This is a genomic window from Variovorax sp. CF313 (assembly GCF_000282635.1).
GTDB lineage: Bacteria > Pseudomonadota > Gammaproteobacteria > Burkholderiales > Burkholderiaceae_C > Variovorax.
Map to the genome: position 1 here is coordinate 1 of NZ_AKIW01000082.1, position 48967 is coordinate 48967.

At 66.9% G+C, this 48967-nt stretch carries 50 protein-coding genes and 1 pseudogene; 28 read left to right on the forward strand and 23 right to left on the reverse strand.

Features of this window, described 5'->3' with window-relative positions; genetic code table 11:
* Positions 1–114 precede the first annotated feature (114 nt).
* Positions 115–858, reverse strand: coding sequence for a Crp/Fnr family transcriptional regulator (locus PMI12_RS20285; protein WP_007836173.1), 744 nt, complete (start codon positions 856–858; stop codon positions 115–117).
* 29 nt (positions 859–887) lie between these two features.
* Between PMI12_RS20285 and PMI12_RS20290 the strand changes: the two genes are divergently transcribed.
* Both PMI12_RS20290 and PMI12_RS20295 read left to right on the forward strand, forming a co-directional pair.
* Positions 888–2546 (forward strand): adenylate/guanylate cyclase domain-containing protein, encoded by a 1659-nt coding sequence (locus tag PMI12_RS20290; RefSeq protein WP_042673862.1) that lies wholly within the window; start codon positions 888–890, stop codon positions 2544–2546.
* 111 nt (positions 2547–2657) lie between these two features.
* Complete coding sequence (locus tag PMI12_RS20295; RefSeq protein WP_007836175.1) at positions 2658–3014, forward strand: hypothetical protein; 357 nt, start codon at positions 2658–2660, stop codon at positions 3012–3014.
* A gap of 27 nt (positions 3015–3041) precedes the next feature.
* Here PMI12_RS20295 and PMI12_RS20300 read toward each other — a convergent pair whose 3' ends face one another.
* From PMI12_RS20300 to PMI12_RS20330, 7 genes are all read right to left on the reverse strand, one after another.
* Positions 3042–4103, reverse strand: a complete 1062-nt coding sequence (locus PMI12_RS20300) for a maleylacetate reductase (RefSeq protein WP_007836176.1) — start codon at positions 4101–4103, stop codon at positions 3042–3044.
* A gap of 136 nt (positions 4104–4239) precedes the next feature.
* Positions 4240–5277 carry an RNA 3'-terminal phosphate cyclase gene (gene rtcA, locus PMI12_RS20305; protein WP_007836179.1) on the reverse strand — a complete coding sequence of 346 codons (1038 nt, stop codon included), beginning with the start codon at positions 5275–5277 and terminating at the stop codon, positions 4240–4242.
* A complete protein-coding gene (locus PMI12_RS20310; protein ID WP_042673864.1) occupies positions 5270–6118 on the reverse strand; it encodes a nucleotidyltransferase domain-containing protein in 849 nt (282 codons plus the stop codon). The genes rtcA and PMI12_RS20310 overlap by 8 nt, the downstream gene beginning before the upstream one ends.
* Before the next feature lie 26 nt (positions 6119–6144).
* A complete protein-coding gene (locus tag PMI12_RS20315; RefSeq protein WP_237726138.1) occupies positions 6145–7098 on the reverse strand; it encodes a ribonuclease Z in 954 nt (317 codons plus the stop codon).
* Between the two features lie 11 nt (positions 7099–7109).
* The gene (locus PMI12_RS20320; RefSeq protein ID WP_007836185.1) at positions 7110–7754 is read right to left on the reverse strand and encodes a zinc-ribbon domain containing protein; all 645 of its coding nucleotides are present in this window, start codon (positions 7752–7754) and stop codon (positions 7110–7112) included.
* Positions 7755–7851: 97 nt separating this feature from the next.
* On the reverse strand, positions 7852–9075 hold the full coding sequence (locus tag PMI12_RS20325; protein ID WP_007836187.1) for an RtcB family protein: 1224 nt from the start codon (positions 9073–9075) through the stop codon (positions 7852–7854).
* Positions 9076–9365: 290 nt separating this feature from the next.
* Entirely contained in the window at positions 9366–10517 is a 1152-nt protein-coding gene (locus tag PMI12_RS20330) for a slipin family protein (RefSeq protein WP_007836189.1), read from the reverse strand.
* Positions 10518–11221: 704 nt separating this feature from the next.
* On the opposite strand from PMI12_RS20330, the gene rtcR reads away from it, so the two are divergent.
* From rtcR to PMI12_RS20365, 7 genes and pseudogenes are all read left to right on the forward strand, one after another.
* A complete protein-coding gene (gene rtcR, locus PMI12_RS20335; RefSeq protein WP_007836190.1) occupies positions 11222–12829 on the forward strand; it encodes an RNA repair transcriptional activator RtcR in 1608 nt (535 codons plus the stop codon).
* A gap of 16 nt (positions 12830–12845) precedes the next feature.
* Positions 12846–13310, forward strand: a pseudogene (locus PMI12_RS29495) (2'-5' RNA ligase family protein); the annotation flags it as partial.
* Between the two features lie 63 nt (positions 13311–13373).
* Positions 13374–13703: a low molecular weight protein tyrosine phosphatase family protein gene (locus PMI12_RS29500; protein WP_042673875.1), complete on the forward strand. Its 330-nt coding sequence runs from the start codon at positions 13374–13376 to the stop codon at positions 13701–13703.
* Between the two features lie 6 nt (positions 13704–13709).
* Entirely contained in the window at positions 13710–14282 is a 573-nt protein-coding gene (locus tag PMI12_RS20350) for a hypothetical protein (protein ID WP_007836192.1), read from the forward strand.
* Positions 14279–15139 (forward strand): alpha/beta hydrolase, encoded by an 861-nt coding sequence (locus PMI12_RS20355; RefSeq protein WP_007836197.1) that lies wholly within the window; start codon positions 14279–14281, stop codon positions 15137–15139. The genes PMI12_RS20350 and PMI12_RS20355 overlap by 4 nt, the downstream gene beginning before the upstream one ends.
* Positions 15140–15147: 8 nt before the next feature.
* A complete protein-coding gene (locus PMI12_RS20360) occupies positions 15148–16095 on the forward strand; it encodes an ornithine cyclodeaminase family protein (RefSeq protein WP_042673867.1) in 948 nt (315 codons plus the stop codon).
* Between the two features lie 133 nt (positions 16096–16228).
* Positions 16229–16459, forward strand: coding sequence for a hypothetical protein (locus tag PMI12_RS20365; RefSeq protein WP_007836201.1), 231 nt, complete (start codon positions 16229–16231; stop codon positions 16457–16459).
* A 26-nt stretch (positions 16460–16485) separates the two neighbouring features.
* On the opposite strand, the gene PMI12_RS20370 is transcribed toward PMI12_RS20365, so the two are convergent.
* Together PMI12_RS20370 and PMI12_RS20375 are read right to left on the reverse strand one after the other, a co-directional pair.
* Entirely contained in the window at positions 16486–16848 is a 363-nt protein-coding gene (locus tag PMI12_RS20370) for a hypothetical protein (protein WP_007836203.1), read from the reverse strand.
* A 12-nt stretch (positions 16849–16860) separates the two neighbouring features.
* The gene (locus PMI12_RS20375; protein ID WP_007836204.1) at positions 16861–17562 is read right to left on the reverse strand and encodes a TetR/AcrR family transcriptional regulator; all 702 of its coding nucleotides are present in this window, start codon (positions 17560–17562) and stop codon (positions 16861–16863) included.
* A gap of 102 nt (positions 17563–17664) precedes the next feature.
* Between PMI12_RS20375 and PMI12_RS20380 the strand changes: the two genes are divergently transcribed.
* Positions 17665–18177, forward strand: a complete 513-nt coding sequence (locus PMI12_RS20380) for a DinB family protein (RefSeq protein WP_007836206.1) — start codon at positions 17665–17667, stop codon at positions 18175–18177.
* Positions 18178–18219: 42 nt separating this feature from the next.
* Here the strand turns inward: PMI12_RS20380 and pcaF are convergent, their stop codons facing one another.
* From pcaF to PMI12_RS20395, 3 genes are read right to left on the reverse strand one after another with little or no spacing between them, the layout of a single operon-like run.
* Positions 18220–19425, reverse strand: a complete 1206-nt coding sequence (gene pcaF / locus PMI12_RS20385; RefSeq protein ID WP_007836207.1) for a 3-oxoadipyl-CoA thiolase — start codon at positions 19423–19425, stop codon at positions 18220–18222.
* Positions 19426–19473: 48 nt separating this feature from the next.
* A complete protein-coding gene (locus PMI12_RS20390; RefSeq protein WP_007836208.1) occupies positions 19474–20121 on the reverse strand; it encodes a 3-oxoacid CoA-transferase subunit B in 648 nt (215 codons plus the stop codon).
* Complete coding sequence (locus tag PMI12_RS20395) at positions 20118–20819, reverse strand: 3-oxoacid CoA-transferase subunit A (protein ID WP_007836209.1); 702 nt, start codon at positions 20817–20819, stop codon at positions 20118–20120. The genes PMI12_RS20390 and PMI12_RS20395 overlap by 4 nt, the downstream gene beginning before the upstream one ends.
* Before the next feature lie 130 nt (positions 20820–20949).
* On the opposite strand from PMI12_RS20395, the gene PMI12_RS20400 reads away from it, so the two are divergent.
* Positions 20950–21735: an IclR family transcriptional regulator domain-containing protein gene (locus PMI12_RS20400; RefSeq protein ID WP_007836210.1), complete on the forward strand. Its 786-nt coding sequence runs from the start codon at positions 20950–20952 to the stop codon at positions 21733–21735.
* Positions 21736–21859: 124 nt separating this feature from the next.
* Here the strand turns inward: PMI12_RS20400 and PMI12_RS20405 are convergent, their stop codons facing one another.
* The 10 genes from PMI12_RS20405 to PMI12_RS20450 all read right to left on the reverse strand — a co-directional run bounded on the left by PMI12_RS20405 (position 21860) and on the right by PMI12_RS20450 (position 31849).
* Positions 21860–22867 (reverse strand): Bug family tripartite tricarboxylate transporter substrate binding protein, encoded by a 1008-nt coding sequence (locus PMI12_RS20405; protein ID WP_007836213.1) that lies wholly within the window; start codon positions 22865–22867, stop codon positions 21860–21862.
* A 147-nt stretch (positions 22868–23014) separates the two neighbouring features.
* A complete protein-coding gene (locus tag PMI12_RS20410; RefSeq protein ID WP_237726139.1) occupies positions 23015–24028 on the reverse strand; it encodes a branched-chain amino acid ABC transporter permease in 1014 nt (337 codons plus the stop codon).
* Between the two features lie 14 nt (positions 24029–24042).
* A complete protein-coding gene (locus PMI12_RS20415; RefSeq protein WP_007836217.1) occupies positions 24043–24906 on the reverse strand; it encodes a branched-chain amino acid ABC transporter permease in 864 nt (287 codons plus the stop codon).
* Positions 24899–25615: an ABC transporter ATP-binding protein gene (locus tag PMI12_RS20420; protein WP_007836219.1), complete on the reverse strand. Its 717-nt coding sequence runs from the start codon at positions 25613–25615 to the stop codon at positions 24899–24901. Before PMI12_RS20420 ends, PMI12_RS20415 begins: the two co-directional genes overlap by 8 nt.
* Complete coding sequence (locus tag PMI12_RS20425; protein ID WP_007836227.1) at positions 25612–26331, reverse strand: ABC transporter ATP-binding protein; 720 nt, start codon at positions 26329–26331, stop codon at positions 25612–25614. Before PMI12_RS20425 ends, PMI12_RS20420 begins: the two co-directional genes overlap by 4 nt.
* A 12-nt stretch (positions 26332–26343) precedes the next feature.
* Positions 26344–27597, reverse strand: a complete 1254-nt coding sequence (locus PMI12_RS20430; RefSeq protein ID WP_007836228.1) for an ABC transporter substrate-binding protein — start codon at positions 27595–27597, stop codon at positions 26344–26346.
* 44 nt (positions 27598–27641) lie between these two features.
* A complete protein-coding gene (locus tag PMI12_RS20435; protein ID WP_042673878.1) occupies positions 27642–29105 on the reverse strand; it encodes an aldehyde dehydrogenase family protein in 1464 nt (487 codons plus the stop codon).
* A 133-nt stretch (positions 29106–29238) separates the two neighbouring features.
* Positions 29239–30246, reverse strand: a complete 1008-nt coding sequence (locus PMI12_RS20440; RefSeq protein ID WP_007836230.1) for a hypothetical protein — start codon at positions 30244–30246, stop codon at positions 29239–29241.
* Positions 30247–30260: 14 nt separating this feature from the next.
* On the reverse strand, positions 30261–30773 hold the full coding sequence (locus PMI12_RS20445) for a hypothetical protein (protein WP_007836231.1): 513 nt from the start codon (positions 30771–30773) through the stop codon (positions 30261–30263).
* Between the two features lie 113 nt (positions 30774–30886).
* Positions 30887–31849 (reverse strand): LysR family transcriptional regulator, encoded by a 963-nt coding sequence (locus PMI12_RS20450; protein WP_042673880.1) that lies wholly within the window; start codon positions 31847–31849, stop codon positions 30887–30889.
* 127 nt (positions 31850–31976) lie between these two features.
* Here PMI12_RS20450 and PMI12_RS20455 point away from each other — a divergent pair, with 127 nt between their 5' ends.
* The 17 genes from PMI12_RS20455 (at position 31977) to PMI12_RS20535 (ending at position 48876) form a co-directional block, all read left to right on the forward strand.
* Entirely contained in the window at positions 31977–33068 is a 1092-nt protein-coding gene (locus tag PMI12_RS20455) for a nuclear transport factor 2 family protein (protein WP_007836233.1), read from the forward strand.
* Positions 33035–34504, forward strand: coding sequence for a L,D-transpeptidase (locus PMI12_RS20460; protein WP_042673869.1), 1470 nt, complete (start codon positions 33035–33037; stop codon positions 34502–34504). The genes PMI12_RS20455 and PMI12_RS20460 overlap by 34 nt, the downstream gene beginning before the upstream one ends.
* A 423-nt stretch (positions 34505–34927) precedes the next feature.
* Positions 34928–35116: a Flp family type IVb pilin gene (locus PMI12_RS20465; protein ID WP_007836240.1), complete on the forward strand. Its 189-nt coding sequence runs from the start codon at positions 34928–34930 to the stop codon at positions 35114–35116.
* A gap of 90 nt (positions 35117–35206) precedes the next feature.
* Complete coding sequence (locus tag PMI12_RS20470; RefSeq protein WP_007836242.1) at positions 35207–35392, forward strand: Flp family type IVb pilin; 186 nt, start codon at positions 35207–35209, stop codon at positions 35390–35392.
* 30 nt (positions 35393–35422) lie between these two features.
* Positions 35423–35914, forward strand: a complete 492-nt coding sequence (locus PMI12_RS20475; protein WP_237726141.1) for an A24 family peptidase — start codon at positions 35423–35425, stop codon at positions 35912–35914.
* Positions 35915–35995: 81 nt separating this feature from the next.
* Positions 35996–36991, forward strand: a complete 996-nt coding sequence (gene cpaB / locus PMI12_RS20480) for a Flp pilus assembly protein CpaB (RefSeq protein WP_007836246.1) — start codon at positions 35996–35998, stop codon at positions 36989–36991.
* Between the two features lie 46 nt (positions 36992–37037).
* The gene (locus PMI12_RS20485; protein ID WP_007836248.1) at positions 37038–38435 is read left to right on the forward strand and encodes a type II and III secretion system protein family protein; all 1398 of its coding nucleotides are present in this window, start codon (positions 37038–37040) and stop codon (positions 38433–38435) included.
* A 37-nt stretch (positions 38436–38472) separates the two neighbouring features.
* Positions 38473–39756, forward strand: a complete 1284-nt coding sequence (locus tag PMI12_RS20490; protein WP_007836251.1) for a hypothetical protein — start codon at positions 38473–38475, stop codon at positions 39754–39756.
* A 4-nt stretch (positions 39757–39760) separates the two neighbouring features.
* Positions 39761–41080, forward strand: coding sequence for a CpaF family protein (locus PMI12_RS20495; RefSeq protein ID WP_007836253.1), 1320 nt, complete (start codon positions 39761–39763; stop codon positions 41078–41080).
* The gene (locus tag PMI12_RS20500) at positions 41073–42071 is read left to right on the forward strand and encodes a type II secretion system F family protein (protein ID WP_049965859.1); all 999 of its coding nucleotides are present in this window, start codon (positions 41073–41075) and stop codon (positions 42069–42071) included. Before PMI12_RS20495 ends, PMI12_RS20500 begins: the two co-directional genes overlap by 8 nt.
* Positions 42068–43030, forward strand: coding sequence for a type II secretion system F family protein (locus PMI12_RS20505; RefSeq protein ID WP_007836260.1), 963 nt, complete (start codon positions 42068–42070; stop codon positions 43028–43030). The genes PMI12_RS20500 and PMI12_RS20505 overlap by 4 nt, the downstream gene beginning before the upstream one ends.
* Entirely contained in the window at positions 43027–43998 is a 972-nt protein-coding gene (locus tag PMI12_RS20510; RefSeq protein WP_007836262.1) for a hypothetical protein, read from the forward strand. The genes PMI12_RS20505 and PMI12_RS20510 overlap by 4 nt, the downstream gene beginning before the upstream one ends.
* A complete protein-coding gene (locus PMI12_RS20515; RefSeq protein WP_007836263.1) occupies positions 43995–44390 on the forward strand; it encodes a DUF3613 domain-containing protein in 396 nt (131 codons plus the stop codon). The genes PMI12_RS20510 and PMI12_RS20515 overlap by 4 nt, the downstream gene beginning before the upstream one ends.
* Before the next feature lie 18 nt (positions 44391–44408).
* Complete coding sequence (locus tag PMI12_RS20520) at positions 44409–44882, forward strand: TadE/TadG family type IV pilus assembly protein (RefSeq protein WP_007836265.1); 474 nt, start codon at positions 44409–44411, stop codon at positions 44880–44882.
* Positions 44879–45391, forward strand: coding sequence for a TadE/TadG family type IV pilus assembly protein (locus PMI12_RS20525; protein ID WP_007836266.1), 513 nt, complete (start codon positions 44879–44881; stop codon positions 45389–45391). Before PMI12_RS20520 ends, PMI12_RS20525 begins: the two co-directional genes overlap by 4 nt.
* 15 nt (positions 45392–45406) lie before the next feature.
* Positions 45407–47434: a TadG family pilus assembly protein gene (locus PMI12_RS20530; protein ID WP_007836267.1), complete on the forward strand. Its 2028-nt coding sequence runs from the start codon at positions 45407–45409 to the stop codon at positions 47432–47434.
* 17 nt (positions 47435–47451) lie between these two features.
* Positions 47452–48876, forward strand: a complete 1425-nt coding sequence (locus PMI12_RS20535) for a sigma 54-interacting transcriptional regulator (protein WP_007836268.1) — start codon at positions 47452–47454, stop codon at positions 48874–48876.
* Positions 48877–48967: the final 91 nt, after the last annotated feature.

The following is a 48967-nucleotide window of genomic DNA, read 5'->3' on the forward strand; positions in this document are numbered from 1 at the left end:
TGATCTTTCTCTTTTCAGGAATACCGCGGAACCGGCTTTGCCGGGCCGCCGGTATTGCCCCCGGAAGGGGGTTGGCGCAGCGACACAAAGTGCGCGAAGCCCTGGGGGAGAGCACTAATCGCCCCTGACCTGCGAGACCATGGCTTCGAGGCGGGCCACGTCGGCCACCAGCAGCGCCTTGTCGTCCTTGCGCAGCACGCCGCTGCGCACCAGCACATTGAGCTCGCGCGTCACCTGCTCGCGGTTGGTACTGATCTGGCTGGCCAGCGCCGCATGCCTGGGCGCCGGTTCGAGCCGAGCCTGGTTGTCCTCGACACCGGCTGCGCGGGCCAGGCGCAGCAGTTCGGCATGCAGCCGGTTCTGCACGCCGAGGGTGCTCAGGTCGATGACGCGCTCCGACAGCTGGCGCACCAATGACGCCAGCCTCAGCATCACCCGCTCGGCCACCAGCGGCTCATCGCGCAGCAGGGCCATGAAGGCGGCGCGGTCGAGGCTGGCGACCACGCTGGGCTCCAGCGTGACCACGTCGGCGGAGCGCGGGCCGCCGTCGATGGCGGCGATATCGCCGAAGTGCTCGCCGGCTTCGGAATCGCGGAAGGTGACCTGCCGGCCGTTGGCCGAATAGGTCGTCACCCGCACCCGGCCCGACACCAGCAGGAACACCTCGCCCTGCTGCTCGGCGCGCAGCAACAAGGGCTTGCCGGCCTCCACGCTGTGCCACAGGCATTGCTGGGCCAGCAGATCCAGGCGCCGATCGGAAAGGCCTCCGAGCAGTGCGATCTGGCGCAGTGCAAGGCTGGAGCGGGGAGAGGAAGGTTCAGGTTTGGCCATGCCGGGGGTCGGTGGGGGCGCGCGCATTATGCTCGGGTGCCGCTTCGAACCCGTTCATGGACAGACGTTCCCTCCGCACCCCTTCGGGCCCCATTTTTCCGCTGAGACCGCCGACACGGCGCAATCTCCGCTGGGCGAGCGGGCTGGTGCTGATGGCCTACGTCACGGCGCACCTGCTGAACCATTCGCTGGGCATCTATTCCTTTGCCGCGGCCGAGACCGTGCTGCGTGGCGTGCAGAAGTTCTGGCACAGCCTGCCGGGCACGGTACTGCTGTATGGCGCGGCCGCCGTGCACCTGGCGCTGGCCGTGGTCGCCCTGTGGGAGCGCCGCACGCTGCGCATGCCGCCGCTCGAAGGCCTGCGCGTGCTGCTCGGCTTCGCGCTGCCGCTGCTGCTGGCCACGCACCTCACGGCCATGCGCGGCGCCTACCTGGCCTATGGCATCGAAGGCTCGTACGTGCGTGTGGTCTGGGGGTTGTGGGACTGGCAAGGCGCGGCCGCACAGCTCGTGATGATGCTCGCAGCCTGGGTCCACGGCTGCCTGGGCCTGCACTTCGCGCTGCGGGTGAAACCGGCCTGGCGGCGCTTCTCCCATCTGCTGCTGGCCGTTGCGGTGGCGCTGCCGCTGACGGCGGCGATGGGCTTCGTGTCGATGGGGCGCGAGTTCCAGTGGACCGGCGTGCCGCCGGTCACGCTGCCGACGCCCGCGCAGGGCAGGGCGCTCAATGCGGCCGAAGGCGGCATCAAGTGGTTCTACGGCCTGGCGTTGGTCGCGCTGCTCGCGGCGCGCTGGGGACGCAACGGCTTGGCACGCTGGTCGCGGCAGCCCTCCGTGGCGCTGCGCTATCCCGGTCGCACGGTGCAGGTGCCGCGCGGCTGGAGCGTGCTGGAGGCAAGCCGCTCACACGGCATCGCACACGTCTCGATCTGCGGCGGACGTGCGCGCTGCTCGACCTGCCGCGTGCGCGTGGCCGGCCAGGCCGAGCACATCGGCGAGCCCGGCCGCGACGAGCAGCGCACGCTCGAACGCGTGCGCGCACCGGCCGACGTGCGCCTGGCCTGCCAGCTGCGCCCACGCGGCGACATCGAGGTCACGCCGCTGTTCGCGCCGCTGCCCAACGAAGGCCGGCCCGCGCCGGTCGGCAGCTTCGGGCGCGAGCGCGACGTGGCGATCCTGTTCGTCGACCTGCGGCGCTGGTCGGGCCTGTCGGAGCGGCAGTGGCCCTTCGACCTGGCCTATGTGCTCGACCGCTACTTCGCCACCGTGGGTGCAGCCGTGCGCGAGAGCGGCGGCGTGCCCAACCAGTTCATCGGCGACAGCGTGATGGCGATCTTCGGGCTCGAGTGCGACCTTCCCACCGCCTGCAGGCAGGCGCTGTGCGCCACCGAACTGATCGGCCAGCGCATGGACGCATGGAGCGAAGGCTTCGAGGCGCAATTCGGCCAACGGCTGGAGTTCGGCATGGGGCTGCATGCAGGCCGGGCCGCGGTGGGTGAAGTGGGCTACCTGGAGACCACGACCTTCACCGCCATCGGCGAAGTGGTCAACACCGCGAGCCGGCTGCAGGACCACTCGAAGACCGCGGCATCGCGCCTCGTCGTGTCGCTGTTCGCGGCCGAGCAAGCCGGCGCAGCGGATGCGATGGGCGCAGTCGAAACGCTCACCGTGCGCGGCCGCTCCGAACCGCTCGAAGTGCTCCGCGCACCTGCTTGATCGCCGAAAGCGGTGCGCAAACGCACAGCGTGAATCACGATGCGGTTTCACACTGCATCTCGTGGCAACGACGAATGTCCGCCGCCCACACAGACATCCAAAGGGACTCCCATGAACACCAGGCAACTCATCGCCGCTTCCGCCGCCGCTCTCGCCCTGCTGGGCGCCGCCGGCGCACATGCCGAAAGCTACGAAGGCGTGCAGGCCATCATCCCGTTCGCCAGCCGTGCCGACGTGAAGGCCGAAGCCATTGCCGCCGCGCGCGAGGGCAACCGCTACTCGGACAGCGCCGCCGAAGGCACCGTGGCCGTCAACTCCACGCTCGACCGCAGCGCCGTGCGCGACCAGGCCGTGGCCGCCGCGCACAACCCGCTGCAAAGCCTCGATCGCCGCGCCTTCTACCGCGACGAAGTGCCCTCGGCCTACAAGAAGCCGACGGTTTCGTTCACGCGCCAGGCCGGCCTGTAAACAGCAGCGCGGCCCTGCTCCGCCGGCTCAGGGCCGCGCACCTTCCCAGGCGTCCTGCAGCAAGGAGCGGATCGCAGCGCGCTCCAGCGGGCGCGGATTGGGATATTGGTTCTTGAGCGCGTGCTCGCAGGCCAGGTCGAGGTCCGATTCCTTCATGCCGATGTCGCGCAGCGCGACCGGCGCGCCGTTGTCGCGCGCGAGGTCGTACACGGCCTGCGCGGCGCTGCTCCCCCCCAGTGCCTTCGCGATGCGCGCCATGGCCTGCGGCGCCGCCTCGGCGTTGTAGGCAAGTGCGTGCGGCAGCACGATGGTATGGGTCTCGGCGTGCGGCAGGTTGAAGCTGCCCCCCAGCGTGTGGCACAGCTTGTGGTGCAGCGCCATGCCGACATTGCCGAGCACCGTGCCGCAGAGCCATGCGCCGTAAAGCGCATCGCCGCGGGCGCCCGGATCGTGTGGCGTGGCGCGGATGGCGGGCAACGCGCGGCCCAGTGCGGCAATGCCTTCCTGCGCCATCAGGTCCATGATCGGATTCGAATCGACCGCGTAGAGCCCTTCGGCCGCATGCGCGATGGCGTTGATGCCGCTGGTCACGCTGATGCCCACGGGCAGGCTCGAAGACAGCTCGGGATCGTAGATCACCGTGCGCGGCAGCACCCTGAAGTCCTTGCCCGTCTTCTTCATGCCGGCTTCCGTGATGCCGTAGATCGGCGTCATCTCGGAGCCCGCGTAGGTGGTCGGGATGGCGAGGATCGGCAGGCCCGAATCGAGCGCAATGGCCTTGCCCAGCCCGGTGGTCGAACCACCGCCGATGGCCACGGCGCAATCCGCGCCCAGCCGGGCCGCCACCTCGCGCGCCTCGCGCGCGGTCTCGATGGGCACGTGCATCACGGCGCGATCGAACACACCGGCCGCATGGCTGCCGAGCATGTCGGCCACGCGCTCGGCCTGCGGGCGCTGCTCGGGCGTGGACAGCACGAGCGCCCGGCGCGCACCGAGCGCATCGATCTCGCGCGCCAGGTGCTGCAGCGAACCGGCGCCGAACACCACGCGCTGCGGCACGCTGTTGTAGACGAACGAGGGGATGGTCATGGCTTTGCTGTCTCTCGAATGTTCATGAGGCAACCGGTGCCGGCTGCCCATCGCGCGAGTATCCCGCCGGGCCGCTCCTCATTCAACAACAGGAGTGGAAAGGACTTTTCCGCTTACCCGATCGAGAAGCTCCTCCTCAGGCCGGCGAGACCCGCACCGTGCAGATCTGGCGGCTTTCGTCGATCGCGAAGCGCACCGGCAGGAAGCGCTCGATCACCGCGCAGTTGGTGCGCGTGTGCTCCGTCACCTCGCTGCAGGTGAAGGCGCAGGCCTTCTTGCCCTGCCAGGCGGCGAGCGCCAGCAGCAGCGCCAGCTGATCCGCGAGATGCGGGCCGACCGCGGCCTCGCTCTTCTGGAATTCGCGCAGCTCCTTCACCAAGCCATGCGCCACCTGCTCGGCGCTCAGCGACTTCTCCCCGAAGGCCGTGAACACCTCGGTGACGTGCTCGTACGCCAGCGTCGCCAGCAACGCGTTGCCGGGGCCTTCGTTCTGGCGCGCAGTGCCGAAACGCAGCTGCTCGCTGGACCAGCCCATCGCGCCGCCCAGCGTGTCGAGCTCGCGCGTCGGCACATGGCGCGGCAGCCCGGGCGCCAGGCATTCGGCATGGCTCGACCGATGTTCGCCGCGCGCCATCAGGTCGAAGGGCTGCAGCGCGCCGGCCGCAGGAACGATCGTCGCCTCTGCCTCGCCACCACCGGCCGGATAGAAGCCGCAGCGGCGCAGCGTCAGCTGCAGGTCGGCGCCCAGCCGGCGCACCAATGGCGCGAAGGCACGCTCCAGGAAATGGAACGGCGGTGCCATCGGGTTGTGCGTGCCACCGCTCAGGTGCACGCGGCTGGCCGCACCGGCGAGCAGCAGCGGCGGCAGCACGGTCTGCAGCACCAGCATGCAGCTGCCCGCGCTGGCGATCGAAAAGCGGTACTCGCCCGCGCGCACCGGGCCGGGCGCGAAGCGCAGCGACTGCGAGCCGAGCTGCGCGCCCTCCACCTTCGCGCCGCTGATTTCAGCGGCCGCGTTCACGCACGCGAGGTGCTGGCGCATCAGGCCCGGCTTGGCGCGGCCGGCACGGATCTTCTCGATGGACAGCGGCTGGCCCGTGGCCGCCGACAGCGCGAGGCTGGTGCGCAGGATCTGGCCGCCGCCCTCGCCCAGCGAGCCGTCGAGGTCAACCATGCGCAGCCCCCTGTTCTTGTTTGTCGAAGCGCAGCACCGTCTCGTGCAGGAACGCGTCGAGGCCGGCCTCTTCGGCCTGCGGCAGCGGCGTGACCGGCTCGGCCGCGTTGGCCGCCAGCTCCGACTCGATGAACGCATGGATGCCGGGCCAGCGCGGGCTGGTCGCGGCCTCTGCGGCGCGCATCTTCACCTCGAGCAGCGCGTTGATCTCGTCGATCAGCGTGGCGTCACGTGCCGCATCGAGCGTGCGCTGCGCCAGGTCGGCGAAGCGCATCGGCGGCACGCCGGGCTGCGAGCGGATCCAGCGCGCGGCCAGCAGCGGGCGCAGCACGTAGAGATACTTCTTGTAGCGCACCTCGCCGGCCTGCAGATGCTCGCGGAAATTCTTCTTCGCCATCGAGCTGTAGTGGTGCCAGCCGCGCGCGTTGGAGAACACCGCCTCCGACAGCGCGCGGAAACGCGGCATCGCCACCATGTCGTCGCGGTACACGATGGGCGAGCGCAGCCACTCGAGCAGCGTCGGGTTCGACTCGCGCATCAGGCCCAGCGCCTTGCGCAGGTCCCAGCCGTTGATGTCGAGGTCGCCGCTGATCGGCACCTCGATCACGTCGCGGCGCGGCCGCACCGTGAGGTACCACGGCAGCCGGTTGACGTAGATGAAGCGCACGTCGTAGTCGCTGTCGGGCGAGGCGAAGCCCCAGCCGCGGCTGCCGGATTCACAGGCGAACAGCACGCTCACGTCGTTCTTCGCTTCGATGTCGCGCAGGGCGTCCATGATCTGCGCGCGCATGGCGGGCTCGATGGGGTGGGCGGAGCGCAGGAATTCCTTTTCGGTGTTCATGACTTTCTTCTTTTCTTCTTCTCTCATCAGGCTCGGGTGACGGCCACGTTGCCGGCACTGTCGAGTTCGTAAACGTCCAGGTCGTTGGCCAGGAACGCATGCCCGCGGTAATGCACCTGCGTCTCCCCCATCAGCGCCGCCATGCCCTCTTCGTTCTGGTGGCGTGCGCTGAAATGCGTGAGGACCAGGTTCGGCACCTCCACGGCTTGCGCGAACTCGGCCAGCATGCGCGCGGAACTGTGCATCGGCCCGGGGCCGACCTTGTCGAGCGCATCCTGCGTGAAGGTGGCCTCGTGGACCAGCAGCTGAGCACCCCGGCAGGCGTCGCGCAGCAGCGCGGGCTCTGCGTTGTCGCCGCCCAGCACGGCGACGGCCGTGTCGACCTGCGTTTCCGTGTAGTCGGCACTGCGCAGCACATCGCCGTTGAAGGGCACGTCCTCGCCGGTCTGCAGCGCGCGCCATGCGGGGCCGGGCGGAAGGCCGGCGGCCCGCAGCGCATCGGCCTTCAGCCGCACGCGCCGCGTCTCGACCTGCACGCGATAGGCGTGGCTCGGTACGCGATGCCGCAACAGGTGACGCTCGATGCGCACGCCGGGCGCTTCGTACACCAGCGCCTGGTTCTCCAGATCGACGTGCTCCACCTCGTAGGGCAGGTGCAGGTCGGTCAGTTGGCGCGTGGCTTCGAACCACTCCCACACCGGCAGCGGCGCGATCAGCTTCAGCGGCTTCGTGCGCTTGTTCATGCCCGCGCTCGCGAGCAACCCCGGCAGGCCATAGCAGTGGTCGCCGTGCACGTGCGTGATGCAGACGGCGGCCAGGTCGTTCAGCGACAGCGGCGTTTGCAGCACGCGATGCTGCGTGCCTTCGCCGCAGTCGACCAGGAACCAGTCGGCGCCGAGCACCGTCTGCACCGCGAGGCCCGAGACGTTGCGGTGGCGCGTGGGGGTGCCGGAGGAGGTTCCCAGGAAAGTCAGCTTCATCATCATCTCAATCACTCCCTGCGCATCAATGCGCTCTTCGCGGCGTCCGCGGCGACCCGTGCCCAACTGAAGTACCGGCGCCCGCCTTCCGGACGGGCCGCCATGAATGCGTTGAGCCTTTCGAGATTCTCCGCGCCTCCCCAGCGGCCCATCGTCTGGATCGCCACGACGCGCAGGCTCCACCATTTGCTTTCAAGCGCGGCATCGACTTCGGCCACGGCTCGCGCATTCGGTTTCACCGCGCCCAACGCGCGAAGACGATCCGTCTGCTCGCGCAGGAGGTTTGCACCCGGTGCCGCATTGAACAGGCGCTCGCGTCGCGCGCGGCGGCATGCCAGGCATCGCACGGCGCGGCTGTCGATATGTCCGTGCACCACTTCGTACCACCACTTCTGCTGCTTCGCCGTCCACAGTTCTTCGGCCCCGCAATCGCGGCAGGTGAAGGGACGCGCAACATAGAAGTCCGGCAGCAATCCGTAGGTGTTGTTGTACTTCCGCAGGACGAGCCGATCCGCCGGCTCGCAGCCGATCGCAAATGCGAAGGCCGGCCGCGGCAGGCGGACATCCGGCAAGCGCAGACGTGCAGCCGACGCAGCCGCGCGTTCGAGGCGACGCGCCTTGATTTCGGCGCGGCGTTGCTTGTTGCTTTTCTTCATCTTTCAAACCTTCGCAATACGTACGGTGTTGCGAAAGCGGGCCCAGACCCTTCCTCCTACAACACCGCCCCCACGAGGCCGCCGATCGGCCTCGTTCTCACCCCTTCACGCATACGACCTGCTTGAGCGTGTAGACCACCTCCACCAGGTCCTTCTGCGCCTCCATCACCGCGTCGATGTCCTTGTAGGCCATCGGGATCTCGTCGATCACGTCGGCGTCCTTTCGGCATTCCACGCCTTCGGTCGCGGCGATCTGGTCGGCGATGGTGAAGAGCTTCTTCGCTTTGGTACGGCTCATCTTCCGACCGGCGCCGTGGCTGCAGCTCATGAAGCTCTCGGGGTTGCCCTTTCCGCGCACGATGAAGCTCTTCGCGCCCATGCTGCCGGGGATGATCCCCAGCTCGCCGGCTTTCGCGCTCACCGCGCCCTTGCGGGTCACGAGCACGTCTTCGCCGAAGTGCGTCTCGCGGCTCACGTAGTTGTGGTGGCAGTTCACCGCTTCCACGTGTGCCTCGAAGGGCTTGGTGATGACCCTGCGCACGGCCGCGACCACGCGCTGCATCATCACTTCGCGGTTCGCTCGCGCGAACTTCTGGGCCCAGCCCACCGCACGCACGTAGTCGCCGAAGTACCTGGCGCCTTCCTCGAAGTACGCCAGATCCTGGTCGGGCAGGTTGCGCTGGTGCAGCTCGGCATCCTTCTTCGCGAGTTCGATGAAGTGCGTGCCGATGGCATTGCCCACGCCGCGCGAACCCGAGTGCAGCATGAACCACACGGACCCAGCCTCGTCCAGGCATACCTCGATGAAGTGGTTGCCCGTACCCAGCGTTCCCAGGTGCTTGTGGTTGTTGGTGTTCTTCAGGCGCGGATAGTCCTCGCAGATCGCGTCGAACTCGTCCACCAGCCCGGCCCAGGCCGCGTCGGTTTCGTTGGGAGGCGTCTCCCACGAGCCCTTGTCGCGGCCCATGCGCTTGGGGTTCGAGCCGTGCGGCACGGCCTTCTCGATCGCCGAACGCAGCGGGCCCAGGTTATCGGGCAGGTCGTTGGCGTGCAGCGTGGTCTTGCACGCCATCATTCCGCAGCCGATGTCCACGCCCACCGCGGCCGGGATGATGGCCTTGAAGGTCGGGATCACCGAGCCCACGGTCGCGCCGATGCCGTAGTGCACGTCGGGCATGGCCGCGATGTGCTTGAACACGATGGGCAGGCGGGCCGCATTCTCGAGCTGCTTGCGCGCCTCGTCTTCCACGGGCACGCCGCGGGTCCACATCTTCACGGGCACGCCATTCTCGACTTCGTGCAGGTTGTAGTTCTTTTCCATTTCCAACTCTCTTTCTCTCTCTGTACTTTCTCACCAATGGTGGACACGGCGGGATTCGAACCCGCATCAATACGGCGACCGTGGTGTTTCAATCCAGCGGCCCAGTCGACGATTGGAAACGCGCGCCAGTGACAGACCCGTCGTCGGAGCCAGCACCTGCATCCTCAACCTTGCTCGTCGACCGACTTTCCCGCCGCATCCGGTGCTACCCGGACTGCCGGCAATATCAACATTTTTGGCAGTGGCGCTCCCTTCTGTGCCTGCGTGCCCATATCCCTTTCCTTCAGAACTCAAGAACCGTTCGGCCGAAGCGTCACCAGTCCATTGAGCACCTGGTCCAGACCGCCAACCACCGAGATCTTGTCGATCCGCTCGGCCACGCGTTCCAGCGTTTCGAGTTCCTTCATCCGCAAGGCGACGGGGTTGCCCTCCATCACCTTGGCGGTGTTCAACAGCGAGCGCGTGGCCGCGGTTTCCTCGCGGCGGCGGATCACGTTGGCCTGGGCCGATTTCTCGGCTTCCACCACCTGGGCGAGGATGGTCTTCATCTGGCCCGGCAGGATGATGTCCTTCACGCCCACGCTCTCCAGCGCAATGCCCGAACCCTCCAGCCGCTCGCGCACCTGCGCCAGCACCGTCTGGTCGATGGCTGCCTTGTTCTCCAGCAGCGCGTCGAGCGTTTGCTCGCCGACCGCGGCGCGCAGGCCGAACTGCAGCTCGCGGTACACGTGCTCGGCCGGCTTCGGCATCTGCGCCATGGCTCGCCGCACATCGGTGAAGTGCCACACCGCCGACAGGTTCAGCCGCAGCCCCACCTTGTCGCGAGTCAGGATTTCCTGGCCGCTCACTTCGGCGATCTGCGAACGCAGGTCCACGCAGGTCACCGCCACCTGACGGTTGAAGCGCCAGAAGCCGTGGTTCCCCGGCGCCAGCAGCGCCTGCATCTGCCCTTCGAGCATCAGCACGCCGGCATGGAACTCGGGCACCTGCACCAGCAGCACGCCGTCGAGCCCCTGCACCGCACGCGGACGCAGGGCCACGCTCTGCAGCTTCGCCAGCAGGTCGGCCGGCAGGCGCGCATCGGCGGACACATCGATCACGTCGATGCGCTGCTCACGCAGCCCGCGCCAGTACAGCTTGCGGGTCGAAGGCGGCAGGATCTGCACCAGCACGCCATCTTCATGACGCAGGCCGACTTGGGTTTCGCCCAGCGACACGTGCACGAACTCACGCTCGATCAGCTCAGGCTCACGTGCCAGGAAGTAGTCGGCCAGCTCGTGCTCGAACACCGGCTCGGCGAGCGAGAAGCGTTGCAGCTGGATGGTGTCGAAGCCCGCGAACACGCGGTGCTTTCCCGGGCCGAGCAGTTGCTCGAAATCGCCGTTGCGCAGCAGCAGCGCGCGTTCGTTCTTCTTGATGGTGTATTGGTTGAAGCCCAGCATTCTTTTTCTCCTTGTTGTCCGGTTCGGCTATTCGTTTCGTTCGTTCAGACGGTCATTCGATCCAGGCCCTCGAAAGGGCAGGCGGCGGACACTGCGGCGGCCAAGGCCTGTCGTGCAGCGGTCGCGCGGTCCGGCGGGTGCCTCCCTCGTTGCACTTGCAACGCCCTCACCTTTCCGGCCGTCGATGGCTGCACGCAATTCCTTGCCACGCACGCGGTGCGCAAGCCGCCTGCGCTTGGCACTGTGTCGCGCGCCGCAAGGTTTCAGGGCCTTGCGCCATCGCTCCGGTGTGCCGGGGCGGGGGGCTTTCGCCCCATCAGATGGCGATGCAAGCACCGCCAGGGTTTTTCGCGGGAATCGAACCCACAACGCCGCGTGGTCAGCACGGTGCTCAACCATGAGCAGAACTGAAACAAGTTCAGTTGCCAGCCAGTTCAACAGCGGCATACCGCGAGCCCAAGACAGGATCTGGCCTGCGGCACCGGACCGCATTCACGCGGCACCTGCGAGCGGATGAACTGCATCCGACGGGTTGTCTATTGCAGGCGCTGTGCCAGGCCGCGCAAGACGAAGAAGAAACACGCGGTGGTAGCTCGCAAGCTGTTGATATAACTAGCGAAATTCTTTTTTCGACCTGCAGGTGCATGCCGTGCTCGACCTGCTAGCATTCATCTTCTTTTATAAATTTAGCTAGCCTTTTATCCATGAAGCCAATAGTTGTCATCGGCTTCCTAGGCACCCAGCTCGACGCCGGCCAGGGCGCGGGCCGCTGGAACAAGTGGCGCCCTACGGTCTCGCTCGCGCAGCACGAGGACATGGTCGTCTCGCGCCTGGAGTTGCTCTACACGCTGCGGCACAAGGCGCTGGCCGAGGTGGTGAAGGCCGACATCGCCGCGGTGTCGCCCGAGACCACCGTCAACCTCGTGCCAATCGATCTCGCGGACCCGTGGGATTTCGGCGAGGTCTACACGCGCCTGTACGACTGGGCGCGCGGCTATCCCTTCGATACCGAGCGCGAGCAGTACTGGACGCACATCACCACCGGCACGCACGTGGCGCAGATCTGCATGTTCCTGCTGTCCGAATCGCGCGTGGTGCCCGGCGTGCTGGCGCAGACCTCGCCGCCCAAAAAGCAGCGCGAAGGCGAGGCCGGCAAGTGCACGCTGATCGACCTCGACCTGTCGCGCTACGACGTGATCGCGCGGCGCTTCGATGCGGAGCAGCGCGATGCGGTTGCGTTCCTGAAGAGCGGGATCGCCACGCGCAATGCGCGCTTCAATGCGCTGATCGACGAGATCGAGCGCGTGGCCGTGCGCTCGCGCGCGCCGATCCTGCTGGTGGGGCCCACCGGTGCGGGCAAGTCGTTCCTGGCGCGGCGCATGTTCGAACTGAAGCAGGCGCGGCACCAGATGACGGGGCCGTTCGTGGAGGTGAACTGCGCGACGCTGCGCGGCGACGGTGCGGCCTCGACACTGTTCGGCCACAGGAAGGGCTCATTCACCGGCGCCGCGGCCGACCGCGCGGGCCTGCTGCGCACTGCGCACCAGGGCGCCCTCTTCCTCGACGAGATCGGCGAGCTCGGGCCTGATGAGCAGGCAATGCTGCTGAAGGCGATCGAGGAGAAGCGCTTCTTCCCCGTGGGGGCCGACAAGGAGGTGGAAAGCGACTTCCAGCTGATCGCCGGCACCAACCGCGACCTGCGCAGCGACGTGGCCGAGGGGCGCTTCCGCGAAGACCTGTTCGCGCGCATCAACCTCTGGACCTATGACCTGCCGGGCCTCGCGCAGCGGCCCGAGGACATCGAGCCCAACGTCGACCACCTGCTGGCGATTCACGCGGCGGAGAACCATCGCGTGGTGCGCTTCAACGCCGAGGCGCGCGCGGCCTACCTGCGCTTTGCGCAGAGCGGCGAGGCGATCTGGAGCGGCAATTTCCGCGATCTCTCCGCGAGTGTGACGCGGCTGGCGACGCTGGCCGATGGCGGACGCATCCCGGTGGCGCTGGTCGAGGCGGAGATTGCTCGGCTGCGGTGGCTGTGGAAGCATGCCGGTGCCGCTGCACCGGCCGAGGGCAACGGCGTCGACCTGGATGTGCTGCTCGGCGAGGAACGCGCGGCGGCGCTCGACCTGTTCGATCGGCTGCAGCTCGAAGCGGTGGTGCGCGTGTGCCGGCAGTCGCGCAGCCTGTCGGATGCGGGCCGCCAGCTGTTCCAGGCCTCACGCGCGCAGCGCAGCGTGGTGAACGACGCAGACAGGCTGCGCAAGTACCTCGCCAAGCATGGGCTCGAGTGGGGCCGGATCGCCGACGCCTGAGCTATCCTCCGCCGCGATGGCCATCTCTGCATTCGCCGTGAAAGTCCCCGCCGCCGAGCCTCTCGTCGGGGACTTGCGCCGCCGCTACGACGCGACCGTCGCATTGGGCGTACCGGCGCACGTCACGGTGCTCGTTCCTTTCATGGACCCTGCGCTGATCACACCCGAAGTGCTGGAGCACGCGCGGCAGGCTCTGAATCGGACGCCTTCGTTTGACTTCTCCCTGGGCAAGGTCGGGCGCTTTCCCGAAACCGCGTACCTCGCACCGGAACCGGCTGCGCCCTTCATCGAAATGACACTGGCGCTCGCGGATGCATTTCCCGATTTCCCGCCGTATGGCGGCGAGCACGAAGGTGTCATTCCGCATCTGTCGGTGGCGCACGGCAACGCGCTCGATGCCGACGCGGCGGCTGCCGAATTGGAGGCACGCCTTCTCGCATCGGGCGCCGTGCATGCGAACTGCACCGAAGTCACGCTGATCGAAAACTCGTCGGGACGCTGGCAGGACATGCACGTCTTTCGACTGCCAAAAGAACCGGCACCCATGCGCAACGTCCTCTTCATCTGCAGCCGCAACCAGTGGCGCAGCCCGACCGCAGAACGCATCTGGCGCAAGCACCCGCTGATCTCCACGCGCTCCGCCGGCACCAGTCCGAATGCGCGGCATGCAGTTTCCGTCGACGACATCGAATGGGCCGACGTCATCCTTGTGATGGAAGAAAAACACAAGTCGCGGCTGGTGGCCGAGTTCACGCGGATGCTCGAAGGCAAGCCGATCCACGTGCTCGACATTCCCGACGACTACAAGTACATGGACCCGGAGCTGGTCGAGGAGCTCGAACGCTCGGTAGGGTCCATCCTTGAAATCGACTAGCGCCCCATGTCGGAAATCTACATAAGCACGGACGTCGAATCCGACGGCCCCATTCCCGGGCCGAACTCGATGCTCAGCTTCGGCTCGGCCGCCTACACGGCCGGCAAGCAGCTCATTTCCACCTTCAGCGCCAACTTGCACACCCTGCCGGGCGCCGAGGCCGATCCGAAGACTGCCGCATGGTGGAAGACCCAGCCCGAGGCCTGGGCTGCCTGCCGCGCCGACCTGCAGGACCCGGCCCACGCCATGAAGAACTACGTGAGCTGGCTCAAGGCCCTGCCGGCGCGGCCGGTGTTCGTCGCCTACCCGGCAGGCTTCGACTTCCTGTTCATCTACTGGTACCTGATGCGCTTCGCCGGCGAGAGCCCGTTCAGCCACTCGGCGCTCGACGTCAAGTCGTTCGCGATGGCGATGCTCGGGCTCGACTACCGCGAAAGCACCAAGCGCGCGATGCCACGCCGCTGGTTCGACAAGCTGCCGCACACACACGTCGCGCTCGACGACGCCATCGAGCAGGGCGCCCTCTTCTGCAACATGCTCGCGGAAAATCGCGCGGCCGCCTCGGGCAAACAGCCATGACGAACCACTCAGTCCGCCGATGGTGCAAAAGGCTGGCGCTGTGTGCGCTGCCGCTCATGCTGGCGGGCTGTGTCCAGTCGCTGTTCTATTACCCCGACAGCGTGCGCTACGAAACACCCGACGTGCTGGGCCTGCGCTACGAGAGCGTGCAGTTCGCCAGTGCCGACGGCACGCGCCTGAGCGGCTGGTTCCTGCCCGCGGAGAACCGCCAGAGCCCGAAGGAAGCCAAGGGCACGGTGGTGCACTTCCATGGCAACGCGCAGAACATGAGCACGCACTGGCGCTTCGTGGCCTGGCTGCCGAAGCAGGACTACAACGTGTTCGTGTTCGACTACCGCGGCTACGGCCAGTCCGAAGGCAAGCCGGAGCCCAGGGGTGTGTTCGAGGACTCCCATGCCGCGCTGAACTATGTGCGCTCACGCGGCGACATCGACCCCGAGCGGCTGTTTCTCTTCGGGCAGAGCCTGGGCGGCACCAACGCGATCGCGGTGATGGGCTCGGGCAACAGGGCGGGCGTGAAAGCGGTGGCCGTCGAGTCGACCTTCTATTCCTATTCGTCGATTGCCAACGAAAAGCTGTGGGGCGCGGGCATGCTGGTGAGCGACGAGTACGCGGCGTCGAAGTACGTGGCGGCCATTTCGCCCGTTCCGCTGCTGCTGATCCATGGCACGGCCGACCAGGTGATTCCGCTCGCGCATTCGAGGCGCCTGCTGGCCGATGCGCGCGAGCCCCGCCGGCTGATCGAAGTACCGGGCGCCGGCCACCTCGAACCGATGACAGCCCTGCGCTACGGCGGCGCCTACCGGAAGGCGCTGACCGCATTCTTCGAGGCCGCACAACACCCGCTGCAGCAATGACAACCGCCATGAAACACTTCGACGAAGCCGCCACCCGCGCTCCCCTGAGCTTCGAGCGGCTGGTGCCCGCACTGCACGCGGCCTTCGTTGCCGGAGCGCAGGTGCCGCCACGCCATGTGCATGGCATCGAGACCGCCTCGGGCGGCGGGAACAGGGGCACGGTGCTCATCATGCCGGCATGGAGCGATGCGGGCTTCCTGGGCATCAAGACCATCAACATCTTTCCGGGCAACAGCGCGCGCGGCCTGCCCGGGCTGCATGCGACCTATGTGCTGTACGACGCGCACACCGGCGTGCCGCTGGCGATGATGGACGGCAACGAGATCACTGCGCGCCGCACTGCGGCGGCCTCGGCGCTGGGCGCGTCGTTCCTGGCGCGCGAGGACGCACGCCGGTTGCTGGTGCTGGGCACCGGCCGCATCGCGCGCATGCTTCCCGCCGCGCATGCGAGCGTGCGGCCCATCGACGAATTGTGGGTGTGGAACCACCGGGCCGAAGGCGCCGAGACGCTGGCCGCACAGTGGCGCGCCGAGGGCCGGAACGCGCGAGCCGTCACCGACCTGGAAGCGGCCGTGCGCCAAGCCGACATTGTGAGTTGCGCCACGCTGGCCACCTCGCCATTGGTGCGCGGCGAATGGCTGGCACCGGGCTCGCACCTGGACTTGATCGGCAGTTTCACTCCGGCCATGCGCGAGGCCGATGCGCAGTGCTTTGCGGGTGCCCGCACCTTCGTCGACACCGACGAGGCGCTGCAGAAATCCGGCGACCTGCTCGATGCGATCGCCGCCGGCACGCTGCGGGCGGAAGACGTCGGCGGCACCCTCGCCGCCCTTTGCCGCGCAGAGCGCCCGGGCCGCTCCGGCGCCGAGGAGCGCACCGTGTTCAAGGCCGTCGGAAGCGCGCTCGAAGACTTGGCCGCCGCCACCCTGGTGTGGCAATCGAGAGACATGGCCTAATCCTTATGGCTTAGTCTTTGGCAAAAAACCCCCTCTCAGGACGGTTTTTACCAACATCCGGATACGCCTTGTAGCCAATAGTAAATATTGTGCATTGCGGCTATCGTGCTCCTGAACTACCGACGGGGGCCACATGCTCAGCACCCAACACAAAGCCAACATCCTCCGCAAGGCCGGATACGCCGTGCCGGCCGAACCGGGGAGTGCCGACTGCATCCACCAGACGGCCCAATGCTGGGAGAAGGCGATCGACACGCTCTACGTGTCGTACTCCGCCAGCCGCGCCGCCAAGAGCCTGCGGGACGCGGAGGAGGCGCGGATGCTGGCCTTGCTACAGTTGCGCTCAGCCAAGGCCTGCGCCTGACGGCCCGGCCAGGCACCCGCTCAGCTTCAGGGCTTTTTCTGCTTTTCCGGCGCGTCGTTGCTGCCGCCGCGCGAGAGCTGACCCGCCTTCATCGCTTCGCGGTTCGCCGCGCGACGCTTGGCCGCCGCGGCGCGGCGCTCTTCCCTCGACATCGTCGGCGCGGTCGTCGGGCGGACCTCGCCTTCCTGCATCTGCGGTCCGCGTGCGGCAGCGGCGCCGTCCGCGCGGCGTTCCTTGCGGGCCTCGGCGCGTTCCGCCTTGGTGGTGGGCGCAGTGGGCCGCGCCTTGCCCTGCGCCGGGTCTACTTCGCCGGAAGACTGGGCGGACGCCACCTGCACGACCATCATCTGAGCCAGGGCCAGGCAAACCGGCACGAGCATATTTTTCATTGCGATGACCTTTCAGCACCCGCGAAGGCGCGGGGTCGGGGCATTGTGGTCAGGGTCCGAGGCTGTGTCCACACCGGCAACCCGCATGCCGATGGAGCCTCGGCCCGCACGCTGGCGGTCGCTCAGGTAGGCGAGAACCAGCCTGACGAGCTCGGTCTTCATCACGGGGGTCTCCAGGTCACCACGCCGTGCTGCCGCATGAACCGCGCCTTCGACCGCGGACGAGAGCATGCGGGCCGCGACCTCGGTATCGGCGCTTTCTCCCGGTCCCCGGCTTTCGGCGACAAGGGCCCGGTAGCGCCGCTGGTATTGCGCCTCGAACTCGGGGTAGCTCGAACGCGCGGCGAGCGGCACCTCGCCCATCAGCACGCGGTGCAGCGCCTGATCGACCGAGTGGGCGGCGATGACGCCGTCGACGAAGCGCTCCACCCGACGCGGCAGCATGGCCACTGCATCGCCCTCTTGCTCGACTTCATCGTCGGTGCCGGACAGCGCCACGAGCACTTCGTCGAGGTGGCGCTGCCGGATCGCCTCGGCGATGGCCAGCTTGTCCGGGAAGTACTGATAGAGCGAGCCGACGCTGACACCGGCCACCGCCGCGATCTCGTTGGTGGTGAACCGCGCCCATCCGCGGTGCGCCAGAACGCGAGTTGCGGCCTCGATGATCGCGTCCACCGTGACGCGCGAACGCTGCTGCCGGGGCGCTTTGCGCATGGTCCTGCGCTGTGGGGGAATGCGAGTACCCAAGTTCGAGGCTCCACTCAAGAATAGGACCGCACGCAACGCGTGCATTCAACCGTTCAAGGGGAGATTGTGATGAGTACGCAGACGCTTCTGGCTTCGCTGTTCCGGTACAAGGCCTGGGCCGACGAAGGGCTCCTGGCAGGTCTCGCAGGCCTGGCCGCGAAGGGCCCGGCCGACGAGTACCGCTGCGCAATGCGCGTGTTCAACCACGCCTGCATCGTCGACCGCATCTTCGTTGCGAATCTCCAGCGCAAGGCGCACGCATACACGGCGACGGGCTCGCGCGAGCCGCCAGCCCTGGAAGCGCTGGCCGAATCGGTCAGGGAAACGGACCGCTGGTACGTCGACTACGTCGCGCGCCTGAGTCCGGAGGAGCTTGCGGAAAGCATCGAGTTCACGTTCACCGACGGCAGCCCGGGCCGCATGTCACGCGAGGAGATGCTGGGCCACGTGGTGGCCCATGGCGGCTATCACCGGGGCGAGGCCGGCCAGATCATGACCCGGCTCACGGGGTCGTCGCCACCCGACACATTCACCGGCTATCTGCACCAGGCCGAGCCCGCGCGCCGCGAGCGGAATGCGTAGCGGCGCGGGATCGGGGCATCGCGTCCGCGGTGAGGTTGCCGGTCAGACGCGTTCGAGAATCACCGCGATGCCCTGCCCCACGCCGATGCACATCGTGCACAGCGCGTAGCGGCCGCCGCCCTTGTGCAGCTGGTTGACTGCGGTGGTGGCCAGGCGCGCACCGCTGGCGCCCAGCGGATGGCCCAGCGCGATGGCGCCGCCGTTGATGTTGACGCGCGCGTCGTCGTCCTTCAGGCCCAGCAGGCGCAGCACGGCAAGGCCTTGTGCGGCGAAGGCTTCGTTGAGTTCGATAACGTCGATCTGGTCGATGGTGAGGCCGGTCAGCGCCAGCACCTTCTGCGTGGCGGGCGCGGGGCCGATGCCCATCACGCGCGGCGCAACGCCGGCGGTGGCCATGCCGACCACGCGGGCGCGCGGCGTCAGGCCGTGCTTGGCGGCACTGGCTTCGTCGGCCAGCAGCAGCGCGCAGGCGCCGTCGTTCACGCCGCTGGCGTTGCCGGCGGTGACGGTGCCGTCGGGGCGCACCACGCCCTTGAGCTTGGCGAGCGATTCGAGGCTGGTCTCGCGTGGATGCTCGTCCTTGTTGACGATGATCGCGTCGCCCTTCTTCTGCGGCACCGTCACGGGCACGATCTCGGCGTCGAAGAAGCCGGACTTCTGCGAGGCCACGGCGCGCAGCTGCGAGTTCAGCGCCATCAGGTCCTGCGCCTCGCGCTCGATCTTGTAGTCGGTGGCCACGTTCTCGGCCGTCTCGGGCATGGAGTCGACGCCGTACTGCGCCTTCATGAGCTTGTTGACGAAGCGCCAGCCGATGGTGGTGTCGTACACCGCGTTGTTGCGGCTGAAGGCGCTCTCGGCCTTGGGCATGACGAAGGGCGCGCGGCTCATGCTTTCCACACCGCCGGCGATCATCAGGCCGGCTTCACCGGCGCGGATGGCGCGGGCCGCGGTGCCCACGGCGTCGAGGCCCGAGCCGCACAGGCGGTTGATGGTGCCGCCGCCGATTTCGAGCGGCAGGCCCGCCAGCAGCGCCGACATGCGCGCGACGTTGCGGTTGTCTTCGCCGGCCTGGTTGGCGCAGCCGTAGAGCACGTCGCTCACGGCTTGCCAGTCGACGTTCTTGTTGCGTTCCATCAGCGCGCGCAGGGGCACGGCGCCGAGGTCGTCGGCACGCACGCTGCTGAGCGAGCCGCCGTAGCGGCCGAAAGGGGTGCGGACTGCGTCGCAGATGAAGGCGTGGTTGGTCATGGTCTGTCTCTTTTGGAAGGATGTTGATTCGGGTACCGGAAGTCCGCCTCAGGCGGCGATCGGCAAGCCCACGAGCTTCTCGAGTTCCTCGCGGCTCAGGCCATCGACCAGGTCGACGAGCTTCAGGCCTTCGGGTGTGCATTCCAGCGTGGCCAGGTCGGAGTACACGCGCTTGACGCAGCCGATGCCGGTCAGCGGATAGGTGCACTCCTTCACCAGCTTGCTCGCGCCCTGCTTCGTGAGCAGGTCCATCATGACCCAGGTCTGCTTGGCGCCGATAGCCAGGTCCATCGCGCCGCCCACCGCGGGAATGGCGTCTTTCTCGCCGGTGTGCCAGTTGGCGAGGTCACCGGTGGCCGACACCTGGAACGCGCCGAGCACGCAGATGTCGAGGTGGCCGCCGCGCATCATCGCGAAGCTGTCGGAGTGGTGGAAGAACGAGCCGCCCGGCAGCAGCGTGACGGGCTGCTTGCCGGCGTTGATGAGGTCGTAGTCTTCCTCGCCGGCCTCGGGCGCAGGACCCATGCCGAGGATGCCGTTCTCGCTCTGCAGGATGACCTCGCGGCCCTGGGGCAGGTGGTTGGCCACCAGCGTGGGCTGGCCGATGCCGAGATTGACGACGGCGCCGTCGAAGATGTCTTGTGCCACTCGCGCTGCGAGCTGGTCCTTGGTGCGACGTGTGTAGCTCATGGTCATGCTGCCTTCTTGAAGCCGCCGGCCTGCGTGGCCACGCGTTCGATGCGCACCACCTGGTGCACGAAGATGCCCGGGGTCACGATGGTCTCCGGGTCGAGGGTGCCGAGTTCGGCGATGTCGTGCACGGTGGCGATGGTCTTCTTCGAGGCCATGGCCATCACCGGGCCGAAGTTGCGCGCGGCCTTGCGATAGACCAGGTTGCCCCAGCGGTCGCCGCGCTCGGCCTTGATGAGCGCCACGTCGCCGCGGATGGGGTACTCGAGCACGTACTGCACGCCGTCGATCTCGCGGGTTTCGCGGTTGCCGGCGAGTTGCGTGCCGTAGCCGGTGGGGCAGAAGAAGGCGCCGACGCCGGCGCCCGCGGCGCGGATGCGCTCGGCCAGGTTGCCCTGGGGCACCAGTTCGAGCTCGATCTTGCCGCTGCGGTAGAGGCCGTCGAACACCTGGCTGTCGGCTTGGCGCGGGAAGCTGCAGATGATCTTGCGCACGCGCCCGGCCTTGAGCAGCGCCGCGAGGCCGGTCTCGCCGTTGCCGGCGTTGTTGTTGACGACGGTGAGGTCCTTGGCGCCCTGTTCGACGAGGCCCTCGATGAGTTCGTTGGGAATGCCGGCGGTGCCGAAACCGCCGATGAGAACCGTGGCGCCGTCTTGGATGCCTGCCAGGGCATCGGCGACCGAGCGCGCGATCTTGTTGATCATGAAGCTTGTCTCCGGGAGTGAGGAAAAGAAACCGAACCACCTGAACACGCCGATCGATTCTGCGAACCGCCGATTTGTTCGTCTAAAGAACATTTGTTCGTATAATGAATTCTAAAGAGGATCGACCACCATGGCAACCCACCCCGCACAAACCGACACACCCGCGCCCGGCGACAGCTACGTCCAGTCTTTTGCGCGGGGGCTGCAGGTGATCCGTTCATTCAGCGCGAAAGCGCCGCACCAGACGCTCAGCGAGGTGGCGGCCGGCAGCGGGCTCACGCGCGCGGGGGCGCGGCGCATCCTGCTCACGCTGCAGACGCTGGGCTACGTGGTGACGGACGGCAAGCTCTTCACGCTCACGCCGCGCATCCTCGACCTCGGCTTCGCGTACCTGTCGTCGATGCCGATCTGGAACCGCGCCGAGCCGGTGATGGAGGCGCTGGTGCAGCAAGTGCAGGAGTCATGCTCGGCCGCCGTGCTCGATGCAACGGACATCGTCTACGTGCTGCGCGTGCCCACGCAGAAGATCATGCGCATCAGCCTGGGCGTGGGCTCCCGCCTGCCGGCCTACTGCACGTCGCTGGGCCGGCTGCTGCTGGCCGACCTGGAAGACGACGAGGTGCGCGCACGGCTCGAAGCCTCCGACATCCAGGCGCTGACCAAGCACACGGTGACCGACATCGAGGTGCTCATGGCCAAGGTGGCGCAAGCGCGCAGGCAGCAGTGGTGCCTGGTGAACCAGGAACTGGAAGAAGGCCTGATCTCGGTGGCCGCCCCCATCGTCGACCGGCACGGCCGCATGGTGGCCGCACTCAACATCAGCGGGCAGGCGAACCGCACCAGCGCGAAGGTGATGCAGGAGACGCTGCTGCCGGCCCTGGTCGATGCCGCGAAGAAAGTCTCGCAGCTTCTTTAGGCAACCGCACGCAGCCGTTGGCCCTTTCCAGGAACACCGCGGAACCGGCTTCGCCGGGCCGCTGGTGTTGCCCCCGGTAGGGGTAGGAGAAGCGACACGAAGTGCGCGAAGCCTGGGGGCGAGCTCAGCCCTCGGAGTGAATGCCCTTCATGAGGATCACCCCGCCCAGGCGCGTGGTGTCGGCGCGCATGCGCTTGGCCAGCGTGTCGGGCGAGCCGGGCTGCGCCTGCCAGCCGGTCTTGAGCAGGGCCTGGCTCACGTCGGTCGAGCTGATCACCTCGACCAGCGCCGCGTTGAGCTTGGTGACGGCCGCGGGCTTCATGCCCGCGGGCGCGGCCAGCGCGGTCCAGATCTCGAGGTCGGCGCCGCGCACGTCGGCGTCGCGGATGCTGGGCAGTTCACCGGCCAGCGGACTGCGCTCGGGCGAGGTCACGCCGATGGCCTTCACCTTGCCCGACTTGATGTGCGGCAAGGCCAGGCCGGGCGGCAGCAGCGCCAGCTGGATCTCGTTGGCCAGCAGGCCCGCAATGACCTGCGGGTTGCCGGTGTAGGGCTTGTGCTGCGCGGTGATGGCGGCGCGGCTCTTCAGCAGCTCCATGCCCAGGTGGCCCACCGTGCCCACGCCCGGCGTGCCGTACCTGGCACCGGTGCCGAGGTTGCGCACCCACAGCAGTTGTTCGGCCGCGGTCTTGCCGGAGGCGCTGCCCGACACCACGAGCACCAGCGGTGCGGTGCCGATGAGGCCGATCGGCGCGAAGTCTTTCTCGGGGTCGAAAGGCAGCGACGGATTGAGCAGCTTCGCGATGGTGAGGTTGCCGTTGATCAGCGCGCCGACGGTGTGGTCGTCGGTGGCCTTGGCCACCAGGTCGGCCACGGTGTTGCCGCTGGCGCCGGGCTTGTTTTCGACCACCACCGGCTGGCGCAGGATTTTCGACAGGGGTTCGGCGATGGCGCGGGCCGCGAGGTCGGGCGACGCGCCGGCGGGAAATCCCACGAGGATGTGCACGGGCTTGGTCGGCCAGGCGGCTTCGCCGGTGGGAGCGGTGCGTTGGGCCCACGAAGCTTTCGCGAAGAACGAGGCGGCAACGGCTGCCGCGCCGCCCTCGAGGAGGCGGCGTTTGGTGATTGTCAAGGTGACTCCAGAGAGAGTGAAAACCAGGAAATGCGGAACGCTGGCTGAACGCCAGCTGACCATCGCACTTACAACACGTTACAGGACCGGACTGTGTTGCGCAAGTCCCAACGGACACGACGCTGGGGTTTTCACATCGGCTGGCGTCTATCGCGCGGGCTTGCCGGGCGCGTGCAGCAGCTTGCGCTGCGTGGGAAACAGCGACCAGCCCCAGCGGTGCTGCGCGTAGCCCCAGAGTCCCTGCTTGAAGAACAGGGTCACGAGAATGGCCATCAGGCCGAGTCCGAGCAGATACCACGTGCCGTAGTCGCTCAGGAACTTGTTGAGCGCCCAGAAGATGAGCGCTCCCACCAGCGGCCCTTCGATGCGGCCAATGCCGCCGATCACCACCATGAAGATGGCGAAGGCGGTCCAGTTGACGCTGAAGGCAGCATCGGGGCTGATGCGCAGGTTGCCCACGAAGTACAGCGCCCCCGCGAGGCCCGCGCCGAAGGCCGCGACCACGTACACCGCGAGCTTCATGCGCGCGACCGGAATACCCTGCGACTCGGCCGCCACTTCGTTGTCGCGAATCGCCAGCAGCGCCAGCCCGCGCTTGCTGCGCAGGAACAGATACACCAGCGCGACCGCCGCAACCACGCAGGCCAGCGCCATCCAGTAGGTGGTGCTTTCGCGTGTCGCCTTGTCGATGCCGCGCAGCGCGGTGAGCGTGGTGCCCGAGCCGCCGCCCACCGCCGACACGTTGGCGAAGCTCAACCGGAACACCTCCGCGATGACCCAGGTGCCGATGGCGAAGTAGCCGCCCGAAAGCCGGAACGCGACGAAGGACACCGGTATCGCCACAAGCCCCGCCGCCAGCGCCCCCAGCGGTATCGCCACGAAAGGATTGACGCCCGCGAAGTTGCCGAGCATCAGCATCACGTAGCCGCCGAAACCGAAGAAGGCCTGCTGCCCGATGCTCACCATGCCGCCGTAGCCCGCGAGCAGGTTCCACATCATCGCGAAGATGAAGTAGCAGGCGATCTCGACGAACTCGCGCATCCAGCTCGACTCGCCCCACCACGGCAGGCTGGCGGCGACGAGCACGAGGGCGATGCCGGCGAAGAGTGCAGCGCGGCTCGCAGCGGTGGCGCGCTCGACGGCAATGAGGGGTGGGGGCATGTTCGTCATCCGCTTCATCCACGTGTCTTGGGGAAAAGGCCTTGCGGCCGCAGCACCAGCACGACCAGGAACACGATGTGCCCGAACCAGATGCCCCAGCCCGGGTCGAGCCGGAAGCCGATCTGCTGCGTGACGCCGAGGATCATCGCGCCGGCCAGCGTGCCCCAGAAGGAGCCCATGCCGCCGATGATCACGGCCTCGAATGCGAAGAGCAGCAGCAGCGGGCCGTCCGAAGGAGAAACCGTGGTGCGCATGCCCTGCAGCGCACCTGCGATGGCGATGAGCACGAAGGCAATCGCCGTTGCCAGCGCATAGACCTTCTTCGCATTGAGCCCCATGAGCTCCGCGATCTCGCGGTCGTCGGACACGGCGCGGAACGAACGCCCCAGCGCCGTGCGCGCGAACAGCCACTGCAGCGCCCCCGTCGCACCGACCGCGATGGCCAGCACGATCAGCGGCAGCACGCCCAGCGACATTGCATCGCCCAGCGCAATGCCCTGCGTATTGAGCCCGCCGGTCTCTATGGCGCGCGGATCGGCCGAGAACAGTTCGAGCAACAGGTTCTGGATCACGATCGACAAACCGAAGGTGACGACCAGCGAAGGCAGCGGGTCCTTCCCCAGCGTGCCGTTGAGCACGTAGCGCTGCAGCGCGTAGCCGAAGCCGAAGGCCACCGGCAGCACCGCGAGCGCGACCAGCCACGGCGCCGCATCTCCCGTCAGCGACACGCCCGCGATGACCGCGAAGGCGCCGAGGATAATGAAGTCGCCCTGCGCCGTGTTGGTGAGCCGCATCACGCCGAACATCAGCGACTGGCCCAGCGCGAACAGCGTGTAGAGGCCGCCGAGCAGCACGCCCTGAACGAGGGTCTCAAGCATGGGCAGCCTCCATGCCGAAGTAGGCCTGCGATATCTGCTCGCGCGTGAGGTCGGCGGAGTTGCCTTCGAGCGACACGCGGCCTTCCTGGAAGCAGTAGATGCGCCGCGAGACCTGCCGCGCCATGGTCACGTCCTGCTCGACGATCACGACGGTCATGCCTTCCGCGGTGATGGCCGGCATGGCGGCGTAGATCTCGCGGATGACGATGGGCGCGAGGCCGAGCGACAGCTCGTCGCACAGCAGCACCTCGGGGTTGCTCATGAGCGCGCGGCCGAGCGCGACCATCTGCTGCTGCCCGCCCGAAAGCGAAGTGCCCGGCTGGTTGCGCTTCTCCGCGAGGATGGGAAAGAGCCCATACAGCCGCTGCAGGCTCCACGGCCCCTTGCGCGACGGCGTGGCGCCCATGAGGAGGTTCTCCTCCACGCTGAGGCTCGGAAAAAGCCTGCGGCCCTCGGGAACCATCGCGAGCCCGCGGCGCACGATGTCGCCGGGCGGCAGGCCGCCGATGGGCTCGCCCTTGAAGCGAATCGCGTCGTGGGGCGCACGCACGAGGCCCGTGAGGCTCTTTAGGAAGGTCGACTTGCCCGCGCCGTTGGCGCCGATGATGGCCACCAGTTCGCCGCCCTCGAGCGAGAAGTCGATGCCGAAGAGGGCCTGCGCGTCGCCATAGAAGGCCTTCAGCGCGCGGGTGTCCAGCAGCGCGCTCATGCCTCCATCCCCATGTACACGCGCCGCACCTCGGGGTCGTTCATGACCGCGTGCGGCGGGCCTTCGGCGAGCTTCTGTCCGAAGTTGATGACGAACAGGCGGTCCGCCAGCGAGAGCAGCGCATGCACGACGTGCTCGATCCAGATCATCGTCACCCCACGCGCCTTGATGCGCTTGAGCTCGCCGACCAGCACCGCGGCTTCCGGCTCAGTGAGCCCACCCGCGATCTCGTCGAGCAGCAGCAGCTGCGGCCGTGTCGCCAGCGCGCGTGCCAGCTCCAGCCGCTTGCGGTCGAGCAGGGTCAGTCCGCCCGCCGGCTTGTTCGCATGCGCCATCAGTCCCGTCTGTTCCAGCACCTCGTGCGCGGTGCTCCAGGCCTCGCGCTCTGTCTGCTGTCCGCCAAAGCATGCGGCGGTCACGAGGTTCTCGAACACGCTCATGTTGCCGAAGGGCTGCGGCACCTGGTAGCTGCGGCCGATGCCGGCATGGCAGCGCTGGTGCGGCTTCAGCCGCGTCACGTCGCGTCCGGCGTATTCCACGCGCCCCGCGTCCACGCGCACGTCGCCCGAGATCAGGTTGAACAGCGTGGTCTTGCCCGCGCCGTTCGGCCCGAGGATGCCCAGCGTCTCGCCCTCGGTCACCGCGAGCGTGATGTCGTCGGTGACCTTGAGCGCGCCGTAGGACTTGCTCACGGCATGCAGTGCCAGCAGCGTCATTGCGTTCGCTCTTCAGAGCAGCCGCAGCTTGCCGCCGGTGGGAATGTTCGTCGCCGCCTCGTTGTTCACGATGGTCAGCTCCACCTTGTACCTGCTGCCCTTGCCCCACTGGCCGAGCACCAGCGGCGTCTTGCTGACATTCTTGAACGGCCCCTGCCCGCCCCACTTCACCGGGCCGACCACCGAGTTGATCGAGGTCGACGCCACCGCATCGCGCACATCCGATGCCTTCAGCGACTTCGCACGGCCCAGCGCATTCGCCGCCACCTCGAACAGCGCGTGCGCGAAGCCGATAGGCTGCGTCCACTGCTTCTTCGTGCCGGCCTCGTAGGCGTCGGCCAGCGCCTTCGCGCTCTGCTGCGTGAGGCTCGATGTGAAGGGATGCGAAGGGCTCCACCAGACCTCGGTCGAGAGGCCGTCGCCCAGGTCGCCCAGCGCCTCGATCGCGCCGGGGAACAGCAGCGCCTTGCCCAGCGTGATGACCTTCGGCCTGAAGCCCTGTTGCCGCGCCTGCGTGAGGAAAGTCTTGGCGTCGGGCGGAATCACCACGCCGGTGACGATCTCGACACCCTCCTTCTTGAAAGCCGCGATCTGCGCGCTGAAGTCCTGCGTGCCGTTCTGGAAGCGGCCCGGGTCGGTGAGCGTGAAGCCCATTGCCGCGAGCGGCTTCGGAAAGCCCAGCTCCTTGTCGCCCCATGCATTGCCGTCGCCGTCATTCGGGAACAGGCCGCCGACCTTCTTGTTGGTGGCGAGCGTCTTCCAGCCGTTGGTGAAGTTGGCGATGACGTCCTCCAGCCCCCAGAACATGTGGTACGTCCAGCTGAAGCCCTTCGCCGGATCGCCCTTGCGGCCGAAGAACCAGGGCTGCCACGGCACCACGCTGGAGATGCATGGCACCTCGTTGAGCTCGCAGGCATCGCTCACCGGGTTGGCGGTCTCGGGCGTTCCGGCGGTGAGCACCAGCGCCACCTTGTCCTTCAGGATCAGGTCGTTCGCCACCTCGCCCGCGCGGTTGGGGTTCGACTGGCTGTCCTTCAGCACGATCTGCACGGCGTACTTCTTTCCACCGAGGCTGATGCCGTCCTTGAAGGCGGTCTTCATCTGCTCGATCACCCATTTGTCGGCCTCGCCGAAGGGTGCGAGCGGGCCGGTCTGCGGCGAGACATAGCCTATCTTGAGCGTGTCGGCCGCGAACACCAACGGGCTTGCGCCCGAGGCGACCAGCGCGGCCGTGGCCTGCGTGAACTGTCTGCGATTGAATGCCATGGTTGTCTCCGTCTCTTGTGTTTGTATTGCCGCAACGACCGGGGTCAGCGCACGAAATGCGGCGGTATCTGCGCGTCGACATTCACCCACACGCTCTTGACCTGCGTGTATTCGCGCATCGCGTCGAAGCCCATCTCGCGGCCGTAGCCGCTCTGACCCACGCCGCCGAAGGGCGAGCCGGGATTCACGCGCTTGTAGCTGTTGATCCAGACCATGCCGGCGTGCAGGTCGCGCGCCACCTTGTGGGCGCGCTGCAGGTCGTTGGTCCACAGGCCGCTGCCGAGGCCGTAGTCGGTGCCGTTGGCGATCTGCATCGCCTCTTCGTCGTTCTTGAAGGTGAGCACGGTGACGAAAGGGCCGAAGACTTCTTCCTGCGCGACGCGGTCCCTGTAGGACTTCGCACGCATCACGGTCGGCTCGACGTAGCAGCCCTTCGCGAGATCGCCGCCAGGCGATTTGCCGCCAGCGAGCAGTTCACCGCCCTCGCCTTGCGCCACATCGACATAGCTCAGCACGCGCTCACGATGCTGTGCGCTGGTGAGCGGCCCCATCTCCGTCGCGTCGTCCAGCGGGTTGCCGAGGCGGATGGACCTGGCGAGCGGAATGAACTGCTCGAGGAAGGCATCGGCGATCTTCTCGTGCAGCATCAGCCGCGAGCCCGCGATGCAGGCCTGCCCCTGGTTGTGGAAGATGGCCCATGCACTGCCATTGACGGCCGCCTGCAGGTTCGCGTCCTCGAACACGATGTTGGGCCCCTTGCCGCCGAGTTCGAGCTGCACCTTCTTCAGGTTGCCCGCGCTGGCTTGCACGATGCGCCGGCCAGTGGCGGTGCTGCCGGTGAAGGCGATCTTCGCGATCTCCGGATGTTCGGCGATGTACTGGCCCGCCACGCTGCCCAGGCCCGGCAGCATGTTGACCACGCCGGGCGGCAGGCCCGCCTCGGCCATCAACTCGGCGATGCGCAGCGAACTCAGCGGCGTGATCTCGGCCGGCTTCATCACGATGCAGTTGCCGGCCGCGAGCGCGGGCGCCATCTTCCAGCTCGTGAACATCAGCGGGAAATTCCACGGCACCACCTGGCCGACGATGCCGACCGGCTCGCGCAGCGTGTAGTTGAGAAAGCCCTCTTCGACCGGAATGGTTTCGCCCTGGAACTTGTCGGCCATGCCGCCGAAGTAGCGGAAGCACGCGGCGGTGCGCGGCACGTCGAGCCGGCGCGAATCGCGGATCGGGTGGCCGGTGTCGAGCGATTCGAGGCGCGCGAGTTCTTCACCGTTGGCCTCGATGAGGTCGGCGAGTTTCAGCAGGATGCGGCCGCGGTTTGCGGCGGCCATGCGGCTCCATTTGGGGAAGGCGCGCTTCGCAGCCGCAACCGCTTTGTCGACGTCGGCCTGGCCAGCGAGCGCGACGTTGGCGATGGGCGTGTTGTCGTGCGGGTTGAGCGTGGCGAGGGTTTCGCCGGACTCGGCGTCGACGAAGCGGCCGTCGATGAAGAGCTGGTGGCGGATGGTAGAGGCAGGCATGGGTTTCCTCTCCCTCCCCCGCTGGGGGAGGGTTGGGGTGGGGGCTTCTTCAAAGAGGGCGCGGGCTCGCATAGCCCCCACCCCTGCCCTCCCCCAGAGGGGGAGGGAGCAAGACAGTTCAGAACTGCACAGGAATCTCGGGCGACTCGCCCTTCTGGATCTCGAAGACCAGGCTCGGCGACCCGTTCTCCCACACCAGCAGCATCGACCGCTTGGGGCTGAAGCCCTGGTGGCGGCAGTACGCTGGCATGGCCGCCATGTCGCCCGCCTTCATGATCACGCGGGCCATGGGCTTGCCGGTGTTCTTGTCGCCGCAGTCCCAGTGGATCTCGTCGGTCATCTGGAAGAACCACTCGACGCGGTCGTTGCCATGGATGATCGGCAGGATGTGCTCCTCGGTCGTCGGGCACATGTAGCTGTGCTTCACCACCGAGGTGAAGCTCGGGTTCCACGTGACCTGCGAACGGCTCAGGAAGCCGAAGAGATTGAAGGCATGCACCTCGTTCTCGAAGCCGGGCTCGGGGTGCAGCTCGGGCTGGCCCTGCGGCACGTCGGCAAAGGCGCGGTTGACCGGTGCGCCGCGTTCGTCGCTGCGCAGGTCGAGGTCTCCCTTCAGGCCCACGCAGCGTTTGGCCAGTTCGCGCGCCCTCGTGATCTTGGCGGTGTTGTTGCCCATCTTGCGGCCGTAGGGCGAGCCGGTTTCCTGCGGCGCTGCGAACGGGTCGAAAGCCTCGTTGGTCCAGTCGTCGAGCATGGCCTCGAAGGTGGCGCGGATCTGCGCGGTCGGGAAGTTCTCGAGCAGGTCGATGCCCGCATCCTTCATGGTGCCGTTGAAGCTGCCGGCGTACAGGTCGACCGACTCGTAGTGGTTGACGGTGCCGAACACGTCGTCGAAGTTGACCCAGCCGTAGAAGAAGCCCCAGGCCACGTCGCGCATCAGCGCACGCAGGTAGCTGCCGGCGTCCATGGTGTGGCTCATCGGGCGGCCGTCGCGGGTCTTCCAGCCGATGTGCACGAAGTATTCGTCGCGGTGGAAGCTGAAGCTGCCGAGCGAAAAGTCCTTGTAGCCGAGTGTGGCGTCGGGCTGCGACGCGATCACCTTGGCGAGTTCTGCGGGTGCGTTCATGGTGTGGCTCCTGTTCAATGGGTTTGGCAGATGTCAGCCCACTTTTCCATGGAGAGATCGCCCTTGCAGCTCTGCAGCACGATCACGCCCGGCTCGCCGGCACAGCGGAACTGGTAGGCGGTGTTCTTCGGCAGCAGGCCCTGGTGGCCGCGCGAGAGCTTCATCCAGCCCATCTTCCTGCCCTGCGGTTCGCCCTTGACCAGCACGGCGCCGTTCTTGTCCTTGTCAGCCACCGCCTGCGCGGCGTCGAGCTGCACCAGGTGCACTTCGACATCGCCGTCCATCACGAGCGCGAACTCGTCGTGTGCGCAGGTGTACCAGGGCGAGGTGCCTTCGGCGCGCAGCGTCTCCAGCACGTAGATCTGGTTCTGGCCGAACACGACCTTCTCGTAGGGCTGGCTGATGCTCGCGATCTCGAAGCAGTTGGAAAACGCGTAGTGGCGCACGTCGTCGTCGATCGGTTCGACGTGGCCCTTCTCGAAGTGCTTGAGCGACCCGAAGCGGGTTTGGTAGGCGGTTGCGGTCATGGCGGGGTGTCTCCTGTGATGAGCGAACTCTAGGAGTCAACCGACGCCGCCGGTAGGGATCAGTTTGGAAGAGGATTATTCGGCGCTTCCGAATAATCGCTGGGGTTTACCCCCTAACCGCTGGCCCGGCTGAACTCGATGAGTTCCGCCGGGATGAGCCCGCGCTCGATCAGCGCCGCGTCCCACGGCGGCACGCGCGTGAAGCGGGTGGCGATGTGCTCGATGAACAGGCGCAGTTTCAGCGCATTGCGCGAGGTGCCCGCATACACCGCGCTGAGCGAAAAGGACGACAGCTGGTGCTCGGCCAGCACCACGCACAGCTCGCCGCGCGCAATGGCATCGCCCGCCACCAGCGTCGGCAGGCAGACGATGCCCGCATGCTCCAGTGCGTATTCGCGCAGCAGATGCACGCTGTTGGTCAGCAGCGCGGCGGACAGGTAGATGGTGGTCTGCTCGCCCTGGTGGTGAAAAGTCCACCGGTCCCGCGTGGGGTAGCCCGAATACAGGCCCAGCTTGTGGCGATGCAGTTCGCGCGGTGTGGCGGGCATGCCGTGCGCCTCGAGGTAAGCCGGCGTGGCGCAAAGCACCCGCCGCACCGGAAACAGCGGCCGCGACACCAGCTCCTGCGAGGCGGCGGGAAAAATCTGCAGCGCGCAGTCGACGCCGGCTTTCACCGGGTCGGCCACCGCATCACTCACGATCAGTTCGAGGTGGATGTCGGGATAGGTCGTCTGGAACTCGCGCAGCAGCGAGGCAAAGCGGCCCAGCACCATGCCCGTCAGCGCATGCACGCGCAGCGTGCCCGAGGGCGTGCCGCGCGCTTCGCGCATCTGGTCGACGATGCTCTCGGCACGCACGACCAGCTCCGTGCAGTCGCGCAGAAAGGCCTGGCCCATGTCGCTGAGCCGCACCACGCGCGTACTGCGGTGGAACAGCGGCGCACCCAGGAACTCTTCCAGCTGCTTGACCCGCGTGGTGACGACCGAGTTGGCCACGCGCAGTTGCCGAGCGGCTTCCGCGAAGCTCTGGGTCTGCGCGACGCGAACGAAGGTTTCAATGCTTTGGAGACGGTCCACGGCCGCACTGTACTGCGCGAGCCCGGTGTTGCGGCCAGGTCGAAAGACCGTCATCACTGTGTCTGAAGGTTAACCACCCACTTACAATGCCTGCCGCATCCCCCACCCCTACGAGGTCTTGTCCGCAATGCCCAAGAGCCCCCGGCCACGCGCCCGTTTCAGCTTCTCTCCCGCCGTTCGCGCCCTGTTCCTGGCTGCGGCAACCTGCGGCGCCGTGCTGCCGGCACTGGCCGCCCCCGAGCACGAGGAAGTCGACAAGCTCATGCAGGCCGGCAAGCTCGACGAGGCCATGACAAAGGCCGACGCCTTCCTCAAGGACAAGCCGCGCGACCCGCAGATGCGCTTCCTCAAGGGCGTGATCCAGCTCGACACCGGCAAGCGCGCAGAGGCCATCGCCGCCTTCACGCAGCTCACGCAAGATGCGCCCGAACTGCCCGAGCCGTACAACAACCTCGCGGTGATCTACGCGAGCCAGAACCAGTTCGACAAGGCACGCGGCGCGCTCGAAAGCGCGATCCGCACCAATCCCAGCTACGCCACCGCCCAGGAAAACCTCGGCGACGTGTATGCGCGGCTGGCCAGCCAGGCCTACAGCAAGGCGCTGCAGCTCGACCAGAACAACACCGCCGTGCAGCCCAAGCTGGCGGTGATCCGCACGCTCTTCACGCCGACGCCGGTGGGTGGCAAGCCTACGGCCGTGGTCGCTTCGGCGGCGCCAGCACCGGCACCCGTGGCCAAGGCACCCGCTCCCGCGCCAGCCCCTGCCGCCCCGCCGCCGGCCAAGGTCGCGGCCGCTCCTGCACCGGTAGCCGCCGCGCCCAAGGCGCCCGAGGCGACGCCGGCACCAGCACCCGCACCGGCGCCTGCGGCCAGTACCGCGTCCAATGCCGAAGTCGAGTCGGCCGTGCGTGCCTGGGCTTCGGCCTGGGCCAGCCAGGACATGGAGCGCTACCTCGCGGCCTACGGCCCCGACTTCGCGCCCGCGGGCGGCCAGAGCCGCAAGAGCTGGGAAGAAGACCGCCGCGCCCGCATCGTCGGCAAGACAAGCATCAGCGTGAACATCGAGAACCTCGCGATCAAGGTCGACGGACAGACCGCGACCGCCAAGTTCCGCCAGATCTATCGCGCGGACAACCTCAACGTCTCGAGCCGCAAGACGCTGGACATGCAGCGCTCCGGCAATCATTGGCACATTCGCAAGGAAAGCGTCGGCGGCTAGTGGCAGACATCGTCCGGCACGGCCGGCTTCAGAATCCCCCGTTCCGTCTGCGCAGCGGACAGCTGCTCGCAGCCCTGATGACCGCTTCCGCGCTGATGCTTGCAGCGCCCGGTGCGGCACTGGCGTCGAACAACACCAAGACAGCCAGCAGCGCCAAGGCCAAGGCCACGGCAGGCAGCCATGCAGGCAACCGCTCCGCCGGCCGATCTTCGGCCAAGGCACAGCCCAAAAGCAGGAAGGGCGCGGTTGCAGCAGAAGCCCGAACGGCTAGCACCACGGCAAGGCCCGCACGAAAGCCCGCCTCCAACGCGGCCCCCATCCAGGAAGCCGGCAACGCAGAGGCACGCCTGATCGCGGTCTACGAAATGTTCGGCCGCGGCCAGGCCCGCCCCGCGCTGGCCAAGGCCCGCGACCTGGTGCGCGACTATCCGAACTTCCAGCTCGCGCAGCTCGTCTACGGCGACCTGCTCGCGGCGCAGGTGCCCCCGTCGAACGCGCTGCCCGACACCGCCAGCATCGCGAAGATGCGCGGCAGCCCGGCCATGGCCGAGCTGCACGAGGAATCGAAGCGCCGCCTGCAGGCCCTGCGGGAGCGGCCGCCGGCCAACACCGTGCCGTCGCAGTTCCTGGCGCTCTCCACCCGCAGCCGCTATGCCATTGCCGTCGACGCCTCGCGCTCGCGGCTGTACCTGTTCGAGAACTCCGACAAGGGCCTGAAGCTCACGGCCGACTACTACATCTCGGTCGGCAAGTCAGGCACCGACAAGGCCACCGAAGGCGATGCGCGCACTCCGCTGGGTGTGTACTACATCACCAGCAGCCTCGACCCGAAGTCGCTGAAGGACTTCTACGGCGCGGGCGCCCTGCCCATCAACTACCCCAACCCATACGACCTGCGGCGCGGCAAGACTGGCGGCGGCATCTGGCTGCACGGCACCCCACCCCAGCAGTTCGCGCGGGCGCCGCTGGCGAGCGACGGCTGCGTGGTCATGGCCAATCCCGACCTGAAGCAGCTTCTGCGGAAAGTGCAGATCGGCGCCACCCCGGTGGTAACCGCGCGCAGCCTGCAATGGATAACGCAGCCTCAGGCGGAAAAAGAGTCGCAATCGATTACCGGCGCAATCAATGGCTGGAAAGATGCGCGGGCCAATGGAAATGAAGCGCAATTGAAGAAATTCTATTTGCCCGATTTCCAGCGCAGCAGCAAGAAATCCACCGAAGGAATTTCGGCTGTCGACGACGAAGTGAAATACGCGCAGGGCAAGCGCGTACAGCTCAAGGACATGTCTTACCTCCACTGGCGGGACGGTGACGACACCATGATTGTTACCTTCGGCGAGGTGTTCGAAGGCGAAAAGAGTGGACGCTCGCGGCGCCAGTACTGGTTACGCCAGGGTACCGACTGGAAGCTGTTTCACGAAGAAGTCCTGGGCTGAGGCCTGGTTGAAGCCCTCCCGGCGGCGAGGGGACGCCCACAAACTCGTGACTTTTTGCTCACGAATCCGGCCTTTCCTCGGTGTTACATCTGAGTTTTTGTGGCCCTGCGCTACGTAACGCGTAACACGTTGTTTCCGTAACGCTTCCTGTCCGCGCGTTCCCTGCGGCGTAACGCCCCATCCCATCTTCATGGGAGGCGGCATGTGGTTCACAGAGGGAAAAATTCGTTTCCAAACTGTCAATCAGCTGACCAGACCTTTTCTGGCTCGGGCTGGCAGAAGGCTGGACGCCGTTTTGCACTACATCTTTTGGCTAACACGCCTAGGTCGAAAGTCTTGCGGGCTCGGCCGTTGATACACAGAGTTACGACGTATAACATCTACCTTGCAAGCCTTTGGTAACACTTAACAAAAGGGTAAATCATGCGTAGCTTAATTACTCATTTTCTGCACGATGAAGAAGGCGCAACCGCAATTGAATACGGAATCATTGCGGGCCTTATTTCAATTGCGATCGTCGGCGTTCTTTCCGGAACCGGTGGTCTCGGCACCAAGCTTTCGGATGTCTTTTCCTACATCAAGGACAAACTGGCCGCCATCGTGATGACCTAGTCGGCAGGCTCGTTCTTCAGGTTTCTGTCGAATTTCGAGATCACGTTCAGTACTCGCTTTTTTTCTTGTCACTCCCTGAAAGGTCACATCATGTTCAACTCCATTACCCGTTTCCTGCGCGACGAAGAAGGCGCCACCGCCATCGAGTACGGAATCATCGCGGGGCTGATCTCCATCGCCATCGTGGGCGTGCTCTCGGGCACCGGCGGCCTCGGCGCCAAGCTCGCGAGCGTCTTCACCTACATCACCGGCAAGCTGACCGTACCGGCAGCCTGAGCGTCCACACCAGTGATGCGATTGGCGTGTTTGCTGTGGTTGCTGTTCGTCGCCGTCTATGACTTCCGTCAACGCCGCGTCCCCAACTGGCTCGTGCTGGCCGGCGCCACAGTGGCACTGGCCGCACTCGCCCTCGGGATACAGCCCTTCAACCTCGAATGGTCCACCGCATTCACGGGCGCCGCTGTCGGCTTCGGCTGCCTGCTGCTCATCCACGCCGCCGGCTTCATGGGTGCAGGCGACGTCAAATTCGCAGGCGCACTCGGACTTTGGGTCGGCCTGTCCGCACTGCTGCCGATCTGGATCGGCGCCAGCCTGTTGGCGGGCCTTCACAGCGCGTTCTGGCTCGCGCTGCAGCGCTGGCCTGTGCTTCCTCGGCTCGCACTGATGTTGCAGGGCCCCTCTTTTTCGTCTATCGATAGCGATGGCGGCGCGTCGCCGAAGCGCAGGCGCATCGTTCCCTACGCGGCCTATCTCGCCATGGCCACAGCGGTCTGGATGGTCTGGGGGCGACAGAGCTAGCAGCCATCTGCCTCTGTCGCTGCGGGCCATTCATCTCTCCATTTCCATGATCGCTTGCCCCCACTCTTTCATCCGCCGCCCATGATCAACCTCACCAAAATCCTCGCCGCCGTCCTCGTGCTCCTGGCCATCGCGCTGGGAGGCTACGCATGGATGCTGAGCCGGCAGGCTCCCGCGCCGGCCGTGGCGGCAACCGGCCCCAGCACCGCGCCCACCAAGGCTCGGGAAGTGGTGGTCTACCCGGTCGTGGTGGCGGCCAAGCCGCTGCCCGCGGGCGAGGCGATCTCCGCCGACGCGCTGCGCGTGGAACGCCTCACGATCAACCCCACCGGCGCGTTCCACGATGTCGCGATGGCCGCCGGCCGCGTGCCGGTGCTGGACCTCGCCGAGGGGACGCCCCTGATGGAAAACCAGTTGGTGTCCGGTCTGGCGCTGCGCATCGGCGAAGGTGAGCGCGCCGTCGCGATCAAGGCCGACGAGATCATGGGCGTGGGCAACAAGATCCAGCCCGGCGATTTCGTCGACGTGTTCATCACGCTCAAGTCGGACGGCAAGGACGTAGACCGCAGCCAGGCGCGCCTGCTGCTCGCACGCAAGCGCGTGCTGGCCTTCGGCAACGCTTCCGTCGACGGCCTGCCGTCCAAGTCGCCGGACAAGGCCGCCCAGCAGTCCCAGCGCAACGAACAGGCCCGCACGGCCGTGCTCGCCGTGCCCGTCGACGACGTGAACCGGCTGACCATCGGCGACGCCAGCGGCCGACTGATGCTCGCGCTGCGCAACCCGACGGACAAATCCGAACCCGATCCGAAGCTCTTCGCCGACTTGCCCACCGCCCTGCAGCCCGCAGCGCCAAGGGCCGGAGAGCCGCGCCGCGGTCCACTGGAAGGCCTGGACCGCGCGCAGGCCGGACTGACCGCCGCCGATCTCGTCACAGGCGGCAAGGGCCCCGCCGCCCGTCCGCTGGCCATGGAGGCTCGCGCAGTCTCCAGCAGCAGCCCGCGCGCCGCGGGGACCGCGCGAGGCGGGCTTCAGGTCGAAGTCATTCGCGGCGAACACAGCGAAACCGTGAACTACTGAGTCCGACGCTCACTGCCACCCGACACAGGTCACCCAGGAAAATCAAATGCATTACACGCCCCGCGAGCCGTCGACCCGTGCCACTCGCAGTACCAAGGATGTCGCGCTGCAGCTGCTGCGTCCGTCCCTGATCGCCGTGTGCGCGATGGCGCAAGCCGTCTGGCCGCTGGCATCGACCGCCGCCGATGCGCAAGGGACGCGGCCGCAACCCCTGCAGCAACGCTCGCTGGTGCTGGGCGCAGGCACGCAGCAAGAGCTGCTGATCGACAAGGGCATCGACCGGATGGCCATCGGTGACGAAGCGGTCGCCGCCGTCACCATCACACGCAAGACGCCCGGCTCGTCGGCCGCGCGGCTGATCGTGACCGGCAAGGCGGCAGGGCGCACCACGCTGATGGTCTGGGAAAAAGGCAATGCCGCCGCCACCAGCTACGCGATCGAAGTACGGCGCCGCGCGTCCACGCTCACCGGCGCCATGGACAGCATGACCACGCACCAGCAGGCGCGCGACACGGCGCAGTCCAGCGTCGGCGAGAAAGGCGAGCTGATCGACCGCTCCATCGTCAACGTACGCAGCAGCACCGTGCAGGTCGAGGTGAAGGTGGTGGAGTTCAATCGCAGCGTGCTCAAGCAGGCCGGCCTGAACATCTTCAGCACGCGCGTGAACTCGCGTGGCTTCAGCTTCGGCGTCTTCACGCCGTCGTCGCTCGGCAAGACCACCTTTGGGGGCGACGGGAGCATCAGCGCCGAATACGCCAATCCGGTGACGCAAGCCTTCGATCTTCTTCTCAACTTCGGCAAGGCTGGCGTCGGCTTGAATGTCGGCTTTCTCGAAGGCAACGGCATGGCCCGCGTCCTCGCCGAGCCCACGCTGGTGGCGCTGTCAGGCCAGAGCGCGAGCTTCCTGGCCGGCGGCGAGCTGCCGATTCCCGTACCGCAGGGCCTGGGTACCACCAGCATCGAATACAAGCCCTTCGGCATCGGCCTCACGCTGACGCCCACGGTGTTGTCGAACGACCGCATCGTGCTCAAGGTGGCGCCGGAGGCCAGTGACCTCGACTACACCAACGCGCTGAGCATCAACGGCATCGCCGTCCCGGCGATCACCACGCGTCGCGCCGACACCACCGTCGAACTGGGCGACGGCGAGAGCTTCATCATCGGCGGGCTGGTGAGCCGCAGCACCGTGTCGAACGCGGACAAGGTCCCCCTGTTGGGCGACCTGCCGATCCTGGGCGCCTTCTTCAGCAAGAACAACTACCAGATGAAAGAGAAGGAGCTGGTGATCCTGGTCACTCCGCACCTGGTGAAGCCAATCGCCCGCGGGACCGACCTGACGCCGTACCTACCAGGCACCACATCCGAACAGCGCGACGGCGCGGTGTGGCGCGCTCATTTCCTGGGCGGCTACATCGACACGCCGGTGCCCGGCTTTTCGCGTTGAGGCGCATGACCCGGACCATGCATCGCAGGCAGTCCCCATGAACGCACCACGCGACAGCATCCCCGAAACAGGCAGCGAGACCTACCTGTTCGCATCGAGCAACGGCAGCCACATCACCTGGCTGACCGACGCGCTCGGCACCCTCGGCTCCGTGGTGGTCCTCTCCCCGGAGGCGAAGTCGATCGACGAGCGCATCGCCCTTCTCGGGCCAGTGGCTGTCTTCATCGACTTCTCGCCCGACCAGAGCACCGCCGCCAACCAACTCCATCAGCGCCTCAAGCGCGACTGGCCGACGCTTCCCGTGCTGGCCACCGGCAAGTCGGCCGAGCCGGCGGCCATGCTCTCGGCCCTGCGTGCGGGCGTGGACGACTTCGTCGACATGGCCGGGCCGCCCGCCGAGGCGGTGATCACGCTGCGTACGCTGCTCGAACGGCGCAGCACCCTGCAGGGCGGCACGCGCGGCAGCACGCTGGCGCTGCTGGGCGCGCGCGCCGGCCTCGGCGTGACCACTCTGGCCACCAGCCTCGCCCTGTCGCTGAACGACCAGCTCGCGCAGGCGCCCGCGCGCCCACAGGGGCGCAGCACGCGGCACGGCGTGGCGCTGCTCGACCTGGGCTTGCCCGCGCGTGATGGCCTGCTCTACCTCGACACGCAAAGCGGCTTCAGCTTTGTCGATGGCGTGCGCAACCTGCGCCGGCTCGACCAGACACTGCTGCACACCGCGCTGGCTCATCACACCAGCGGCGTGGCGGTGCTGCCGCTACCCGCGAGCTTGGCGCAGGTGCGCGAGATATCGCATGCCGACTCCGTCGCACTGATCAAGCGCCTGGCCGACTTCTTCGATTTCCAGATCGCCGACCTCGGCGGCTTCTCGACCATCGACTTCATGGCGCAGACGGTGCGCGAAGCCCAGCAGACCTGGGTCGTGTGCGACCAGAGCATCGGCGGCATCGTGTCCACGGCCAACATGCTCAAGGAGCTGCGTGCGCGCGGTGTCGAGATCGAACGCCTTTCGTTGGTGGTGAACAAGTTCGATGGCCACGTGGGCCTGTCTGCCAGGGACATCGCCGAGCGCCTTGAACTACCGCTGCGCCATGTGCTGCCCGCGCGCAGCGCGCAACTGCTCGCTGCGGCCAGCCGCGGCGAGATGCTGGTGCGCACCGCGCGCAGCGACCCCTACGCGCAGGCCGTGACGGGACTCGCCCGCAGCCTGCACCAGGAATACATGTCTGCCACGGGCCAACCCCCGGCCAAAGATCCACGCTGGGTTGCGCTCATGGCGCAAGTCACCGGCCTCTGGAAGAGTTCACACGAAGGTTGAGCCCATGTCCACCGATATCGAATTCGCCGACGACGACCAGGCGTTCATCAATTCCCAGCAGTTCCAGGACATCAAGAGCTGGACGCATGATCACCTGCTGAGCCGCATCGAGGAGCTGGGCGCGGAATTCGGCCGCTGGTCGCGCGCCTCGATCCAGCAGTTCGTCGAGCTGGAGGTCGACAGCTTCGTGCGCCTGCGCCGCGTGCCGATCAACGACCGCGAGATGCAGCTCATCGCCGATGCGCTGACCAAGGAACTCGCGGGTTTCGGCCCGCTGGAAGACCTGCTCAACGACCCGGCCGTCGAGGACATCCTGATCAACGGCTACCAGAACGTGTACGTCTCGCGCCATGGCCTGCTGGAGCGCGAGACCGTGCGCTTTGCCGATGCCGAGCACGTCATGCGCATCGTGCGCCGCATCCTCGCGCCGCTGGGCCGCCGGCTCGACGAGTCGAACCCGATGGTCGATGCTCGCCTGCCCGACGGCGGGCGCATCAACGTGATCATCGAGCCGCTGGCCATTGACGGCCTGTCGGTGTCGATCCGCAAGTTCCGCAAGGAGCCGCTCACGCCGGCCGACATGGTGAAGCTCGGCACCTTCGACGCGGGCATGGCGCAACTGCTGGAGATCGCGGTGCGCGCGCGCTGCAACATCCTCGTGAGCGGGGGCACCAGCTCGGGCAAGACCTCGCTGCTCAATGCGCTCGCCAGCTTCATCCCGGCGCGCGAGCGCGTCATCACCATCGAGGACACGGCGGAACTGTCCCTCGGCACCAGCCACGTGGTGCGGCTCGAAAGCCGTCCAGGCGGCTTCGACGGCACGGGCGTTGTGTCGATCCGCGACCTGCTGCGCAACAGCCTTCGCATGCGGCCCGACCGCATCATCGTGGGTGAAGTGCGCGGCGCCGAGGTGATCGAGATGATGCAGGCCATGAACACGGGCCATGAGGGCTCGATGGGCACCATCCACGCCAGCTCGCCACGCGAGTGCCTGTACCGCCTCGAGATGCTTGCAGGCTTCGCCGGCTACCAGGGCAGCGAAGTGAGCCTGCGACGGCAGATCGCCAACGCCATCGATTTCATCGTGCAGATCGGACGGTTGTCGAACGGTCAACGGCGCATCATCTCTCTGAGCGAAGTCACCGGCGTCAACGACAACGTGGTGGCGATGCAGGAGCTGTACCGATACGAACCGATCGCCTCGCCCGACGGCGAGGAGCGTGACCGCTGGGTGTCACTCGGCATCGCGCCGCACTCGCCGAAGATCACGCGCTTTCGCCAGTCGCTGGCGCGTTCGCAGCATGGAGGAGACGGCCGTGCATGAAGTCTTGCTCGCGGTAGCCTGCATTGCGCTGCTGCTGGCGGCGGCGGGGCTGCTGCTTTGGCAATGGGCGAAGAATCGGCAGATGCGGCAGGCGACCGAGCGGCACTTGAACCAGCAGATCCTCGCCACCAATACGGCCGCCACGGCATCGGCCATTCCGATGCCGATGCGGGACCTTCCCGGCGAGGGCCTTGCCTCAAGCCTGACCACGGACCCTTGGTTCGATGGGGAGGCGGCATCCGCCAACGCTACCCGCACCGGTCTGCTCGAACGGGTGATCCCCGGGTGGATGGTGGGCGTGATCGAGCCGCGCACCATCGTCTTCGCGCTGGCCATCATTGCCGGACTCGGCCTGCTGGTCGGCATCCTGGTCGGATGGCTTGGCGCGCTGGGCGTGCTGTTCCTGCTGGTGCTGATAGCGAGCTTCACTCTGTGGCTGCAACTGCAGAAGTTCCGCCGCAAACTGATCCACCAGCTCCCCGGCTACATCGACGCCATGGTGCGCCTGATCACCGTCGGCAACTCCACGCAGGCGGCATTTCAGCTGGCGATTCCCACCACGCAGGCGCCGCTGCGTGGCCATCTTGAGCGCTCGGCAGCGCTGGTGCGCGCGGGCATGGACCTGGACCGCGCGCTGCACCAGACGGCCACCAGCGTGCGCATCGAGGAGATGTACCTGCTTGCCTCGATCCTGGGCCTGGGCGTGCGCTACGGCGGTCGCGCCGACTTGTTGCTGGAGCGCGTGGGCAATTTCATGCGCGACCGCGAGCAGGCGGAGCAGGAGCTCACCGCCATGTCCTCGGAGACGCGGCTGTCGGCCTGGATTCTTGGCCTGCTGCCCGTGGGCGTGGGCGCCTTCCTGATCCTCACCAACCCCAGTTACTTCATGGGGATGTGGAACGACGACACGGGCCGCATCCTGATCTTTTCCTCGGTGGGCCTGCAACTGACAGGCGCCGCCCTGCTCTACCGGCTGGCAAGGCTGACATGAGCTTGACGCCCAATCAGCTGGCCATCTTCAGCCTCATGCTGCTGGCGCTCGGCCTGGTAGTTGGCGCCGGTGCACTCATCGCCGCCGAACTCCGCCGCACGCGCAGCGGGCAGGTCATCGGCCGGGCCATCCGGCAGACAGCCGTCGTGCCCGATCCGAAATCTCCCGTGGAGCCGGACACTGACCCCGACGCGCCTTTCAAACCTGAACTGGACCTCCCATTCCACTGGCTGAATTCGCGGCTCGGCCGCGCCTTGGTGGCTGACGAAGACCGCAACCTCATCGATCAGTGCGGCCTTCCGTCAAAGCGGGCGCAACTGGTCTTCCTGGTTGCGCGGATCTCGCTCGCCTTCCTGCTCCCGCTGCTCGCCTATGTCTTCTGGAGCGGCGGGCACACGCAGAGCACCGTCACCATCGTCCTGTCGGCGGCGGCCGCCATCGGGTTCATGGCGCCCAAGTGGGTGCTCGGCCGGATCGCTGCCGGTCGGCGGGAGCGCGCGGCACGGGAGCTGCCTTTGTTTATCGACCTGCTGCGCCTGCTGCAGGGCGTGGGCCTGAGCCTGGACCAGAGCCTGCAGATCATGGCGACCGATTTCTCGCACGTGCTGCGTGTGCTGGGCTACGAGCTGGGCATCGCGAATGCGCAGTACAGCCAGGGCCGCACCCGCGAGCATTCGCTGCATCGCCTCGCGACGCTGCACAAGAACGAGAACCTGCGCGGCCTCGTCTCGCTGCTGGTGCAGGTCGACCGGCACGGCGGTGCGGTGCAGGAACCGCTGCGTGTCTTCAGCGACCGGCTACGCGAACACCGCCGCTCGGAGATGAAGGAGCGCATCGGAAAAATCACCGTGAAGATGACCGGCGTCATGGTGACCACGCTGCTGCCGGCGCTGGTCATTGTCACCGCAGGGCCGGGCTTCATCGCGATATTCCGTTCACTGGGAGCCATCGGCAAATGAACACACTCGACTTTTCCATGTGCACGCACCGTGCCGGCCGACTGCTGGCCTGCGCCGTCGCCACGGCCGCCGCCATGGCCATCACCGGGTGCGGCGCGCTCAAGGACCAGTACGCCGCCAGTGCCGATGCGCAGCAGCGCGCATCGGCCGAGGCGGCCGCCGACACCAAGGCCGGCGCCGCCGTCGACACCAAGGCCACCTACCTCAAGCTCGTCGAGCAGATGCAGAAGGAAGGCTTGTGGTTCGCCTCGCTGGCGCACATCGACGCGCTCGAGCAGCGTTGGGGCATCTCGCCCGAATCAACGCGCATGCGCGCCGATGCCTTGCGCCAGACTGGCCAGGCCGCATTGAGCGAGCAAGCCTACAAGCGCCTGATGGGCACGCCGCTCGAAGGCGCTGGCTACCGCGGCCTCGGCCTGCTGGCGGGCGCACGCGGCGCCTACTCCGAAGCCATTCAGTTGCTGAAGCAAGCCCAGCGCCTGACACCCACTGACGCCCTGCTGCTCAGCGACCTGGGCTACGCCAGTCTGCGCGCGGGACAGATCGCTGACGCGCGGCTGCCGCTGATGCAGGCCCTGCAGCTGCGCCCCGACAACGCCCAGGCCCAGTCCAATCTCGCGCTCTACCTCGAAGTCACAGACCAGGGCGAGCAGGCGAGCAAGCTGATGGAGGCCAACCGCATGTCCGACGCGGCCCGCGCGGCGGTACGGGACGCGGCGCGGCAACTGCGCGCAGGTGGCGCGGTGCCGTTCGGGGCGACCGGCGCTTCGCCGGCGCCCCTTGCCGCGCGTCCGTTTCCGAACACCAAAGAACTCGCACGCGAAGACCTTGCGCCACCGCCGCTGATGCTCAAGGCCTCGCGCTGGTCCGGCGTGGGTGGCATCCGCACGGCCAGCCAACTCAATCCGTCCGTAGCCGATGCGGCGGTCTCCCTTTCGCCGAATTCGACTTCACGAGGCACACCATGAGAAATGCACACGCCAACCGTCTCGCCGCACTGCCCGCATTCGGTCTCGCAGCCGTCCTGATGGTCGCCGCGCCTATGGCCCTCGCACAGCAACCGGCACCGGCCAACGCACAGGAACCTGCGTCCACTCCTGCGCCGCCACAGGGACAGGAAGCCATGGCCGAAGCCGAAGAGCCCACTTACGAACGGCTGCAGGTGGGCGACGCCACACAGGGCCTGCTCGCATGGCAGCGCGGCGGCGAGATCGCGTCCCCAACGCCACGCACCATTGCCGGCAACGTCGCAAATCGCAGCTACGAGCGCTACTTGAAGAGCTTCGAGTTTCCGATCCCGGAGCGCATGACGTCGTCCGTCAAGTCGGCATCGGGCGGTGGTGGCGCTTCGCCCAAGTAAGTACACCCGGGCATCTCCATGATCACCACACGCCTTCGCACCCGCGCACACGCCCAGCGTGGCGCGTACGCGGTCGAGTTCGCGATGGTGTTCCTGATCTTCTTTACGTTGCTCTACGGGATCATCAGCTACGGCATGCTGTTCGCGTTTCGCCTGGGGCTGCAGAACGCGGCGGAAGATGGTGCGCGCGCGGCGCTGCGCTACCAGCCCACCCTGCCGGCGCGCATCACCCAGGCCCAGACGGCTGCAACGGTGAGCAGCAACTGGATGCCGGCCATCGTGGCGCGCAACGTCAATGCCACCGTATGCGGGGTGGTCGCCAACAACTGCACCACGCCCACCTGCGGCGCCACCTGGGACACCCGCTGCCAGATGGTCGTGACCGTCACGGCCACCAATCTGCAGCTCCTGCTGCCGCCATTCCCGAGCTTCGCCATTCCCGACCAGATCGTCGGCAAGGCCAGCATGCTGCTCGACGGGAGGGCGCCATGAATGCAGCTGGACGTCCGAATGGCGACAGAGGCGTGACCACGCGCGGCCGACAGCGCGGCGTGGCCGCCATCGAATTCGCGCTGGTCTTCGTCGTGCTCTTCAGCGTGCTGTACGCGCTCGCGACCTTCGGGGCGGTGCTCTACACGCAGCAGTCGGTCACGCGCGCCTCCGAGGACGGTGCGCGGGCCGTCGGCCTCCTGACGCCGCCACCGACGGCGGCCGACCAGCGGGTCAAGGACGCCGTGTACGACTCGCTGGCCAACTCGCTCGTCACTCCCGTTTCGGCCAACACCAGCGCGGCGACCCGGCGCAGCTGGATCGTCTCCAACGTCACGGTGGACGTGACCCGCAGCGACCCCGGCAGCCCCGGGGCCTACATCCGCTACGTCGTCATCGTGAGCTATCCGTACAGCGCGAATCAACTGCTGCCGACGATGCCGTTTGTGGGCCAGTGGGTGTTGCCCGATCAATTGCGAAGCCGGACGACCGCCGCGCTTCGCTCTTCCTGAAGGGGCGCCATCGCCATGCATGTTGTGCTCCGCAGTTCCTCTCCCCATACGCGATCTCGCGGTTCGATCCTCGTCAACACGGCCATCGCGTTGAGCCTGATCGTCATCACGCTGATCGGCACCGAGATCGGCTTCATGTACTTCATGAAACGGGAGTTCCAGAAGACTGCGGACCTTGCCGCGCTGGCGGGTGCACAGCAGATCCGCGGCGGGTGCGTGGCCGCAGTTGCAGCCGCGCAGCTGAACGCTAACGGCTCGGCAGGCGGCGCTCCCGCCAACATGCCGGTGGGCCTCACGCTGGCTGCGGGAGAGGTGCAATGCGGCTACTGGGACAAGGACACGAGCTTCCAGACACCAGCTGTCACGGGCGCGGCCAACGCGGTGCGCGTGAGCTTTCAGAAGGCATCACCCACACTGCTGTCGTTCTTCACGGGCAACCGGCTCATCAACGTCACCGCCGTGGCGGCTTTGAGCGCGCCGCTTGCCGAGTTCTCCGTGGGTAGCAAGCTCATCACCGTCAGCGGTGATTCGACGCTGGGACGTCTGCTCAAGGGCATCGGACTGGATCTGTCGGGCACGTCCCTGGTTGCCTATGACGGGTTGGCCCAGGTCAAGATCACGCCTAGCGGGCTGCTGGCCGCGCTTCGCATTCCGGTTGCCGCCGACATCGGTGTTGGCGAGCTGAACACGCTACTCGCGGGCCGCTCGGTGATGCTGGGCGATTTGCTCAACGCCATCGTGACGGTGGCGGGCCAGGACAGTTTGCTCAGCAGCAACATCGCATTGCTGCAGGCGATCCAGGCCAAGCTCGGGCTCACCAATCTGCCGGTGCAGTTGGGCTCGCTCGCCGACGGTCCTCGCGGCCTGTTCGCGCAGATCGTCTCGCCGGGCGGCAGCGGAAGCAGCGCGTTGAACGTGGGCGTGAGTGCACTGGACCTGCTTTACACCTCGATCGGCGTGGCAACCTCGCAGCACGCCGTCGACACGGGGCTCAACATCAACCTGCTGGGCCTCGCGAAGGTCACCACCCAGGTGACGGTGATCGAGCCACCGTCCGTGGCCATCGGTGGCATCGGGGCCAAGGCCTACAACGCGCAGGTTCGCAGCTTCATCCATGTAACTGACGCCGGGCTACTCGGCTCGCTGGTCAAGCTTGATCTGCCAATCGTTCTCGACGCGGTCACGGGCACTGGCACGATCGTCGACATGTGCACTCCCGCGCTGCAGGACCCGGTAAGCGGCAAGGATCGCGTGAAGTTCAACGTCAGCAGCAAGATCGCGAACGTGTGCGTAGGACAGGTCGCGTTAACGGACCTGTTTTCCAAGTCGACGGTCTGCAGCTATCCGGCCACGCTGAAGGACATGGAGCTCATCAACGTGCTGGGCCTGCTTAAGGTGAACAACCATTTGGACCTGGGCGTGCTGAAAGCCCCCGACGCTCAGTTGACCCTCGCCGAGGGTGAGACCGGAACGACATCGAGCAACAACCTGCAACTGGGCACGCTTGTGTCGGACCTCCTGGGCCAGCTGAGCAACCTGCTCTTCGGAGGGCTGGCGCCGACAGGCACTCCCAGTAGCGGAGATCTAGACAACCTCACCAACCAGATCTGGGATCAAACGGCTACCGTCTGTTCAGCAGATACGTCCTCTTGCCGCGCCCTACGACTCGACCAAGCTCGCACTGTTATCGCTCAAAACTCGCAAAACAGCGGCTTACTCACAGGCTTGTTAAATGGGTTGACGGGCCTTCTTACAAGCGTTACCAATCCATGTTCAGGCGTGATTCTTCTCGGCGGCGGCGACGTCAATGGGTGCAAGAGCATGATCAAAGACACCCTGAGCAAAACAACGGACGCCACTACGGGCGGGAAAGTTTCAAATGCACTGGCCGTCCTGGCGGGATTGCTAAAGCCGCTCCTCGACGCCATCGGCTCGTCGGTCCTCACTCCTCTCCTGACAAACGTACTCGGCATCAACCTCGGCCAGATCGACGTGAACCTGAAGTCGCTCGACTGCAAGGGCCTGCCCATGCTGGTGTATTGACACTCCGTTCCTCTCCGATGAATTCCCCCGCCCCCAACTTCGACGAACTCGACCTCTTTGTCTGGGAAGGCAAAGCCGACATCCTCGACCGCATCGCGCGGTGCATGGCGAGCTTCGACGTGGAGGTGATCCGGGCCGACGGCATGCCGCCTCCGCCGCAGGACCGCGGCACGGCGCTGCGACCGTCGGTGGCGATCATCAGCGTCACCGTCATCGACAGCGGCGGGCTGGCGCATGCGACCGAGCTGCTGCAGGGCATGCCGGTGATCTGGGTCGCGGCGGGGTCGCGCGAGCGCGACTCGCGCACCTATCCGCCCGAGTACCTGCACGTGCTGCCCTACGACTTCACCTGCGCCGAACTGCGCACGATGGTCGCGAAGCTGGTGCGGCAGCTGCGCGCGCGCGAAGTGGCGCCGCAGGCGCCCGACGTTCTTGTTGCGCACTCGGAGGCGATGAAGGCGCTGCTGGCCGAGGTGGGCGCCTTTGCCGACTGCAACCACAGCGTGCTGGTGCGCGGCGAAACGGGCGTGGGCAAGGAGCGCATCGCGCAGCAACTGCACCTCGGGCACCAGCACTACAGCAAAGGCGCGTTCGTGGCGGTGAACTGCGGCGCGATTCCCGACGGGCTTTTCGAGTCGCTGTTCTTCGGCCACACCAAGGGCTCGTTCACGGGCGCGGTCCACGCCCACCGCGGCTACTTCGAGCAGGCCACGGGCGGCACGCTGTTTCTCGACGAGATCGGCGACCTGCCGCGCTACCAGCAGGTGAAGCTGCTGCGCGTGCTGGAAGACAGCGCGGTCACGCGCCTGGGCGCGACGGCGCCGGTGCGGGTCGACTTCCGGCTGGTGGCGGCCACCAACCGCAACCTGCGCGAGATGGTGGCGAGCGGCGAGTTTCGCGCCGACCTGTTCTACCGGCTCGCGGTGATCGAGCTGCACGTGCCCAGCCTCGAGGAGCGCGGCGAGGTCGACAAGATCGCGATCTTCAAGGCGCTGCTGGGCAACGTGCTCGGCGACGAGCTCGAAGCGCTCGGCGAAACGCCGCACTGGCTCAGCGATGCGGTGGCCGAGACCTACTTTCCAGGCAACGTGCGGCAGCTGCGCAACCTCGCGGAGCGCGTGGGCGTGATCGCGCGGCAGCTGCACGGCTGGGACCAGAACCTGATCCAGCGCGCGATTGCGCTCACGCGCGGCACGCCGGCACCGGCGACCCCGAGCGAGCGCAACGGCATGGGCAACGGCAACGGCTCGCTCGATGGCAGCAGCGACCGCAAGGGCTGGAACAGCAGCGAGCGCAACCGCATCATCGCGGCGCTGGAGATCAACGACTGGAAACGCCAGGACACCGCGCAGCATCTGGGCATCAGCCGCAAGGTGCTGTGGGAGAAGATGCGCAAGTACCAGATCCTGGACGGCGAGCCAGGCATCCCCGAAACTGGATAGGCTCGCCCCCAGGCTTCGCGCACTTCGTGTCGCTTCTCCTTCCCCCTGCCGGGGGCAACACCTGAGGCCCGGCAAAGCCGGTTCCTCGGTG

Excerpts from the sequence above, each read along its gene's own strand:
- PMI12_RS20285 (WP_007836173.1), bottom strand. The coding sequence starts at position 858 with ATGCGCGCGCCCCCACCGACCCCCGGCATGGCCAAACCTGAACCTTCC.
- PMI12_RS20290 (WP_042673862.1), top strand. The coding sequence starts at position 888 with ATGGACAGACGTTCCCTCCGCACCCCTTCGGGCCCCATTTTTCCGCTG.
- PMI12_RS20295 (WP_007836175.1), top strand. The coding sequence starts at position 2,658 with ATGAACACCAGGCAACTCATCGCCGCTTCCGCCGCCGCTCTCGCCCTG.
- PMI12_RS20300 (WP_007836176.1), bottom strand. The coding sequence starts at position 4,103 with ATGACCATCCCCTCGTTCGTCTACAACAGCGTGCCGCAGCGCGTGGTG.
- rtcA (WP_007836179.1), bottom strand. The coding sequence starts at position 5,277 with ATGGTTGACCTCGACGGCTCGCTGGGCGAGGGCGGCGGCCAGATCCTG.
- PMI12_RS20310 (WP_042673864.1), bottom strand. The coding sequence starts at position 6,118 with ATGAACACCGAAAAGGAATTCCTGCGCTCCGCCCACCCCATCGAGCCC.
- PMI12_RS20315 (WP_237726138.1), bottom strand. The coding sequence starts at position 7,098 with ATGAAGCTGACTTTCCTGGGAACCTCCTCCGGCACCCCCACGCGCCAC.
- PMI12_RS20320 (WP_007836185.1), bottom strand. The coding sequence starts at position 7,754 with ATGAAGAAAAGCAACAAGCAACGCCGCGCCGAAATCAAGGCGCGTCGC.
- PMI12_RS20325 (WP_007836187.1), bottom strand. The coding sequence starts at position 9,075 with ATGGAAAAGAACTACAACCTGCACGAAGTCGAGAATGGCGTGCCCGTG.
- PMI12_RS20330 (WP_007836189.1), bottom strand. The coding sequence starts at position 10,517 with ATGCTGGGCTTCAACCAATACACCATCAAGAAGAACGAACGCGCGCTG.
- rtcR (WP_007836190.1), top strand. The coding sequence starts at position 11,222 with ATGAAGCCAATAGTTGTCATCGGCTTCCTAGGCACCCAGCTCGACGCC.
- PMI12_RS29500 (WP_042673875.1), top strand. The coding sequence starts at position 13,374 with ATGCGCAACGTCCTCTTCATCTGCAGCCGCAACCAGTGGCGCAGCCCG.
- PMI12_RS20350 (WP_007836192.1), top strand. The coding sequence starts at position 13,710 with ATGTCGGAAATCTACATAAGCACGGACGTCGAATCCGACGGCCCCATT.
- PMI12_RS20355 (WP_007836197.1), top strand. The coding sequence starts at position 14,279 with ATGACGAACCACTCAGTCCGCCGATGGTGCAAAAGGCTGGCGCTGTGT.
- PMI12_RS20360 (WP_042673867.1), top strand. The coding sequence starts at position 15,148 with ATGAAACACTTCGACGAAGCCGCCACCCGCGCTCCCCTGAGCTTCGAG.
- PMI12_RS20365 (WP_007836201.1), top strand. The coding sequence starts at position 16,229 with ATGCTCAGCACCCAACACAAAGCCAACATCCTCCGCAAGGCCGGATAC.
- PMI12_RS20370 (WP_007836203.1), bottom strand. The coding sequence starts at position 16,848 with ATGAAAAATATGCTCGTGCCGGTTTGCCTGGCCCTGGCTCAGATGATG.
- PMI12_RS20375 (WP_007836204.1), bottom strand. The coding sequence starts at position 17,562 with ATGCGCAAAGCGCCCCGGCAGCAGCGTTCGCGCGTCACGGTGGACGCG.
- PMI12_RS20380 (WP_007836206.1), top strand. The coding sequence starts at position 17,665 with ATGAGTACGCAGACGCTTCTGGCTTCGCTGTTCCGGTACAAGGCCTGG.
- pcaF (WP_007836207.1), bottom strand. The coding sequence starts at position 19,425 with ATGACCAACCACGCCTTCATCTGCGACGCAGTCCGCACCCCTTTCGGC.
- PMI12_RS20390 (WP_007836208.1), bottom strand. The coding sequence starts at position 20,121 with ATGACCATGAGCTACACACGTCGCACCAAGGACCAGCTCGCAGCGCGA.
- PMI12_RS20395 (WP_007836209.1), bottom strand. The coding sequence starts at position 20,819 with ATGATCAACAAGATCGCGCGCTCGGTCGCCGATGCCCTGGCAGGCATC.
- PMI12_RS20400 (WP_007836210.1), top strand. The coding sequence starts at position 20,950 with ATGGCAACCCACCCCGCACAAACCGACACACCCGCGCCCGGCGACAGC.
- PMI12_RS20410 (WP_237726139.1), bottom strand. The coding sequence starts at position 24,028 with ATGCCCCCACCCCTCATTGCCGTCGAGCGCGCCACCGCTGCGAGCCGC.
- PMI12_RS20415 (WP_007836217.1), bottom strand. The coding sequence starts at position 24,906 with ATGCTTGAGACCCTCGTTCAGGGCGTGCTGCTCGGCGGCCTCTACACG.
- PMI12_RS20420 (WP_007836219.1), bottom strand. The coding sequence starts at position 25,615 with ATGAGCGCGCTGCTGGACACCCGCGCGCTGAAGGCCTTCTATGGCGAC.
- PMI12_RS20425 (WP_007836227.1), bottom strand. The coding sequence starts at position 26,331 with ATGACGCTGCTGGCACTGCATGCCGTGAGCAAGTCCTACGGCGCGCTC.
- PMI12_RS20430 (WP_007836228.1), bottom strand. The coding sequence starts at position 27,597 with ATGGCATTCAATCGCAGACAGTTCACGCAGGCCACGGCCGCGCTGGTC.
- PMI12_RS20440 (WP_007836230.1), bottom strand. The coding sequence starts at position 30,246 with ATGAACGCACCCGCAGAACTCGCCAAGGTGATCGCGTCGCAGCCCGAC.
- PMI12_RS20445 (WP_007836231.1), bottom strand. The coding sequence starts at position 30,773 with ATGACCGCAACCGCCTACCAAACCCGCTTCGGGTCGCTCAAGCACTTC.
- PMI12_RS20455 (WP_007836233.1), top strand. The coding sequence starts at position 31,977 with ATGCCCAAGAGCCCCCGGCCACGCGCCCGTTTCAGCTTCTCTCCCGCC.
- PMI12_RS20465 (WP_007836240.1), top strand. The coding sequence starts at position 34,928 with ATGCGTAGCTTAATTACTCATTTTCTGCACGATGAAGAAGGCGCAACC.
- PMI12_RS20470 (WP_007836242.1), top strand. The coding sequence starts at position 35,207 with ATGTTCAACTCCATTACCCGTTTCCTGCGCGACGAAGAAGGCGCCACC.
- cpaB (WP_007836246.1), top strand. The coding sequence starts at position 35,996 with ATGATCAACCTCACCAAAATCCTCGCCGCCGTCCTCGTGCTCCTGGCC.
- PMI12_RS20485 (WP_007836248.1), top strand. The coding sequence starts at position 37,038 with ATGCATTACACGCCCCGCGAGCCGTCGACCCGTGCCACTCGCAGTACC.
- PMI12_RS20490 (WP_007836251.1), top strand. The coding sequence starts at position 38,473 with ATGAACGCACCACGCGACAGCATCCCCGAAACAGGCAGCGAGACCTAC.
- PMI12_RS20495 (WP_007836253.1), top strand. The coding sequence starts at position 39,761 with ATGTCCACCGATATCGAATTCGCCGACGACGACCAGGCGTTCATCAAT.
- PMI12_RS20505 (WP_007836260.1), top strand. The coding sequence starts at position 42,068 with ATGAGCTTGACGCCCAATCAGCTGGCCATCTTCAGCCTCATGCTGCTG.
- PMI12_RS20510 (WP_007836262.1), top strand. The coding sequence starts at position 43,027 with ATGAACACACTCGACTTTTCCATGTGCACGCACCGTGCCGGCCGACTG.
- PMI12_RS20515 (WP_007836263.1), top strand. The coding sequence starts at position 43,995 with ATGAGAAATGCACACGCCAACCGTCTCGCCGCACTGCCCGCATTCGGT.
- PMI12_RS20520 (WP_007836265.1), top strand. The coding sequence starts at position 44,409 with ATGATCACCACACGCCTTCGCACCCGCGCACACGCCCAGCGTGGCGCG.
- PMI12_RS20525 (WP_007836266.1), top strand. The coding sequence starts at position 44,879 with ATGAATGCAGCTGGACGTCCGAATGGCGACAGAGGCGTGACCACGCGC.
- PMI12_RS20530 (WP_007836267.1), top strand. The coding sequence starts at position 45,407 with ATGCATGTTGTGCTCCGCAGTTCCTCTCCCCATACGCGATCTCGCGGT.
- PMI12_RS20535 (WP_007836268.1), top strand. The coding sequence starts at position 47,452 with ATGAATTCCCCCGCCCCCAACTTCGACGAACTCGACCTCTTTGTCTGG.